Annotated in this window: 36 protein-coding genes and 1 pseudogene; 18 read left to right on the top strand and 19 right to left on the bottom strand. The window is 44.2% G+C overall.

Translation table 11 applies throughout. The features are described from left to right. Positions 1 to 113: 113 nt before the first annotated feature. Both IKG78_RS01950 and IKG78_RS01945 read left to right on the top strand, forming a co-directional pair. Positions 114 to 479 carry an FISUMP domain-containing protein gene (locus tag IKG78_RS01950; protein ID WP_290938596.1) on the top strand — a complete coding sequence of 122 codons (366 nt, stop codon included), beginning with the start codon at positions 114 to 116 and terminating at the stop codon, positions 477 to 479. 263 nt (positions 480 to 742) lie between these two features. Further along, positions 743 to 1,453: a hypothetical protein gene (locus tag IKG78_RS01945; protein ID WP_290938593.1), complete on the top strand. Its 711-nt coding sequence runs from the start codon at positions 743 to 745 to the stop codon at positions 1,451 to 1,453. A gap of 144 nt (positions 1,454 to 1,597) precedes the next feature. Here IKG78_RS01945 and IKG78_RS01940 read toward each other — a convergent pair whose 3' ends face one another. Further along, positions 1,598 to 2,413, bottom strand: a complete 816-nt coding sequence (locus IKG78_RS01940) for an Rpn family recombination-promoting nuclease/putative transposase (RefSeq protein WP_290938591.1) — start codon at positions 2,411 to 2,413, stop codon at positions 1,598 to 1,600. A 403-nt stretch (positions 2,414 to 2,816) separates the two neighbouring features. Here IKG78_RS01940 and IKG78_RS01935 point away from each other — a divergent pair, with 403 nt between their 5' ends. Continuing rightward, complete coding sequence (locus tag IKG78_RS01935; RefSeq protein ID WP_290938590.1) at positions 2,817 to 4,337, top strand: SpoIIE family protein phosphatase; 1,521 nt, start codon at positions 2,817 to 2,819, stop codon at positions 4,335 to 4,337. A gap of 11 nt (positions 4,338 to 4,348) precedes the next feature. Here the strand turns inward: IKG78_RS01935 and IKG78_RS01930 are convergent, their stop codons facing one another. The 5 genes from IKG78_RS01930 to IKG78_RS01910 form a co-directional block, all read right to left on the bottom strand. After that, positions 4,349 to 5,047, bottom strand: a complete 699-nt coding sequence (locus tag IKG78_RS01930) for a WG repeat-containing protein (RefSeq protein WP_290938588.1) — start codon at positions 5,045 to 5,047, stop codon at positions 4,349 to 4,351. A gap of 10 nt (positions 5,048 to 5,057) precedes the next feature. After that, positions 5,058 to 5,654 (bottom strand): histidine phosphatase family protein, encoded by a 597-nt coding sequence (locus IKG78_RS01925; protein WP_290938586.1) that lies wholly within the window; start codon positions 5,652 to 5,654, stop codon positions 5,058 to 5,060. Beyond that, positions 5,654 to 7,873 (bottom strand): glycosyltransferase, encoded by a 2,220-nt coding sequence (locus IKG78_RS01920; RefSeq protein ID WP_290938584.1) that lies wholly within the window; start codon positions 7,871 to 7,873, stop codon positions 5,654 to 5,656. The genes IKG78_RS01925 and IKG78_RS01920 overlap by 1 nt, the downstream gene beginning before the upstream one ends. An 84-nt stretch (positions 7,874 to 7,957) precedes the next feature. Next, positions 7,958 to 8,221, bottom strand: a complete 264-nt coding sequence (locus IKG78_RS01915) for a hypothetical protein (RefSeq protein ID WP_290938582.1) — start codon at positions 8,219 to 8,221, stop codon at positions 7,958 to 7,960. Between the two features lie 216 nt (positions 8,222 to 8,437). Then, complete coding sequence (locus IKG78_RS01910) at positions 8,438 to 8,962, bottom strand: hypothetical protein (protein ID WP_290938581.1); 525 nt, start codon at positions 8,960 to 8,962, stop codon at positions 8,438 to 8,440. Positions 8,963 to 9,573: 611 nt separating this feature from the next. On the opposite strand from IKG78_RS01910, the gene IKG78_RS01905 reads away from it, so the two are divergent. Further along, positions 9,574 to 10,254, top strand: a complete 681-nt coding sequence (locus IKG78_RS01905; RefSeq protein WP_290938579.1) for a hypothetical protein — start codon at positions 9,574 to 9,576, stop codon at positions 10,252 to 10,254. Between the two features lie 70 nt (positions 10,255 to 10,324). On the opposite strand, the gene IKG78_RS01900 is transcribed toward IKG78_RS01905, so the two are convergent. The 4 genes from IKG78_RS01900 to IKG78_RS01885 are packed head-to-tail and all read right to left on the bottom strand — an operon-like array spanning position 10,325 to position 14,017. Then, a complete protein-coding gene (locus IKG78_RS01900; protein WP_290938576.1) occupies positions 10,325 to 10,474 on the bottom strand; it encodes a hypothetical protein in 150 nt (49 codons plus the stop codon). A gap of 29 nt (positions 10,475 to 10,503) precedes the next feature. Beyond that, on the bottom strand, positions 10,504 to 11,175 hold the full coding sequence (locus IKG78_RS01895; protein WP_290938574.1) for a hypothetical protein: 672 nt from the start codon (positions 11,173 to 11,175) through the stop codon (positions 10,504 to 10,506). Between the two features lie 19 nt (positions 11,176 to 11,194). Beyond that, on the bottom strand, positions 11,195 to 13,756 hold the full coding sequence (locus IKG78_RS01890) for a DEAD/DEAH box helicase (protein WP_290938572.1): 2,562 nt from the start codon (positions 13,754 to 13,756) through the stop codon (positions 11,195 to 11,197). Positions 13,757 to 13,774: 18 nt separating this feature from the next. Then, positions 13,775 to 14,017: a hypothetical protein gene (locus tag IKG78_RS01885; RefSeq protein ID WP_290938570.1), complete on the bottom strand. Its 243-nt coding sequence runs from the start codon at positions 14,015 to 14,017 to the stop codon at positions 13,775 to 13,777. A gap of 266 nt (positions 14,018 to 14,283) precedes the next feature. Between IKG78_RS01885 and IKG78_RS01880 the strand changes: the two genes are divergently transcribed. From IKG78_RS01880 to IKG78_RS01855, 6 genes are read left to right on the top strand one after another with little or no spacing between them, the layout of a single operon-like run. After that, complete coding sequence (locus IKG78_RS01880; protein WP_290938568.1) at positions 14,284 to 14,925, top strand: hypothetical protein; 642 nt, start codon at positions 14,284 to 14,286, stop codon at positions 14,923 to 14,925. 10 nt (positions 14,926 to 14,935) lie between these two features. After that, positions 14,936 to 15,436: a hypothetical protein gene (locus tag IKG78_RS01875; protein WP_290938566.1), complete on the top strand. Its 501-nt coding sequence runs from the start codon at positions 14,936 to 14,938 to the stop codon at positions 15,434 to 15,436. Between the two features lie 3 nt (positions 15,437 to 15,439). After that, positions 15,440 to 16,138 carry a hypothetical protein gene (locus IKG78_RS01870; protein ID WP_290938565.1) on the top strand — a complete coding sequence of 233 codons (699 nt, stop codon included), beginning with the start codon at positions 15,440 to 15,442 and terminating at the stop codon, positions 16,136 to 16,138. Positions 16,139 to 16,186: 48 nt separating this feature from the next. After that, complete coding sequence (locus IKG78_RS01865) at positions 16,187 to 17,218, top strand: glycoside hydrolase family 11 protein (protein WP_290938563.1); 1,032 nt, start codon at positions 16,187 to 16,189, stop codon at positions 17,216 to 17,218. Next, positions 17,176 to 18,927 (top strand): AAA family ATPase, encoded by a 1,752-nt coding sequence (locus IKG78_RS01860; RefSeq protein ID WP_290938561.1) that lies wholly within the window; start codon positions 17,176 to 17,178, stop codon positions 18,925 to 18,927. The genes IKG78_RS01865 and IKG78_RS01860 overlap by 43 nt, the downstream gene beginning before the upstream one ends. 9 nt (positions 18,928 to 18,936) lie before the next feature. After that, a complete protein-coding gene (locus tag IKG78_RS01855) occupies positions 18,937 to 20,769 on the top strand; it encodes a DnaJ domain-containing protein (protein WP_290938559.1) in 1,833 nt (610 codons plus the stop codon). Here IKG78_RS01855 and IKG78_RS01850 read toward each other — a convergent pair. From IKG78_RS01850 to IKG78_RS01815, 8 genes are all read right to left on the bottom strand, one after another. Further along, positions 20,746 to 21,372, bottom strand: a complete 627-nt coding sequence (locus tag IKG78_RS01850; protein ID WP_290938557.1) for an HAD family phosphatase — start codon at positions 21,370 to 21,372, stop codon at positions 20,746 to 20,748. The two genes, IKG78_RS01855 and IKG78_RS01850, sit on opposite strands and share 24 nt — an antisense overlap. 36 nt (positions 21,373 to 21,408) lie before the next feature. Further along, positions 21,409 to 23,091 (bottom strand): hypothetical protein, encoded by a 1,683-nt coding sequence (locus IKG78_RS01845; RefSeq protein WP_290938555.1) that lies wholly within the window; start codon positions 23,089 to 23,091, stop codon positions 21,409 to 21,411. A 292-nt stretch (positions 23,092 to 23,383) separates the two neighbouring features. After that, complete coding sequence (locus tag IKG78_RS01840; RefSeq protein WP_290938553.1) at positions 23,384 to 24,136, bottom strand: EI24 domain-containing protein; 753 nt, start codon at positions 24,134 to 24,136, stop codon at positions 23,384 to 23,386. Between the two features lie 16 nt (positions 24,137 to 24,152). Next, positions 24,153 to 24,929, bottom strand: a complete 777-nt coding sequence (locus tag IKG78_RS01835) for a hypothetical protein (RefSeq protein ID WP_290938551.1) — start codon at positions 24,927 to 24,929, stop codon at positions 24,153 to 24,155. Between the two features lie 10 nt (positions 24,930 to 24,939). Then, a complete protein-coding gene (locus IKG78_RS01830; protein WP_290938549.1) occupies positions 24,940 to 26,466 on the bottom strand; it encodes an autotransporter outer membrane beta-barrel domain-containing protein in 1,527 nt (508 codons plus the stop codon). A 72-nt stretch (positions 26,467 to 26,538) separates the two neighbouring features. Continuing rightward, positions 26,539 to 26,778, bottom strand: coding sequence for a hypothetical protein (locus IKG78_RS01825; protein ID WP_290938547.1), 240 nt, complete (start codon positions 26,776 to 26,778; stop codon positions 26,539 to 26,541). Between the two features lie 100 nt (positions 26,779 to 26,878). Beyond that, positions 26,879 to 28,402, bottom strand: coding sequence for a hypothetical protein (locus IKG78_RS01820; protein WP_290938544.1), 1,524 nt, complete (start codon positions 28,400 to 28,402; stop codon positions 26,879 to 26,881). Positions 28,403 to 28,774: 372 nt separating this feature from the next. After that, positions 28,775 to 31,897, bottom strand: coding sequence for a type ISP restriction/modification enzyme (locus IKG78_RS01815; protein WP_290938542.1), 3,123 nt, complete (start codon positions 31,895 to 31,897; stop codon positions 28,775 to 28,777). A gap of 744 nt (positions 31,898 to 32,641) precedes the next feature. Here IKG78_RS01815 and IKG78_RS01810 point away from each other — a divergent pair. The 7 genes and pseudogenes from IKG78_RS01810 to IKG78_RS01780 form a co-directional block, all read left to right on the top strand. Further along, positions 32,642 to 33,112: pseudogene (locus IKG78_RS01810) on the top strand (1-deoxy-D-xylulose-5-phosphate synthase N-terminal domain-containing protein); the annotation flags it as partial. Positions 33,113 to 33,254: 142 nt separating this feature from the next. Next, positions 33,255 to 33,686, top strand: a complete 432-nt coding sequence (locus IKG78_RS01805) for a transposase (protein WP_290938540.1) — start codon at positions 33,255 to 33,257, stop codon at positions 33,684 to 33,686. Next, positions 33,668 to 34,645, top strand: a complete 978-nt coding sequence (locus IKG78_RS01800) for an IS3 family transposase (RefSeq protein WP_366074566.1) — start codon at positions 33,668 to 33,670, stop codon at positions 34,643 to 34,645. Before IKG78_RS01805 ends, IKG78_RS01800 begins: the two co-directional genes overlap by 19 nt. Positions 34,646 to 34,931: 286 nt before the next feature. Then, complete coding sequence (locus IKG78_RS01795; protein ID WP_290938538.1) at positions 34,932 to 36,356, top strand: ATP-binding protein; 1,425 nt, start codon at positions 34,932 to 34,934, stop codon at positions 36,354 to 36,356. Between the two features lie 38 nt (positions 36,357 to 36,394). Further along, positions 36,395 to 37,750, top strand: a complete 1,356-nt coding sequence (locus tag IKG78_RS01790; RefSeq protein ID WP_290938536.1) for an FISUMP domain-containing protein — start codon at positions 36,395 to 36,397, stop codon at positions 37,748 to 37,750. A gap of 4 nt (positions 37,751 to 37,754) precedes the next feature. Then, positions 37,755 to 40,331 (top strand): FISUMP domain-containing protein, encoded by a 2,577-nt coding sequence (locus tag IKG78_RS01785; RefSeq protein WP_290938534.1) that lies wholly within the window; start codon positions 37,755 to 37,757, stop codon positions 40,329 to 40,331. Positions 40,332 to 40,349: 18 nt separating this feature from the next. Continuing rightward, the gene (locus IKG78_RS01780) at positions 40,350 to 40,523 is read left to right on the top strand and encodes a DUF2442 domain-containing protein (RefSeq protein ID WP_290938532.1); all 174 of its coding nucleotides are present in this window, start codon (positions 40,350 to 40,352) and stop codon (positions 40,521 to 40,523) included. A gap of 23 nt (positions 40,524 to 40,546) precedes the next feature. Here IKG78_RS01780 and IKG78_RS01775 read toward each other — a convergent pair whose 3' ends face one another. Further along, positions 40,547 to 41,185 carry a GNAT family N-acetyltransferase gene (locus IKG78_RS01775; protein WP_290938530.1) on the bottom strand — a complete coding sequence of 213 codons (639 nt, stop codon included), beginning with the start codon at positions 41,183 to 41,185 and terminating at the stop codon, positions 40,547 to 40,549. A 445-nt stretch (positions 41,186 to 41,630) separates the two neighbouring features. On the opposite strand from IKG78_RS01775, the gene IKG78_RS01770 reads away from it, so the two are divergent. Continuing rightward, a partial coding sequence (locus tag IKG78_RS01770) for a Tex family protein (protein ID WP_290938528.1) occupies positions 41,631 to 43,558 on the top strand: 1,928 nt, incomplete at its 3' end.

Genomic DNA, 43,558 nt, shown 5'->3' with positions numbered 1-43,558 from the left:
TGGCGAAATTTACGAAAAAACGGCAAAATCAAAAAACACACATTTATCGGGTAAAATGAGACAAGCAAACCCAATATAATCAAGGCTTCCGGCTTGATTTCCTCTTTTTAATCTTGTCTCATTTCTTCCGCTTTAGCATATCCAGCAGCAGTGCTAAAAAGATTGCATCATCATCTTGGACTCCTCGCAATGACAATCAAGTCGAGTGTCGCGAGCAGTCGTCAACGGAAGCTCATGACCGAGACGCAGAGTCATGTGCCATGCACAATGACAAGGATTCTTCCTCTTCTTCAATCAAGAATCAATCCAGCTCGTCACGTAGTTCGAGTTCTAAAAGCGATTGGATCTGGGACGTTTCGGTTGAATCGCTTTTGAATCCGAAGATAAAGTACGGCTCCATGACTGACTCGCGAGACGGTCAAACGTACAAGACCGTCAAAATCGGTAATCAGGTGTGGATGGCTCAAAACCTCAATTGATTATTCACTTGGGATGATTATTTTACCGTAAGATGGTACGAGGACGAATATAATGATGTTTCCGATGGTATCAAGGGTTTACGCTCTGGTACTTTTGGTGGTAATAACCGAAGTGGTTTTTCCCTGAAGAAAATGAAAAACGTGATGATGGAATGTTTGCTTATCAAGGTTATATTTCGTCTTCTATAGAAACAGCTCCCAGACGGGAAGATTATGCTTCAAAAACACTTGGAATGTCCGTTCGCTGTGTGAAATTGGAATAGGTGTCTCAAAAAAATCTTTCTATCGTTACAAGCATGACATGGACACCGCATGAAAATAAACCTTTATTAGTCCGCTTTTCGGAATGGCTGGTAGAACCCGATGAATGGCCCGCTTGGGTGCAGTTCTTCTTGTTGCCTAAACCGCTCGGACGCGAAAACTTCTTTTTTGTGCGAGTGGTGCTGCTGTTCGCAATGGCGTTCTTTTCTGTGCAGGCGTTTTTCGGCGGCTATCAGTCGTGGATTGCCCAGTTTTTGCACAACTTGAACCTGCCCGTTCATGAGACGGGTCACATCGTTTTTGGATTCTTTGGAAGCCGCCTCATTACATCGCTAGGCGGTTCGCTGTTCCAGACCATCATGCCGCTCGTGTTCTGCTTTGCGCTGTGGATCAAGCCGCGGGACTTGTTCGGAGCGTCGGTTGCGCTTTGGTGGGCGTTCGAAAACTTGATTGACGTTGCTCCGTACATCGAAGACGCTCTCCCCATGAAGCTGACGCTCATTAGCGGCGGTACCGGTGCTGAAGCCCCATACGGATTCCACGACTGGAATTTTATCTTGTCCGAGACAGGCTATCTTTTGAAGTGCGATACGATTGCTTCGGTTGTTTATGCCATCGGCTATATCGGAATGGCGCTTTGCGTTTTGTGGGGGACTTGGAGCCTGCTGTATTATTTCATTTATCAAAAGAAAGACGACGGGCTGTTAGATTAGAATTTGAAGGCGTTTTTCTTCGGTGGTCATTTTTAGCAAATGCAAAAAATTTGACCGCTAATTTGCGCGGTTACGTACATCTTAGGCGGAATGAGCCTACTATATGTGCCTGTTTTTTATGCAAAAAAAATTTGAATGGTATAATTACAGAAGTCCATGCTCCTTAAGAATCTTTTCGTACCTTTCAGCACGAGATTCTGCTTTGTCAGCGCGAGACTCCGCTTCGTCAGCACGGGATTTTTCTTCGTCAGCACGGCGTTCTGCCGCTTTGGTGCGTTCGCGCTCTTCATATACTGCATCATCTATTTCCTGTTGCCAAGTCATATAGCGCTTCCTTGTTTCGTTGTCCGACAGATACCATTGCCGCTGGCGTTCGACATCTTGAGTTCCCTTGGATGTGGCCTTGCTAGTTGCGAAGTATTCGAGGTACTCCTTGACCGACTTCTCGGCGACATCCCTATACTTAGTGAATATATAAAAATTTTTCCAGCATTGATCCCCTAGTTCAATTTTAGCATTGCCTATTTCCAGATTTTTGAATCGGTAAACGGCTTGGCCCTGCTTAAAAATGTCATCGGGGCAGATAAAGATGATATATTGTTCCTTGAGATTGCGGTAGGATTCGCCTTTGTTCAAGGCTTCTGAGTCGCACAAAGCTTGGTAATAGCGAGTGCGTTTGGGCAACTCATGAGTATCCTCAATCTGCATCTCAATGTCAAACGTGCGGAGAATTTCCCCCTTGGGGCTTTGTTCTTTTACAAATACATCGTAGCGGACACCTTTGTTGAAGGGGCTGTTTTCGGTTGTTTTCTCCGGCTCGGGTTCTTGCAAGTCGAAAATCTTGATTCCAAGAAGTGCTTCCAGAAAAGGTTTCGCAATGTGTTTGTGGCTGAACACTAAAGCGAACATGAAACGGTTCGTGATGGGCAGCTGTTCAAACGGGATGTGGTTTGCTTGCATTTTACTCCTTTACACAGATTGCTCTGTGTAGGTTAAATTCAAAAAAAAGAGCCGTTCCTATGTCGATAAATAAATAACGATATAGAAAACGGCTCTTAAATGAGCAGACCAGCAATCCGCCGGCCTTGTTACAATATAATAAATAGAATTAGGGAAAGTAAAATATCAAGAAAAATTTTTCATTTTGCAAACAACCGTTAGCACGAGAGTCGCAGCGGCAAGCTTGCTTGCCGATATGACCGAGTCATAGGTTGTTCTATAAACAACCGTTAGCACGAGTGTCGCGAAAACAAGTTGACTTGTTTTGAATTAGATTTTAGTGTAAGTCCCCTCTTGACGAGGATAGAAAAAAAGTATATTGATGAGTATCTATCAGGGGCGAAATTTTGTCAAGGTATTCATTATGAACACATCTAAACTTGCAAAAGTTAGGAGCGTTGCGGTTCTCGTATTGGCGGCGTTGCTGCTTGAGGCGACTACCGCTTTTCAGTATATATCCACGCGACGTGCGATTACGGCTCAAATCAAGGAAATGGCTCAGCAGGATTTGACTTCTGCCAACCGTACATTCGAAATCAAGGAAATTACGGAAGCTGTCATTGCGGGGGCGTTGCCGGAGGTTGAGCGCCTGGTGGCTCTCGGTCAGGATGATTCCTTGCATAAAGTTTTGCAGCATTTGATAGCCATCACGCCAGAAATTGTCGGGATAGATTTTGCTTATCGCGTAGGCGAAGATGGCGTTCGCAACGGATACTTTACTTTCAGGGATGATGAAACAAATAAAATTAAAGATACGGTCATAGGCTTTGATTATACAGAGCGTACTTGGTATCGCGAAGGGTTGCAGGGGAATGGCTTTTGGAGCGAACCCTACATGAGCCGTTATTATGTGGCTCTTATGTCCACCTATTCGCGTCCGGTGCGTGATAGCCATGGCCGGACCGTTGCCGTTATTGGTGCGGATCTCCCGATGCGGGAACTCTCTGCGATGGCGGTGCAGCTGTACGACAACCAGCAGCGTTCTCTAATGATGGTTATCGTTTTGCAGGTGCTTGGGCTTTTGGTTCTCGGTTTTATCATATACCGTAGTATCGTCAGCGCTCGTAAATTGAACAAAGTTAGCGCCGAAAAGGAGCTCATGAATCGGGAGCTAGGCATTGCGAATAGAATCCAGACGGCGATGCTGCCGCCTCCGATGCCTGCAAATGAGTTTGTCGATGTTGTAGGGAGTCAAGTTCCGGCAAAGCAGGTGGGTGGTGATTTTTATGATTATTTTATAAGAGACGGAAAGCTGTTCTTCAATATTGGCGATGTTTGTGGCAAAGGAATCCCAGCGGCGCTTGTGATGTCGATGACTCAGGCTGTGTTCCGCACGGTTGCTTCGAAGGAAAATGACCCGGCCCTCATTGTTCGTGACATGAATGCGATTGCGAGCCGCGGAAACACGACGGGAATGTTTGCGACGCTTTTTGTGGGCGTGATGGATTTGGCTACCGGCGTTTTGAGTTATAGTAATGCAGGGCATGAAAAACCGATTATCGTTACTGGTCGAAAAATGCGTTATTTGGATGCTGTTGCGAATATTCCCATAGGAATTGATGAAGACAAAGAATATAAAGATCAAGAAACGACCATTGCTCCGGGCGATATGATTTTGCTCTATACCGATGGCCTTACTGAAGCGATGAACGTGGGCGAGGAATTGTTCGGATTAACGCGTGTTGAAGCCGCCATTTGTGGAAATGTGGAAGAATGCACCGATGGAGAAAATGTCGAAGGCAAAAATGCCGAAAAATGCGAACTTTGTGCATTCGAGGGGGCGCAACAGCTGCTAGATACGATGTCGCATGCCGTGTCTGAGTTCGTGAATGGCGCGGAGCAAAGCGACGACCTGACCATGCTTGTGATAAAGTATAAAGGGTAGGGTTTGGATTTTTAAATGTGTAAAACGGAGCTTCCATTCTCGTCAATTATTTTTTTTGTCCAGTCAAAATTCGTCACGAGTGCAAAGCCGTTATAGAACGGTTCTATATTCAGATAACGTTCAGGATAAAGCTCATTCCCGTTAATATCGGAATGAAACCAGCCTTTTTCATCGCGGGCGGGGGCGATGTTCTTATGAAAAACTCCCAAATCCAGGAATCCTTTGCCATTTAGGAAATGCCCATCGGCCTTGATATGACGCCACAAGCCGTCGGTGCATTTTACGCAGGCAATACCGTCTCTAAAATCACCTGCATAGAGGAATGCTTGCGAGTATAGGCGACTTCCTTTTGAATCGATATGGAAATAAGATCCCTCCTTGTCGCGAACAGGGCTGATATTTTCCTGAAAATTTCCGCACCAGGCATAGCGCTCGCTGTAAAGGGGCTTGCCTGCAGTATCGATATGAAAACACCCCTCTTTTGATGTTACTGCCGCAAGGCCGTAATAGAATCCAAAGGTTCGTTCATAGCGGTTCGAATAAAGTTCAGAACCGTCAACGGTAATATGGTACCACCCCGACTCGTCTTCTACGGGAGCGAGCCCCGGCTCATGGAATTTCAAAATCGATTTGAATTTTTTGAACACAGGGGATCCGTGAAAATAGAATTGGCTTTCTTCTTGGTTATCTTTGATTTCTTTCCAGTTCATTTTGATACCCTTAAAATACGATGATGATTCCATCCAAAAATTGAATCCAATTCTCTTTGGTGTAAGTATGAATTTTGTTGGCATATGCAAAGTGGGCGATAAGTGCGTCGTGAGTCACGAAAAGGGTAATTCCGTTTTGTGAAGTTTTATCTTTAATCCATTGCATTGCGTCTGTTTTAAGCGATTCGACTGAAGCTATTCCGGGGATCTTCTCACCTTGAGAAAAGTGCTCGAAGACACCACTACATCCGTAGTCGAGATATGCTTTTCCTGCAATATCGGCATTGGCGATGTGAAAACCTGGTGTACCGAGTTGAGTTTCTTGAGTAATTTGAATGTTTTGCTGTTTTCCCGTAAGCCCTTCTTTTATGAATTGGGCCGTCTGTACACAGCGATCTATTGGGCTGCAGAAAATATGGGTAATTTTGAGATCGGCAATCTTTTCGCCGAACGAAATTGCTTCCTTAATGCCGTTTTCTGACAACATAACTTCTGTTCCAAAAGAACCTGCAGGAATTTCTCCACGTTCGCTGTGTCTTAATAATACGGCTATTCTTTTAAAGTCAATATTACCGATGGTGTGCAGTTTTTCAATGAGACTAGTCATTAAATACCTCCTGTACGCTTGCAACGCATGTTGCATTTTTTACAGTTATCGCTATTGCCCCAGTTGTTGATGAAATTGCAGTACTGCATTCCGTTCCACATTGCCAACGGCGAGAAATCCTTGACATTCCCGAAATCGCCGAATTCCTTGCGGACATCCGAGGGGCAGCAACAGATTTGGTAGGATCCGTCGTATTCAATCCAAAGTTCTTTACCAAGAAATTGGCAGTATGTATCGTCGCTATCCAAGGCGGGCTTGTTCAAATCAATAGGGTCGAAATTCACGAGCTTGATTTTGTCGCCCGCAAGTTTGTGGCACTCTTCGCAGGCTTTATTCCAGAGGGCAGCATTTTCTAGTGTTCTGAGCATTTCGCAATCTAGCGCATCCGATGTTTTCCAGAGATGGTGCCCTTTAACGCGGTTGACTCCATGCTCGATGGCCCATGCAATAATATTCTTGAGCTCATCTAAATTAGACTTCATGAAGGTACATTGCAATGTAACGGTTGCCTTAGAACCTGCTTCGTTTCGCATCTGGATGAATCGTTCAATGTTATGGAGCTGCTTTGGCGTGACAGCTCCGCACATGATACTTTCGTTGATTTCGGGGTTTATCCCGTTCAAGCTGAATTTGACATCCGAAATGATATTGACCAGTTTTGGGCCCCAATATTCAATGTCTTTCACCGGGAATGTTCCGTTAGTTGTCAGGTTCATCTTGACATTGAGGTCTTTGCACAGGCCTACGAGCTCTTCGAAATGGGGGTACAGCAACGGTTCTCCCATGGTGGAGGGGATGATTTCTTTTAGACCGTGGTGGACAAGTCTTTCGATTGTATCCTTGACGACTTCAAAGCTCAAATCCGGACGATGAGACTCTTTTAGCCTGTGTCTATTCGCTTCTGAGAATGTGTCGCACATTTTGCAGTGCAGATTGCACTTGTCAGGATTCGTAATGAACGTCATTCGCTGCGGGCAAGGGCGATGCGGATAAACAACGTTCTGTTTCGCTATTTCGTTGTACTTTTGCAAGCATAGAGCTGCATCATCTTCTATCGAGACGACCTTTTCAATCGGCTTGATAAGATTCAATATTTCTTCAGGATGATTGACAAGATTCTGCATCTTGTTGCGAAGATCTTCGGCATCACCGAGTTTGAACGTGAATCCGTCTATACCATCATGGACAAGTTCAGCCATTCCTCCCTTGTCGCTTACCAATACGGGAAGTTCAACGCTTTGGGCTTCCTGTATAACAAGTGGGGCGTTTTCAAGCCAAATGGATGGGCATACAAGAACATCCAAAGAATCTAGGACACTTTGCAATTCATTGTTGTGATATGGACCTTTGAACTGGATTCGATCACTAGAATATTGTTCCTTTAGTTTTTTCCCGTAATCACTTTCGTAATCGCCGTAAATAAGCAACTTTGCGTTTCCTTCAACCTTGTCAAAAGCTTCGCAAAGAAGATGGACTCCCTTGGTGTGGATAATCCGGCCAGTAAAACCAAACGTAATTTCGGAGTGGAGCTTTTTAGGATGCTTGGCTAGCTTTGAAACATTAAACCCATATTTTGCATAAACGATTTTATGCGGATCAACACCCATGTCTCTAAAGAAATTCTCTAGCGTATGTGACGGTGCGAAAAATACGTTAATGCAGTCTAGAGTTTGACGGATATGCTCGTCGCGTTCATTGATGAGTCTTGAATCAAAGTCATCTTTTTGGTAATGGAATGCGGCACACCTTGTACATTGGGCTGCATTAGGCAGGGGACATATCTCCCAGTTCTGTGGGTTGATGAGTTGCCCGCGATGGCAGAACATCCAGAAATCATGAATAGTGAATAGAACCGGCAATCCGAATTCTCTTTTAGCGATGATGGGAATTTGCGTGGAGAGATGCGATAGGTGGCCGATGTGAACGACATCGGGATTGACTCTTTTTACATATTCACGGAATGCTTCGTCGATTTCTGGATTCAGATATTTGTCATAGAAGGTGGCTGGGGTCGGTTCGTAATTGTTGATTTTACGAATATGTACGCCCTCTTCAATGGTGTCAAAGAACTGGTGCAAGGGGATGCTTTTATCTTCAATGCGGTGGAATACGAAAACGTCGTTCGTTTTCGCCAATTCTCGTGCGAGATTGTATGTATAAACCTCGGAACCAGCCATGTAGTGTGGAGGGTAGCCGTGGATAACAAGTAGAATTCTCATATTAGATCCTTTTGGTCAAATTCATTGACGTTTATAGATATAGAAATTTCAAAGGAAATTGTGGGTGGCTATATTTTTTGTGGTTTATTGAATTTCCTTTATGTGTTCAACGATGATTACGCCGGTTTGAATGAGAAATTCACGGATGTAGTGGTTGTATTCTCGCTGAAACATTTCGAATGCGTAGTTGTTGCTAGGAGTACTTGAAAATACAAGCGTTTTGAAACCGCCTTTGACATTGTGCCTGAGTGAAGGGTGATTTTTTCCTTGTACACGTACCCAACGTTTTGTGTTTATGAGTTTGTTGCAGAAATCGTTGATGCGCTTGTCTTTGGAAATGCGTTCCATAATAACCTCTTTTTTGATATCGCGATTGCGATGGTTTAACTTAGCCAAGCGGGAGTTTCCCGCTGTCATTTACAGATGTAGAAACCCCAAAAGGGACAAAAGGGGACAAAAGCGGATTGTCCGTTTTTGGGGAAAAACGGAATTCATGGATTCGCTAGAGTTGACGAGGCGAATTGTGTTATTTGTATAACGCGGTCAATTCAATTGCGATTTTTATCAAATACACCGCCATTTCATACTTGTATGCATTCCAAAAATCGGTGGAGTATTCTGCATGGCATTCTTCTGCAATTTTGCCTTTTTAAACCATTCTGCACGAAGTTTTATGCGATCTTCTTCAGTCTGTGCTTTCTTGGTTGATTTTTCAAGTTCTCGCCAAGGTACTTGAGCGTATTGCCAATAAACCCAGTTTTCATTGAATGGAATGCCGCTTTTTTTCAAAAGTATAAAGAGATTGCATAGCTTTGCCTTGAGCCAGTTTCTTTCTTCTGACAAGTCGTTTGATTGAAGTTCTGTATATATGTGGCACAGGAAGAAATAGGCTGAATAATCCCAGAATAAGTTTACTACATCGCCGATGGTTTTCAACTCGGTTTTCGTATTTATTAAGATTTGAACAGTTTCCTTCACGTATTCATCGAGCTTTTCGATGTCATCGTAAGGTCCCGAAATAACCATGTTAGCCATTGCTGTCGAAGATGGATATGTCATTTTCCAAATGATTTCGGAAATGTCGTACATAATCAAATTTTTCCCTTATAGTTGTCGTTGTTAACCATAGATCTACACTTGTAAATCTACTCTTGTGTTTCTTGTCGCGATTGCGGAAATAAAAAAACTATATCAACTTTTGATATAGCCGTTTTGATTGAACTAGATGTTAACCATTTGGAACTCCTTGTTTAAGTGTGTGCTCTTTACATCAAGACTAAACACCCTCTAGTTTGAGGGATCCAGTGTTTAGGCTCTTCATCGAAAAAAAAAGCACACATCGACTCAGAGTTGTAAAGAATGTACCACGAATATATAAACAAAAAATTAATCTGTCAAGTATTCTTTAAAAAAAGTTTTTCCTATCACCTAATCAAAAACACAGCATAAAGCGGAACGGACTTGATTCCGTTCTCGATGCCGAAATTCTTTGTGGAAATTCGGATGCTGTATGGTGATTTGTATTTTGAAACGAAACTTTTGAAATCGCACTAAAAATGTGTTTTTTGATCTGAAATTTACGCTTTTAGTGTGATTCTTTGTTTTTGGCGGAATTTGAACTTTTTTGCTGAAAACCGCCAAAAATGAGGTTTGTTGTTTTTTTTATATTGCTCCATTATCGAAAAAACAGAAGATGGTTTATGAAAAAAGTACTTTTCGCTATGGTGGTGTTTTGCTTTTTATGTGTAGAAGCATTCGCTGATGTATATAGACTTATTGATGCTCCAGACAGATGTGTAGTGGATTACAATGATGAAAATCATATTTTAGATTTTTCTCAATGTGATCCTGCTAAAGACCATTATGTTGGTGATAGGTCGTTCCATGCTAGTGTGTATTGCTCAGTTAGAAATGTGGATCTACTATGGTTTTCTTTTATATTAAATGTGGAATCAATAGGTGATGAAAATATCTCAAATTACTATGAGTTGACTGAACGAACGAATTATTCTTGTGAGGTGAAGTCTGTTACTCTTATGGATTCTACAATTTCAATAGAAAAGTTTGATTCTGCTCTTCGTTATGACCAAATGAGGCGTTGTTATCTTGTATTAGAAGGAAAATCTAGTGTAAGACGAATATCATCGTATGAATATTCTCAAAAGAATGTAGAGACGAAATCTCATTGCGCAACTTATAGCATTGAAGAGGAGTTTTACTTAATGCAGGCTTGCGTAAATTCATGTCTTTCTCAGAATGGCTCTAATATTGTTGAGGTTTGCGCTAAACGATTGAAAGACTTTGAGTGCAAGTATAGGTTGGATTATAGAGATGCTAAGTACAAAGGTTCCTCTTGTCCAGTAAATAATCTTCCTTTATAGTTTTAGCTTGCTTGTATTGTTTGCAAAAAATCCCCCCGAGCGCCACGCCCGGGGAGAGTTGTTCTGTAAGTTATTTACCTCTCTTGTAGAGTTTGCTGTTGGGGTTCATCTGAACGGAACGGTTCGTTTGAACGGCCTTGTACTGTTTGTTAAACCCGCTTGTACCACGGTTTGAGTTAAGTTGGTTCGCGTGGTTATCAAGCGAAGTGTACTTTTTCATCTTGGTCTCCTATGGTTTAAGGTTGATGATTAAAAGTCTTCTTGGTTGTCGTCGATCAGGGCCGATTTGACAACTTCGTTGACTTTGAATTTGACTTCGAACGGCTTCAATCCTTTTACTGTAGATTTTGCAGAAATTGAAACTTCACCGTTAGATTTTATGCTCGCCTTGTATTCCGTGTTGGCGAATGTTGGGCGATAGCGTTCTCCGATGACGTCCAGCTTTACTTTGTTTGATGCTAGCTGGACGTTCTCGATGTTCTTTCCGTAGTTTTCAGGGAATTCTTCTAGGTCGTTTCTTCCGTTGTCGTACCATTGATCGGGTACAGGCTGGATGTCGAGAACGTAGGGGTGGTTTTCTACAGGTACCCATAATGTTAATTGGAAGGCTCCCTTTAACCCTTGCCAGATTTCGCTGGAGTCCAAAGCTTTTACGCCTTCGTTTGTTAAGTTGTTGCCAAAGCTTGGTGTGCTTTCGATGAGACCTTCCTGCTCGAAAAAGAAGATGATGTTTTTGACTGCGTTTGCTCGTGCGTTTCCGTTGTCGCAGAAAAGATCGCGGCTGATTTCCTTTTCTTTAGCGTTCGGGTGTTCCATGATGTATCTGAGGAACGGGCGGATCCACGGGTTTTTGCGGAGTGTTCGGATTTCGCCTTTTACGAGGCGGTAGCTGATGTGGTTTTCGATATTGTTGATATTCATATTTTTTTCCTTTTTTTATTTAAATATTGTGTGTGATATTTTTGAGCTTTTGGACAATGCGTCCTAAGGCTCCTTCGCCTTTGCTCATGGCTTGCCAGTTGCCAACGTGGACCATCATGTAGCGGGCGCGCGTGATGGCGACGTTTAGGCGGTTGGGGGCTCCGATGAAGCAAGTGGGCACTTGGTTGCTGTAGCTGAGGAAGACGGTGTCTGCTTCGTGACCTTGGAAGGAATCGACGGATCCTGCGCTATAGCTGACGTATTTTTCGAATCCCTTGAAAATGCGTTGGCAGCTTTTCTTCAGTTCGTCGGCTTGCTCCTTGTAGAACGAGAGAACGGCGACGGACCATTTTTGTTCCTTGTTTGGTTTTGCCTTTGCAAATTCGCGGAACTTGACAAGTTCGCTTTCAATCCATTTCTGTTCGGCCTTGTTGCGGTTCTTGCTGTCGCAACGACCTTTGATGTTTTCCCAGTGGTTGTGTTTTTTGCCGAAGCGGCGGTAGTCCCATTCGCGTTTACCGACCATGTGCTCGGAGCGCATAGCTTTTCCTTCGTAAAATTCGTCGGAAGCGATTTTTGCTATGTCTGGGTGGCTGCGGTGTTGGTTGGTGAGTTTGATGCAACGGCTTTCGAGCATGTTTTGGGGAATGCCGCGGAAAAGCGCAAGGTCCTTGTATTCTCCGTAGCCTCGCAAGAGAAGTTCCATACAGGATGGCAGATAAATTTGTTCAAAGATGTGGATGCTTTTTTTGCAGTTTTCCTTGTCTCCCGTTGGAATCAGGTCTTCGACTTGCTTGCCCAAGCGTTCCAAGGTGCTGTGGCCTTCGTTCACGTTGTTGTCGCGCTGTTCGAACATACGGACGAGACGCCATGCGATTTCGTCGTGCCATTCCTTGGGCTTGTTCTCGTCGAAACGCTTGAAGATCTTTTCGCGGTTGAATCGTGCGAGGTTAATCCATTCTTGCATTTCTTCTTCGTGGAGAATGACCCCTGTCGCTTTGTCGCATGCGGGGCGGACCGTTGTAATGCGAGGGGAGATAATGGCGCGATTCTTTTCGAAGCTTTTGAGGGACCCTACGATGATTGTTGCGTAGGGAAGGTCTTTTTCATCACTTTTCTTGTCGGCATCGGCAAAGAGTACTTCGTTTTTTTTTGCATATGCCTTGTACAGGAACGCGTCCATTTCAGATTCTTTTTCGATGAGGAATACTGTTTGTCGGCTGTTGTTTCCCATCGCAGCGAGTAACGAGTCCGAAGCTGCTGTGTAATCGCGTTTTTTGTCTTCGTCGTCAGGATAGCAAATTTGGAGATTTTCAGAAAAGTCTTCGTCGCAGACGTATGGGGGCAACTGTTGAATATCGCCTACGATAATCCAGTGTTTGCAGAGAACTGCCGGAACGAGGAATTCTTGAATGGTCGTTTTGGATGCTTCGTCAAGAATCAGGTAGTCGAATGGCGGCTCTGTGCTGTCTCTAGCGGCCAACTTTGCCATTTCGGGGAGTGCCGCGCCAAAGGTTGTTCCTGCGACAATGGGGGTGTTCTCTTCGAGAATTTCGTAGAGCATTTCATTGTCTTTGACATCGCAGTTTTCAAGAAGTTCCTTTTGTACTGCCTTGCAATTTTTTTCGGAAATAGATGCTAAGCGCTCTTGCAATGCTTTTGCTTCGGTCTTTCTGAATGCGGGACCTTCGATGAACTTTTTGGCGTCGATGCTTATTTTGTCGTTGTCGTCATTTCCGTAGCGCTTGACGCAAGCGAGGTCGAGGTGGTCTTTCAGTTTTTCAAGGATGTTATCTATGGCGACATTTGTCGAGGCGACTAGCAAAATTCGCTTGCCGCGCTTGACGAACTGGAAAATCAGTTCGACAACGGAGGTCGTTTTTCCTGAGCCTGGCGGGCCAATTTTAATGGTGAAGTCGGGGGTTGAAAGTGCACTTTCTACGAATGCGCGTTGTTCGCTGTTTCCTGGGCGATTGTTGTCCTTGAGAATGATGAATTCGCTTTCGGGCAATTTTTTGATGTTGAATTTAGGAAGTTGCAATTCTTCAGTTTGGAACAAACTTGTTAGCGCTGCCGGAATGTTTTCTGGAATGCAGAAGCGATTGTTGAAGTTGTCGATGGATTGTTGCGTTTGGATGCCGAATTCTCCGTGAGTCCCGCTGACGTGTTCCATTGCTGAAATTTCAGCGACAATTTGTATTGTCGAGGGGGCTGTGCAGAGAAGGTGACCTTCTTTGAGCGGGGCGTTAAGCCAGATGAAAACGTTCTTTTTGTTGGATTCCTTGTCGTTTTGGATGACAAAGCGCTTGATGATAAGAAAGTTTTCTGGCTTTAATTTTGCTTTTGGTACTTCGTTTTCTGGAATTTGGTAGCAACCGAAACCTTTTTTAAAGCAACTGTTGAAGCTGATCAAGATGTCTTCGAATTTTGCTTTGGTGCGGTTAGATTCATAGAGTTTGTACTTGTAACCGTCGTCGTCTTTGCCGTAGTAATCGGCTTCAACAAAGGATGTCTGGTATCCGTTGAAACGGAGGTTGCATTCTTTATCGAGTGCGTGTAGGTGATTCTTTGCGACACACATTTGTGTATCCTCCTTGGGTTAAGCGCTAATGATGTTGTTGTCAATGAGGTATTGACGGATGAGTCTGCGGTACTTGTTTCTGAATCTCAGAGCGGCATCGGGGTCGCTTGGGGTTGTGGGCACCGTCAGGTTGAGGGTTGTTTCTTTGATGGTTCTTTTGATGGAAATGTACTTGCCTCTGCGAGAGTATTCCCAAAGGTGGGAATTTACGAGTTCGTTGCAGAAGTCATTTATTTCTCTGTTTTTTGAAAAGTAAAACATAGTGTATCCTTTTTTAAGGGTTAATGGTGATATCGCGATTGCGATTTTTTGTAAGATTTCGATGGAATGACGTTTTGCCGTTTTGTCAATCTGCAATTCAAACTCGAGGGCTTGATCTGTTGAAGGGGCTTATCGCCGCCTTCGATTACAGATGTAGAAACCCGAAAAGGGACAAAAGGGGACAAAAAGAAATGGAAAAAATGGCGCTTTTACATTAAATTTGGCTGTTATGGGCAAATTTCGCCATTTGCTTTGAATTTTTTGGTGTGAAAAAATTTATTTTTATCCCTCAAGGAAATTTTATGAGCGAAAAAAATCCTTTTATAGATCAAATCAAGGAAAAAGTCCAAAAGGCGCGAACGGTCATCAAGGATACCGTTCAAGAAGTTGTTGATGATAGCGGGCTTTCTACAAAAGAAGGCCGTGAAGAAATTTTAAAAAGGGCGAAGGACGTTGCAGATAAAGCGAAAGAGTCCGTAATTTATACGGCCCAACGAGGAACGTCTGCAACTAAAAAGGCGGCGAATCAAACGATTAGAATAGCACACGCCAAAAGTGAAAAAATAAAGACGACAATTAAGGATAAAGTTGATAATTTGAAAGCGAATAAAATAACTGAAAAAAAGAGTGTTAAGGGTGCCGCTATTGTAGCTGCTGGGCTTGCTGTTGGTGGAATTGGTGTTGGCGCAGGTATTGCTGTCGATGATGCTGATACTCATTGTGCCTATTATTCCCTTGTAGATGAATATTATTTGATGCAGGCATGTGTTAACACTTGTGGCTCCTATCATATTGAAGCATGTGCTGAAAAAATTAAAGAGTTTGAGTGTAGAGAAAAGAAAGATTATTCTGAGTCAAGGAATAAATTTTATTATTCTTGCCCGATAGGAAATTCTTATAGGTATTGATTTTGTTGAAATGATTGTTGCTGATAAAATTCATCAATGGCGGAATCTGCGAAACGAGCTGGACGATATGCTAAAGGCTCGTGAAATGAAGTACGCTGAAGCGGTCAAGGAATACTATAGAAAAAATCCTAAAGACGCTAGTGAAAAGAAGTCCTCTAGCAAAAAGTTCAGCATTAAAAAAGCCGATGATGAATTTTCTTATGACAATAGTGTCGAGAAAAAATATTGGAAGAAGCGACCGAAAAGTGATAAGCCTTCGGAAAGCGAATTGTTGGCGGACCGACCGGATCCTCATAGACTTGAACCTGCAATCGCCTTCTTTGAAAAATTAAAACTTTTTTTAGCAGAAAAAGATTGCACCAAACCAGAACAATGGCTTGCTGAAAAATTTGGTCAAGATTTTTTGAATCTTTTCAGAAAAGAAGTTATTGAACCCATCAAACAAGAAAAGGAGAATCAGCTCTTTTCCAGCAAAAAGGACAAAGATGGAAAAGATGAATTTGATTTTTAGACTATGAAAAAATTATTGTTGATTTACTTTGTTTTAATTGCAGGAATGTTGATGTCTTGCGACTATCAAAAAAGAGAATGCGTTGTTAAGGCGACAAAGTGCTTGACCGATGAGGCGTATCGCGATTCCCTTTACAAGGGATTAAAAACGCCGATTAACAAGGATTCCCTAGTGGATTCCGTCTTTGCTTTGCTGCGCGAACAGCGCCAGATTTTGTTAGATATGAGTGCCGAAAAGAAAACTGTTGCGCCCCCGAGCGTGGAGGACAAGCCGAAAGTTGTAATTCAGCCTGCTTTTGAAAAGCCGAATGTAGCTCCTGTCGTTGAAAATATAAAAGAACCTGTGATTGGGGAAAATGCCAATGAGGTTGCAAATGTGCCGGGAGAATCTGTCGCTAATGAGTCGGTTGAAAATTCCGAAAATCAGCCAAAGGAACGTAAATGGGGTAAGCTTTTAACGGGCGCTGGCGCAGCCGTTGCTGGGGCTGCCTTGGGGGCTGCTGTTATGGACAAGTTGCACTGCAATGAACGCTTGGATATCACGGTTGAGTATAAATTGATGGTTGCTTGTCTTAATAGCTGTGGCTATGATGAAGAAACGATTGAAAAATGCGGCGCAGGAATTTTGTATTGGCTTTGCAAGGAAAAAGAAAAAGCAGAAACTATTATGAATCGTGTACGGAATTCTTGCTCGGTTAGATAAGATTTTGTATAAGAGAACTTTTGTTCCAAAAATCTTGAGGGGAAATATATGAAGAATAAGTTAATCGCCTTTGCCGCTACACTTACGATAGGCATTGCCATGCCGGCTTATGCTGTTGATGCTTGCAACGACGAAATGGGGCATCAAGGGGATAAGCGGACGATTCAAGACAGCGGAATCGAGACCGTAAAAAGTGACAATGACGGTTCCGCTTTGGATTACGAAGTTTGGCTTCAGGACGGCAAAGGTTCCATGACGTATTGGAACAATGGAACATTCTCTGCCGAATGGAGTGGATCGAACGATTTTATCGTGCGTGTCGGGCGCAAGTACAGCGATGCCATGACTTACGACAAATATGAGGATTTTTCTGCGGATTTCAAGTTCGAAAAATCGGGGAGTGCAGGCTATTCTTATATCGGAGTCTATGGGCGGACAGAAAATCCGGCGGTGGAGTATTATATCGTGGAGGATTGGTTTGTTAAGCCTTCCGAGGAATATTTGGGAACGAAGATTGGCGAATATGAACTCGATGGCGATACGTATGAGTTGTGGCAGGAACGTCGTAATACAAAGCCTACGATTCAGGGTGATATGTCTTTCTTGCAGGTTATCAGCGTGCGTCGCAACGCTCGACAGTGTGGTCGAATCAATATCACAGCTCATTTCAAAAAGTGGGATACTTTGGGCGTGAGATTGGGGAAACTTGACGAGATGAAAATGCTTGTGGAAGCCGGCGGCGAATCTACAGGTAAAATTGATTTCACCTATTTCAATATAAACGATTCATCTCCTCGCAGTATCGGAGGGACAAATGCGTTACGTGTTCCGCCGAAGCGTTTGTTCGAATCGGGCTCTTTTCTGGTGTTCGATATGCAAGGCCGTTATTTGGGAACGGTGGAGTTGATGCATGGTTCGTCGCTCAAGGATGCTGTCGCAACCCAATTCCAGCAGTCTGGAAAGTTTTTGGTTAAACGGGGCGGTTCCGTTAAAATTGTGACGATTGAAAATTATATGAGTGTTCAAAAGGAGGTATTATGGCTCAAGACAAATCCAAGAAAGAACAGATTTCCCAACTGATTCAAGAAATCTCCGTAGGTCTTCACGAACGTGACGAAATAGTGGCTCTAGCCTTGCTTGCAATATTGTCCGGTCAGTCTGTTTTTTTATATGTTCCTCCGGGAACGGCCAAGAGCTTGATTGCCCGACGCTTGAGCTTGGCATTTAAGGAACCCAAATATTTTGAATATTTGATGAATCGTTTTAGCACTCCTGAAGAGGTCTTTGGGCCTGTAAGCATCAAGGAACTTAAAGAAGATCGTTATATTCGTAAGACCAAAGGGTATTTGCCCGAGGCTGACATTGCTTTCTTGGATGAAATTTGGAAAAGCAGTCCTGCAATTCTAAATACTTTATTGACAATCATCAACGAACGTAAGTTCCGCAATGGTGACACGGTGATCGATGTTCCGCTAAAGGGTATTGTTGCCGCCAGTAACGAAATCCCTGCAGAGAATCAAGGGTTAGAAGCATTGTACGATCGATTCATTATGCGATTGGTTGTCAACCCCATGACGGAACGCAGTAATTTTGACGCGTTGTTGAATGATATTCCTACCGAACCGATTGTTCCCGTCAATGAATCTCTGACTTTTGATGCGCAAAAGTGGAACGACGCTTTGGCAAGCCTCAATGATGTTGTGGTATCCAAGGAGACCCTGAACGTGATTCATGCGATTCGCGTAAAGATTGATGAGTACAACAAAAAAGATGCAAACAAGTCTAATCCTATTTATATCTCTGACCGACGCTGGCAGAAAATGGCTCGTGTTTTAAAGATGGCCGCGTACCTTTGCGACAGGAATGAAGTCAAGCCGGTTGATGCCCTAATCCTTAAAGATTGCTTATGGACAAAAGAGGATAATAAGGAAGCCCTTTCAAAGATGGTGCGTGACTCTGTGCGAGAATTCTGTATTTTCAGTTCCGATAAATTTGAAAAATGGAATGAAGAATACATGGAACTCAAACAAGAAATTGATGATACGTTCTTTTGTGATAGCGGTGCTTTTGAAGATGTGGAAGAAATTGATGGGAAAAAATACTTTAGGGTTAAATTGAATATCCCATGTTTGGAAAAAAATAAAAACAATCGTAATTCTAATAGTTTTGATCCTTATTCTATTGGTCGTTCTATTGGTCTTGGCGCTTGGTCTTTTAGTGGTCGTTCTTTGGATGACACTTTTGATAATTACTCCATCGTTCATCAGAAAGTGTCGGTTTATTTACCTTATGATTGTTTTAAAACAGTAACTTCATTTGTTCCTTTGGATAAATCGCATGAACCCCTTTCTGAGTACAGAAATCCTGTAACTCATTTTAATTACGCAAAAACAACGATTCAGTGCAATTTCAATGGATCGATCTCATGCACTGTCAAATATTCTTATACAGAAAGAGATGATAGGCTTTACAAAAATCCCAAAGAAGAAACAGAAACAATTGTTATAAAACCATCGTATAAAGTTGGAAACTGCAAAAAGGTTCCTCTCGAAGTCAAAAAAATGTATCAGCAAAATATGGAGGAACTGTTAAGCAAGTTTGACCTTATCAAAAAAGATATAGACGATTTTTATTACAATTTTACACTAGAAAACATTACTCCTTTTGTTTCTAAAAGAGATCAGACAATTGTAACTGCCGTTGTTGCGGATTTCAAGAAACAGATGAATGTTGGACGATTGAATGCGGAACAACTTATGAAAAAACTGAAACAGCATATAAATCCGTAACAATACTTTATGTCGAAATTTTCTGGATCCCCCTATTCGTTATATGCGATTATTCAGGTTTCTGAAAAGGCTTCCATGGATGAAATCAAAAAGTCCTATCATGCCTTGGCAAGACAATTCCATCCCGATAAAAATGGGGGCGATGACACCCGTTTCAAGGAAATCCAAGAAGCGTATGATATCCTTTCGAAAAAGGAACAAAAACAACTTTATGACGATTATTGCGAAAGGGAAATAAGCAGGCTTGCCGAGGAGGAAATTCTTCGGCAAAAAAAGGAAAAGCGGTCTGCTGTTTATAAAACAAAAAATTCGGCCAACATTAGGGAAAAGCTTTCAGAATGGTTTCGCAAGAATTTGATCGAAAAATTTTTGGATGTGTGGTCCAAGTCTTTGGACGATTCTCTTTCGAAGGATTTGAATGATGCGGTTATAGAACTTGGTGAAAAATTTGCAAATTCTCCGTTTGACAAAATTCGTCAAAAACTTACGAAAATGCAGAGACTTTCTTCAGTCGAATCTGTAAGCAAAAATAGTATAAAAGAACTCCTCAAGGAATTTGTTAAAGCTGTTCCCGGTGTCGATACGTCGTTTTGGAAAAATAAACTAGACGCATTATCTTCAACAAAGGAAATGCTGGCAAAGAAATCTACCGAAAGTGAATCTGGCTCGAAAGATGTGGCGGAGCGTGATTTTTCTGGTGCGAGCGAGATGCAAGCCGAATTAGATGCCATATACCAGCATATATTAGAATCGTGGAATGAAGCCTACGAAAAAATGGTTATGCAGTGGATGATTTCTGAAATGGAATCGGCCAAGCAGGCTATGTACGCCAAGTATCAAGAAATGCTGAACAATCTACGCCAAATCAAGAGGACGCTCGGTACTATCCCTGATTTGGGGTGGGGTCTTAGCTTGGGAAATCTCTCGGCTCAGGATTTCCAAGTTGTATTGGAATGGAGTAAGTTTTTTCAGGAAAATTCTAAGATTCAGGAATTGTGTGAAGTTCTTGGGCACTTGAACAAAGAAGCTTCCAGGGTTGAACGCGAAACCATACAAGCGACTCGCAGTTATGAAACTGTTTCTGTGGATTGTAATTCTAATGAAGAAATTATTGGGATTACTTTTGGCAAAAGTATAGAAGATGCACTCCCTCAAGAACTAGCCTTGCTTGGCGATGAGGACACTTCGTTGCTTTTTGATATGAAGTTTATTGAAAATAGGCTTATGTGTTTTGAAAAACAGGGCTATATTTCGCAGCGGAAAGAGGAAACTTACGAAGAAGAACGAGAGGTTGAAATAAGAGACAAGAAGGGTCCGATTATAGTTTGTGTCGATACGAGCGGATCGATGGAGGGGTTGCCTGAGAATATAGCCAAGGCGATCACGCTTCACATGGCATCTATCGCCCATAAGCAAGATAGAGATTGTTACCTGATAAATTTTAGTACGTCAATTACGACCTTCGATTTTAAGCCCCCTAAAGGTTTAAGTGACTTGATTCGGTTTTTAAAAAGCAGCTTTCATGGGGGTACAGACGTGATGCCCGCTTTAAACGAAGGAATTAGAATGATGCAAGAAGGCGGTTACGACAAGTCGGATTTGCTTGTAATATCGGATTTTATTTTCCCAACGAGTGATTTTGGAATGTTGGAAAAAATCAAACAACAACGCGAAAAGGACAACTATTTCTACGCCTTGTCAATTACGAATTTTGACTATGGCTTTGGATACTATCAAAATTCCAAACAGGAAATGTTTGATGAGGCTTGGGTCTATTCCCCCGATGGCAAGAATCTTAGAATGTTGTATTCACGTCTTTCAAAAATTGGGGAATCTCGATAGTTCTTCCACCCAATCCACATCTGCTGTAACGGTGAGCGTTTTGAGTCCGCAGGCGGCAGCGGCGGCTGTGTTGACGGGGCTATCGTCGATGAATATGGTTTCGGCGGGGGTGGCTCCGAGTTCGCGGATTGCTGCCTTGAAAATTTCTGGGTCGGGCTTTTGCAAGTGCAAGTCTTGGCTCAAGAAGATTTTGTCGAAGAAATCTTCGAGCTTGTTGCCGTTTGCGTTGAACCAGTTTTTGCAACTGCATTCCCAGTGCAATGCGTTGGTGTTGCTCAATAACGAAACGGTTACGACACCCTCCTTTTTGCGTAAGCGACGGAGTGCTTGCAGCTTGCGTTCTGCAACGCCGATGCAAATGGAATTCCACGCTTGTTCAATGTCTTGCGGTGTTGCTGGCTTGGTGCATTTATCCGCAATTTGCTTGCAAAAATTTTCGGTTGTGACATAGCCGAGCTGGTATTCTTCAAGCAGTTTATATACGCATGAGCCTTGGGCCAGTTCAGCGGAAGGGAGTCCTAGTGCGGTAAAGCGTTCGTAGGCATTTTGAAGGCGGATGTCCAAAAGAACTCCGCCCAAATCAAAGATATAGTTCTTGAGCATGGCTCAAAGATAGAAAAATACGGGTCCTTGTAAAAGCTACCACAATAACGCTTTTGTCACGTCGCTGGCTTCGTTCTTGGCGCCGTGAAGGCTGTCGCTGCCGGAGGATGCCTCTGTGCCGATGAATCGTTCTTTCGAATCGGCGATAAAGCGGATTTTGCCGTGGTTGTTGCCTTTGGTGATGATTTCCATGTTGAAGGGTTTCATTACTTTGGAACCGTTGCGCCCTTGCAAACCTTCTTGCTTGGCGACTTGTTCCAGTTCGCATTTTTTGCTTTCGTAATCCTTGAAAATCTTGACGGCATCCGCATTTGCGGCAAGGATGTCTTCGATGAATGACTTTGTGCGTGTTTTAGGCGATTTGTCGGTCACGGGGACGTTTGGCAAGGCGAGATTCAAGGCGCGTACGAGCTGGCATACGTATTCGTTCGGGTACATTTCTTTTTCGGCGGGTTGCAGAAGCGGCAAGTAACGGATTCCCTTGTTCGTTTTGGAATCCAGATTCTGCCTGAGTGCGTTTGATGTAGCAGAGACTTCGTGCAGTTGCTCTTTGATTTCGCTGAGGTTCTTTTCGGCTTTTTCGCGTTTGTCATCTGCTTCGAGGGCGAGATTTTCCCACGTTTTGCGTTCTTCTTCGCAGTTGATGTATTTTCGGTGGAGCGAATCGTATTTGGCGTGCTCGTCTTTATACTGGTCGCGTTCTTTAGTGACTTTGTCCAAATCCTTCATCAGCTTTTCGACAAGGTACGACAAGTCTCTGCTTTCTTGTCTTGCGTCTTGCCATTCCTTTTGCATCTCCTTCAGCGTGTTTATCTTTTGGATGCGCTCTCTTTCGATGAGTTCTTTTTCGTATTCTTCTCGGGCCGCGAGAAACGCATCCCATGTGAAGTTGAATTTCAGCGAAAGATTTGTCTTTAGGATTTTGAGGAAAATATCCTGCACTAAAGTTTCGGGCTTTTCAACCCAATCGACGACATCGTGGCGGTTGAATACGGTAATGGGCGCGTTCGCGTAGCAGATTCCGATTTCGCCCCCTTGCGGTATTTTTTTGCCTTTGAGCTCTTGGGCGAGGCGTTCTCGTAGTGATGAATCCTTTTCGGCGAAGACGTGGGCGATACCGAAAATGTTGTCTGCGACGATGCTCGGCTTTAGCGAATGCGTGCGTTCGGAACAACTTAAATATACGATGGGGAGGACGTTTCGGAGTTGGCCGGTCAATGCGTTTTTTGCTTTGTCGATTTCGCCAGGCTCAAGAATATGTGCTTGCTTTTTGATTTCTATGGAACCGTCGCCGTCTTGGTATTCCGTAAGGAGATCGATGATGTAAGGGCGTTCGATTTTAGGTAAAGTCTTGTCCCTCCCCAAGTCGCAGTCTTGCGAGACAAAGCATAGAACATGCTTATCGGTTCGCTTCAACGCAATTTGCGTTTTCCACATGCGGCTTGTGATGGTGTTCCTTGCGACAAAAGTAAACCCGATGTAGTCGCAATGGTCCCAAGTGAAGGAATAGTATTCTAGCTTGTCTCCTGCAAATTCGAATTGGCCGCAGGGTTCTGCTAAAAAATTGATGTCTCTAGGGAATCTGCGTAAAAGCTGGTCGTAAAGTCTCTTACCGCGTCTGTCCTTGTAACTTGAAATCCAAGTGTAGATGCAATCGCGATAAACGATGTTCCACGGCAAATCACTACGTAGATTGAACGAAGTTCTGATTAACTGCATTGATTTCTCCCCTTTTTTTGCTAAAAATAATTGCAGAAGGGGAAAATGTCAATAAGGGGCTGTGAGGGGCGTGTAAGGTTATAACTACCAATCACTAGCATTTAATCGTGAGTTGACTGGATCCTTCGCGTTGCTCAGGATGACGCTTCTGAGTGCAGCACCAATTGCTGATTCTGTCATCCCGGACTCCGCGATGCACTGAGCTATGCCGAAGTGTTCCGGGATCAGCTTACACGACATTTATCGCAGATGCGGAACCTCTCGCATCCTCCTAATCCCTAAAACCTAACTCCTAACCCCTTTTTTGCTCCAACTGCGAAATGGTGGCGGCGACGGTAGAAATGCCTCCGATGAACGCGGCGATAAACGTTCCGCAGAACAGGTAAAGCGGCAGCGAATAGACAGCCCCGTTCGCAAATGTAATGTATTTTATTTTGTGAGTTTCTTTGCGGCTTTCTTTAGGCGATAAACGCCAACGCTCGTAAGTGTAGTCCATGAAGGCGCACCCGAAATAGTAAGCGTTGATGATGAAAATCAAGACAATCGAAATAACGCTCCCGATAACGGGAATGAGATTTAGCGGCAAACAAAGTATAATTAGCGAAAGTTGCTTTATGGTGTTCCTCGCGGCAATGCGGATGGCTCTCCAGATGTCCTTTAACGTTTGTTTAAAATCAAAGGGAAATTCTTTTCCGGTGAGGATTGTTTCCGTCTTTTCTGAAAGGAGCGTGTAAATGGGCGACATCAAAATGTTGACAATCGTTCCACCGATGAAAATGAAGAGCGCAAAGAAGACGATGGGGAGGACGACTTTGATGGCGACCATTGCGGCTTGAATCCAGCCGTTCATGTTATCGACGCTGCGTTCAATGATGCCGTTAATCCAATCGCCAACGCCAATGCCAGAGTAAACTAATGCCGCGACGACGATGATGTTTAAAATTACGGGAATCAGCAAGTATTTGACGAGACTGTTCGCCCTAATGAGGCGAATGGCTTTGGGGTATGCTGCGAAACCTGTTTTAAGTTGTTGTAATATAATCATTTTTCGGTAGAATAGATTAGTACAGGTACCATTCCCATTCAAGAATGCATTTTTTGTTTTGTTCGTCTGTTTGGTATTGCACGTCGTTATTTTTGATGTAGCCTACATCGTAAGTAATGTACCAATAATTAGAAGAATAATCATCGGAGGCTAAAACGTCGGCATCAGTGATTTTGGGGTATATGCGGATGGTTTCGGTGTTTACGGGTACTGTAGTGGTGTAATCGACCCGTCCGCTCCATAATCCTGTGTCTTGTTTCTTTAACATTACGTCTGTTTTTTTAGTGGTTTTGGTGCCGTATGTATCTATAAATTCAATGTCGAAGCTGATGTTTGGATCGGCATCTGCGTAGTTCCCTAAACCTAGAACGTTGTCCCAATCTGGCGTGACTTGCTTAAAGTAGGTCAATGTAAGCTTCATGTTTTTACTTGTGGTCAAGTAATAGACTGCTGAGGAACTAGAGTAGTTGCTTCGGAAACTGGAAGATGATAGTTTCTTTGTGGAACTTGAATAATAGTATGTATAGCTAGAAGAAGATCTTTTTACAGAAGATGAACTTTTGGCGGCGTTGCACTGGTAGCCGAAATTGGAACAGCACCAGGAATTGGAAAAAGTGCTTGATCCATAACGACAAGCTTCTTCTTGCCATTGTTTTTCTTCTTCATCCAGCTGATCTTGTCTGTGTTGTTGTCTTTCGCTATAGTCTTCTCTCATAGACGACATGGGATTTTCGTCGGAACATGCGAAGAAAAATAAAGATGCAAAAATGAGTGAAATGATTTTTCTAAACATGTAAATTCCTTTAGAATGCGACTTCGAGTTTTATGCGCCAACTTTTACTGTTTATGTAACCTTGTTCCGCTCCGGCGTCTTCGTTGCAGTTGTAGGTGCGGAAGTTGCCCGAATAGGATTGGAGTTCCAGTGAAAAATAACGGCTAATTTCGAGACCGATGCCTAAAAAGTGAATAAATTCCCAATCTGAAGCTGTGGTGAAATCATTATAGACATGGGAGTGCTTGTCGCTCTCGCTATAAATCCATTGATAAATAGGTTTACGGATATGGAAATTGGTACTGATGAATGGTGAAATGGGTAAGGAACCCAAAGGAATGCCGAATCTGAAACCGAAAGGGATTTCTGCCATTATTGTACTTGGTTTCAAGTCCTCCCAAGAATCATAATCAATATACAAATAAGCATGATCGTTATAAAGGTGGTCGTATTCATAATATATGTCGTAATCGCCATAATGGAATACTGCGTTTAATCCGATGTTGAACGAAATGAAACGGTTAAAGTACTTTCTAAAAAAGAAACCTAAATTTATACCGAATGCATCATGGAACTCGTCAAGATTCAATCCGTAATAATCTTCACTTCTAGGGCGTTCGAACGCCAGAACCAATCCAAAGTAAGTACTTCTGCTTTCGCTTGATTTTGCATTCTTGCTTGAACTGAGCGGATCGACTTCGTGGAAAACTCTTTTGTCTTGATCTTGCTCGCTGATTGCTGTTTCCGAGGCTAGTTTGTCGTTGCTTTCTTGCAAATTAGGAACTTGTGTGGAATCCGCCGGTTTTTCTTCGACGGTTGCTACAGGTTCCTGCTCTTTTTCCTTGATTGCAATTTCTGCTTTTTGAATGTCCAAGGCGACCATTTCTTTATTGGCGAATACGATGGTGAACGCTTGTGCCGAATCCTCGGTTGCTTGGTCCTGTATTTGCTTTGCCAACAATTTTGCATTTTCGATACGCTGGGCTTTGCTTTCCAATTCGGCAATGCTGTCGGCCTTGGCTTGTTCGTCAAGTTGCTTCGCGTTGATGGCGTATTCGATGCATTTGCAAGATTCTTCGATTTTTTTGCAGAACTTGTCCTTGAATTTGGGCTTCTTCGCTTTTAGCATCTTGTCCGTGACGGGGCAACCTTCGCAAAATGCGGTGCATTCTTCATTTAGCGGCGGCAATGGCTCAATGCGCGTCATCGAAGATTGGCTTTGCAATACTTTTGCATCGTAAAGCGCTTGGGCCTCTTCGTCGGTGAAGGGCTGGCCTTCGTTTTGGATTTCCTTGAAAAGTCCATTTTCGAAAATGACTTTGCGGGTGCAAATTTTATTTTCGCATGCTAGCTGCAACTCGAAAGAAAGCTTGTCTATGCTAGCTGTAACTTCGGCTTCTCTTGCGGACTTGGCTGTGCTTACACTATCGAGGAGTGCGGCGCATTGGCAGCGTTCCTCGATTTTTTTGCAAGTCTGGTCTTTCTTTTTGCCTGCACATGGAGTGCATAATTCAATGCACACGTTTTGGGCGAAGGGAGCGATGGCCAATATAAACATTAAAAGTAAGGCCGCTCTAAAGGTCTTTTTCATCAGGAAATTCTTTGGAAAAATATTACAAGGATTTTTGATTTATTCGTAGTATCCGTAACGGAATCCCTGGCGAATCATGCAGTTTTTGACAGTTTTTTCTTTTTCTGCCGGAGTTTCAAGCTTTTGCATGGAAACGTCGTATTCGCATTGGGCAAGGGCGTTTTCTGTATCGTATTTTGAAACATCGGGCTTTACCCAACCGGCTTGAGGCTTTGTCGTGGAGCAACCTGTGAAATAGATTGCTGATGCAGCGATTGCTAAAAGAAACGCTTTTCTCATTGAAACTCCTTGGTTGTGGGCCTTTTCCGCTGAATACAAAAATTCGGTCGCAAGTTGCCCTGCTATGTACCGTAAATATAAGAATAATTCACTAGATCCTTTAGAACTGTACATCGAACTTTAGACGCCAGCTACTTCCATATTCGTATGAATCATCGATGTCTCCATCATGAAAACAGAAACTTCCTACATACCATTGGAATTCAAATGAGAAATGACGGCTTATTTCCAGACCGGCACCCAACAGAGGAACGAATTCCCATTTGTCGATATCGACAAAGCCATCATCTTTTTCTTTGGCGTCGTAATAGCCGTAATGATAGTGAGCATCATCGTATTCAATGTAAACCCAATGATAAATAGGTTTACGAATGTGGAAACTTGTGCTGATAAAAGGTGAAACAGGTAAGGAACCTAAAGGAATGCCGAAGCGGAAGCCCAAGGGAATTTCTGCCATGATTGTGCTGAAATCTATATAGAGAAGATTGCCGTCATATTCTGCTAGGCGGAAAAATGCGTTTATGCCGATATTGAATGAAACAACTTCATTGAAATAGTTTCTAAAAAGGAATCCTAGATTTATTCCGAAATCATAGTCTGGTGCTCCACCGCCCCAAGAATAATCATAGTAATTTCTGCTTTCTGGGAATTCAAAAGCGAGTGATAATCCAATGTAAGTGCTTTTGCCTTTGCTTGCTTTTTCACTCTTGCTTGAACTGAAAGGATCGACTTCGTGGAAAACTCTTTTGTCTTGATCTTGTTCGCTGATTGCTGTTTCTGAAGCTAGTTTGTCGCTACTTCCTTGTAAATCAGATGCTTGTGCGGCGTCCGTCGTTTTTTCTTCGACTGAGGCTACAGATTCTTGCTGTTTTTCTTTGGTTGCAATTTCTGCTTTTTGAATGTCCAAGGCGACCATTTCTTTGTTGGCGAATATGACGGTGAACGCTTGTGCTGAATTCTCGGTTGCTTGGTCCTGTATTTGCTTTGCCAACAATTTTGCATTTTCGATACGCTGGACTTTACTTTCGAAGTCGGCGATGCTGTCTGCCTTGGCTTGCTCGTCAAGTTGTTTGGCGTTGATGGCGTACTCAATGCATTTGCAAGATTCTTCAATTTTCTTGCAGAACTTGTCCTTGAATTTGGGTTTCTTCGCTTTTAGCATCTTGTCCGTGACGGGGCAATCTCCGCAAAATGCTGCGCATTCTCCATTCAGCGGCGGCAGTGGTTCAATGCGTGTCATCGAAGATTGGTTTTGTGCTACTTTTGCATCGTAAAGCGCTTGGGCGTCTTCATCGGGGATGGGCTGGTTCTCGTTCTGGATTTTCTTGAAAAGTCCATTTTCGAAAACGACTTTGCGTGTGCAAATTTTATTTTCGCATGTTTGCTGCAACTCGAAAGAAAGCTTGTCTATGCTAGCTGCAGCTTCGGATTCTCTTGCGGACTTGGCGGCACTGATGCTGTCGAGAAGTGCTGCGCATTGGCAGTGTTCCTCGACTTTTTTGCAAGTCTGGTCTTTCTTTTTGCCTATGCATGGAGTGCATAATTCGATGCAGACGTTTTGGGCGAAGGGAGTGACTGTCAATAAAGAAATTAAAACCAAGGCCGCTTTAATGGTCTTTTTCATCGGGAAATCCTTTGGAAAAGTGTTGCCATTTTACAAATATAAGAATATGGTTGTATTTGTTCAAGATGGACTTTTCGCGTTGCTGCTTGTATTGATGCGTTTTTTTTAACATAATCCGCTAAAATATGAGCTTTTAGCGGATTTGGATGGAAATAAAAATTAGTCGTCACTGAAGTCTGTAAAACATTCGAAATCGCCGTAATCGTCTTCGACTAAGTGGAAAAATCTTTCCATCTCGTTTACCGCGTTTTGCGTTAGCCATGTTCCGTAGCGGATCTTTATCGATAAATATATATCCTAACAACTGTCAAATTTTGTCTTTTTTAGAAAAAATGACACTGCTAGATTTGGATGCTAGTAAGGAAGGCAAAATTACGTTTTTTTATCAAGTTCTTGCATCAAGTTCTGGGTTTCGATAAGGATGGCGATGATCTTGCGATAATGTGAGATGTCATCGTATGTGAGGGTTCGATTTTTGCGATCCTTAAGCCACTTCTGGGCGGGTTGGTAACCGCCGATGTAGAAGTTCCAGGCTAGTTCAGGAACATTACCGAAATACTGATTCTTATTGATGAAAACCTTGCCGTAATTGTCATTCCCGGCTTGACCGGGAATCTCCTTTTCAAAACGAGTTTCGTTTACAACATTGTCGCCTTCGATGTTGAAGGAGGTCGCCTGCGGCGGGATTTCTTCCATCAGGTGCAACTTGCGGAGTTTGTTGCCAATGGAAACAATGCGTTCGAATTCTTCTTTGTTTTCGGGATAAGGAATACGCGGAAAATCGATTTTCAGGAATTCCTTGTTTTTTTCACGATAGGATGGCGTATGGAGAACTCCGTAGATGTAATCAAAAATCTGTTCAGGAGTTGTAATATGCGAATTGTCATTCTGAGCGTAGTTCCCTGAGCTTGCCGAAGGGAACGGAGTCGAAGAATCTAGGCATGCGTCGATCTTACGCCAAATTTTTTCGTCTAGATTGGGCTTGCGTGTTTCACCGATTTTTTCTTCACCTTCGGTAGGATAAAGGTAGAGCGGGAAAACGTTTCCACCACCTAATTTCCCTGCACTAGCAATAAGATTAATGTCAGATATCCGATTTGTGCAGAAAACATATTTCCAATCATCAATACATTGTCGAGAAACGCTTAAAGACAAATTATCCTTAATAAGATTTCGCATTAAGGCAAATCGATGTCTTTCAACCCTTTTTAAATCATAATCAAGGAAGCGATTATCAAGTACTCTATATGAATAGATTTGATTACATGACGAACTAATTGTATCAAATGACACTAATTCCGCATCATGATGCGTTTTGATACCGGCTGCATTCACTTTCATCAAGTCATCTATTTTGAAACCTTTCTCATATTCAATCTGAACAGAAAAATCTTTAGGTACAAAGAAAAATTGCGGTGTGTGTGGAGAAAGTTCTTTCCAAGGAATATCGCTGAACGAAGTTTTTGCAAGAAACGCGTATTTTTCAAAACGTTTACCGAAAAGTTCGTAATGATAAACTTTGGCTAGAGATCCTTCGACTTCGCCCTTACGGGCTTCGCTCAGGATGACACTCTGCTTTCTCTTAACGAAAATATTAATGCTTACGCCTTGCATGATGTCAAAGACGTTTTCATCTTTACTGCCGTCAGACGCCGTTTCTTGCTTTCGATAGTTCCCATGCAAATCAAGGATATAGATTTCGTCAAAAGTTTCCATCAATGCTTTCCGCATTTGCCGATGGATGATTCCATCTATAAAACTATTGTTCGAAATATAGGCCAGAATTCCTTCGCCATTCTTTTCTACATAATAATGGCCTAATCGAATGAATTTAATGTAATCATCCGAAAGGGGCTGAATATTCCTCTCGTTTAAATTCTTCTTGTAGGTTTCCGACAATTCTTGAATCCAAACGCTCTTATTGCTACTACTCACGCTATACGGTGGATTTCCAATCATCACCATCACGGGTGTATCACGCTTGACAAGGTTTGCCTCGTTCGCTTCTTGCGCAAGCCATTGTGCAAACAATGTTCCTGTGTCGTGGTCACATTCTTCGAGAGAATTTGTCAAGAAAATGCGGAGTCGCTTGTCCTGTTTCGCCTTGTAACCCGTCTGCGCCAGCACCATATCCAATTTCAAGTGGGCAACGGCGTATGGAGCCATCATAAATTCAAAACCGTTCAGACGAGGGAGCAAGTGTTCTTCGACATAATTTTGCCAAGCGCCCTTCTGATTCTCCATGCTAGAATAAATTTTATGCACAACCTCAGCAAGGAATGTTCCCGTACCCGTTGCCGGGTCGAGAATCTGCACTTTGTGGTATTCGCGGTTTTCGTACCTTTTGTGGTCCTTAGTGCGGTTGTCCGTATAGAGGTTCGAAGTTTGGCGAATTGTCACCTTACTTGTATCGGCAAGACCTTCACTCAAATGAAAACGAGACTTCAAAATTTCATCGACGGCATTGACGATAAAATGCACAACGGGTTCAGGCGTGTAATAAACGCCGCAGGCTTTTTTCTGCTTGGGGTCGTAATAGCGCAGAAAATCTTCGTAGAAATGAATCATCGGATCGGCTTGGCCCGTCGCCTTTCCAAAATTTTTCATGACCTTCGGCATGTCCGTCACACGGAATGTTTCTGCAAGGTCATCTACAATCCACGCGATGCTTGTATCTACATCAAATGCGGCAACATTCTGGAAAACTTTGCGCAAAAATGGATTCGTCTTGGGAATAAGGGTCGCGGCCTCTTCACGACTGAAAGTGTCGGGAGTATCATCGTGCAATCTTGCGGCAAACATTCCATAGCAAATCGTCTGTGCATAAATGTCTGCAAATTGGCGTTCTGTCAAATCGTGAATCAAGACTCTCTGAAAAGATTTCCATTGCCCCGCCAGCTCTCCCGTTTTTTCGCTATCGCTTTCGAGAGTCTTTTCAATCACTTCGGCAAGGAGTCGCGCCTTGGCGGCCATCATCTGCGCTAATTTTGTAGAACTCGTTATCTTCTGTGGATGGGCTTCAGCAAAGGCTGCAACCATACCTAAGAACATCGGAACATTCGCTTCTAATAGCTCAATTTTATTTCCCCTAATTTCTGCAATACGAACGCTACTAACAAACGTGCCATTTTCGTATCGATGAAAATCAAGATAGTCCGTGAAAAGGATATGGTCTAGGGAGTTCTTGTAACGGTTGAACTGTTCCTTGTGCTGGCGGTTTCCATCCAAGTCGCTATCGCCAACATCTTTCGCCTCTATGAACGCAACCGGAATCGATGTTGCTCCGCTCCCTTTCGCGATAATGTAGTCCGGCGCCCCGCACTGGATGCGGCTCGGCTCGTTAGTGATGGTGAATTTGGGGAGCAAGTCGCCAAGCAGTTTCGCAAGTGCTGGGCGATAGCTGTGTTCGGTCGCCTTGCCCGTAGAAAACTGCTTGGAAACCTCGTCGATGTATTGTGCGACGGCTTGAATTTTGCTCTTGTCCAAATCGGTCATGGCGGCTCCAGCGTTGCGAGAGCCGTTCCTTAATACACCGCGATTTCCACACAAAAAAAGGCGTGGAGTCGTAGGCTTATATGCTGGACGGGTCACCACAACCCTGCAATACATAAACACAAACGACCCACGCCCAATGCGGGCGTGAGCGTTCGTCCTATTCTGTATTGCTTTTAGAAGTGGTGATTTTCCAGCATTGAATAAGAGACGAATCTCAAAAATTCCGGTCGCCCCGAACCATTCGGTACGGAGCTATGTCTGTGGGAAATTTAGCATAAGGAGAGTGTCGCGACAACCATGCTTGCATGAGTTGGCATGACCGAACCGTGCTAAATGCCCTCGAAGAGGGCCAATGTAGTATAAAAGGAAAACGATGACCCCGTCCCCATACGCGGATCATGACCACATAAGCACTAAAGTGCTAAGTGGTCAAAGAGAACAGGTCCGGGGTGACATGAAAACGGTGATTCCGGCTCGGAGGCCGGAATGACGTGTGATGCGTGTGCTGGATTCCGGGGCAAGGCCGGAATGACGAAAAAAAACGGTGACCCCGGCACAGTGGCCGGGGTGACAAATGGAGCGGGCGTGACAAAAGAAGGGGCGTGACAAATGAGATATGTGTTATAGAGTTGACTCGATTATCTCCGCCATTTTGGTAATGTCCGCTTCGTGCATCAGGTGGTAATTGGAAAGAATGCGCTCAAGCGGGTAGTGCGAGAGAATTTCTGAAAAGGACTTGCAACCGCCCGCGATATCAAGGGCGAAAAGGGCAACGTGATCGCTGTCATCGGTGACGGTTCCCTGAGCGGCGGCGAAGCATTCGAAGGCCTCGACAACGCCGGCGAATACGCCACCAACTTTATCGTGGTCGTGAACGATAACGAAATGTCCATCGCCGAAGAAGCCGCGGCAGAACTCGCCAAGCAGGGAATCGACGCCACCATCATCAACCCGCGATTTGCAACCGGCATCGACTGCGAAGTGTTGGAAGGCCAGCGCGCCGACCACCAGGTTGTCGTGACGTTCGAAAACGGCGTGGTCGATGGCGGCTTCGGCGAAAAGGTTGCCCGCTTCTACGGCAACAGCGACATGCACGTACTCGTAAAAGGCCTCAAGAAGGAATTCTACGACAAGGTCCCCTACGGCGAGCTCATGGAAAGGAACCGCCTCACGCCCAAGCAGATTGTGGAGGATGTGAAGGCGGTACTGGGGTAGTTGATTTTTAAAAGACATAAAATTACGGTGAAGTGGAGCGCCGCTTCATATCTCCTTAAAAATTGGCGAAATTGCGCAAATTTCAGCATTCTGTCTTATACTGAAAAAAGTTGACACTATACAAAAGGCAGGTATAGTGCAAATGGAGACAAAACAGGTCGTAAAATCGATCCTTTCCCATGATGAAAATGGGCATCCCTTCTGGGAAGAAATCGTCACCGAGAAATACGTCTTTTCCGACGAGGACAAGATCGGAATCGTAGCGGAATACAACGCGGGGAAAATGACCGCGACACAGATCGTGGAAAAGTACCACCTGAGCGGCAAGCAGGTGCTGTTCAGCTGGATGGACCGCTACCTGCGTGAAGAATCGCTATCTTTGGGGGCAAGCGAGGCTGATGACATGGCCAAGAACCCCGATGAAAGGATACGCGAACTTGAACTCGAGAACCGTCGCCTGCAAAAGGCGTTGGAGGCCGAGGCCCTACGCGCGAAAGCCTTCGACACAATGATAGAGCTAGCCGAGAGCAAGTTCAACATACCCATCAGAAAAAAATCTGGCACCAAACGGTAGCCCTGCTACGCAGGAGACTTCCGGGCGCATCCCTGGAGGCCCTCTGCGGGCTGTTTGGTTATAGCAGGCAGGCGTTCTACAAGCGAGGCGACAACGACTTCGGGGCGGACGCCATCGAAACCATCGTCATTGATGCGGCACGCGAGCTGCGCAAGGACAATCCCGGAATCGGCTGCACGAAGCTGCACCGCATGATATCGGCAAGCATGGGCGGCTGCGGTGACATGCCGGGACGTGACACGTTCATCGAGATACTGCGCCAGAACGACCTCATGGTACGCATGCGGCGGCGACGTCACTACAGGACAACCAACTCGGAGCACAACTACAGAAAGTACCCGAACCTCGTAAAGGGGGTTGTCCCGAACCGTCCGAACCAGATATGGGTGGCGGACATCACCTACGTGGAGACGGACGAGGGCGTATGCTACCTGTCGCTCCTGACCGACTCCTACTCGCACAAGATCGTGGGCTGGGCGCTTGGCCCGACGCTGGAGACCCGATACCCGCTGGAAGCGCTCCGCATGGCTATCGCCACCGTGCCTCCCGGGCAAACTCACGCCCTGATACACCATAGCGACAGGGGCAGCCAATACTGCAGCTACGAATACGTGGACGATCTCAAGAAACACTACATCGGGATCAGCATGACGCAGAGTGGCGACCCGCTTGAGAATGCGGTTGCAGAACGCGCAAACGGAATCCTGAAAACGGAATGGCTATACAAGATGACGTTCCCAACGCGCAAGAAATGCCGCGAGGAACTGGAACGGATAATCAGCTTCTACAACGAAAAGCGGCCTCACATGAGCATAGGGATGCAGACTCCAGACGAAGCCCACGGGCAGGAAGGACCTCAAAAACGGTGCTGGAAAAATCCTTGGGAACGAAGGCAGGAAAAGAAAAAGATATCTTTGGAAGAAGGAAGTCCGGTCGGCGGTGACAACCCAGTCAGTTGAACAGTCAACCAGGTCAGTCATACCGGGAAAAAGTTGTAAACCAAAACAGTAAAAGTGTCAACCCGGTCCGTAAAATCACCCAAAAAGTGTCAACCTTTTTCAGGGATGGTCATGCTTTAAACATAATCAGCCAAAATTTGAGTTTTTAGTAGATTTTGGCTGAAAATATTGTTTTAAAAATGGCGAAATTTTGCTAAAAAAGGCGATTTTTGCTATAATCAGCCAAAACTCTAAAATTTGTTGCGTTTTGGCTTAAAATAAATGTATATTGTAGAAGAGGTAGAGTATGCGTGAAAAAATCATCGGAAGAACGGTTGAGCAAAAGATTCTAAGCAAGTTGTATTTGTCCGACAAATCGGAGTTTGTCGCTGTTTATGGCCGTCGTCGCGTTGGCAAGACTTTTATGATTAAGGAGTTCTTCGAAAACGAACTTCTGTTTTCTGTATCTGGACTTGCCAATGAAAAGACTGCAAAACAACTCGAAAATTTTTATTTGACGCTTCTGCATTATGATGAATCTCTAACGAACGAACCGAAAGATTGGCTGCAAGCGTTTGACTTGCTGATGCGTTTAGTGGAAAAATCGAACGCCAAACGCAAGGTTATTTTGCTTGATGAATTGCCGTGGATGGATACGCCCAAGTCGGGATTTATTTCTGCTTTGGAACATTTTTGGAACGACTTTGCATCGTCGCGTCATGATATTCTGCTTGTTGTTTGCGGATCGGCAACATCGTGGATGATGAACAAACTGATAAATAATCACGGTGGGCTTCACAATAGGCTCACTAGCCATATTCGCCTCAAGCCTTTTACGCTAAGAGAAACAGAAGAAATGCTTGAAAGTCGCGGATTCAATCTTTCCCGATACGAAATAGCTATTTGCTACATGATTCTGGGTGGAATCCCGTTTTATTTGGATATGCTTGATAGCGAATACAGCTTGACGCAAAATATCGATAGACTTTTGTTTACGGATGATGGCGGACTTTCTAATGAAATAGATAATTTGTATGCATCTTTGTTTAAAAACTCTACAGATTATATTAAAGTCGTAAAGGTTCTGAGTGAACGAAAAAGCGGCTTAAACCGTACAGAAATTCAGAAAGGAACAGGCATGAGTACTGGAGGCTCGTTCTCGACCATCCTTGAAAATCTCTGTTTCTGCGGTTTTGTAAAAAAGCACGATGCATACAACGATGGCAAAAAAGAGCAGTTGTATCAGTTAGTGGATTTTTACACGTTGTTCTATTTTTATTTTGCAGATGCAATTAAAGCGCACAAAAAAAATTTTTGGGAAAAATTTCAAACAAAGTCTGCTTTTTACACATGGGCGGGATTGACCTTTGAAATGCTTGCGTTTGAACACGTTGAGCTTATCAAAAAAACACTTGGCATTTCGGGGATTCTTTCGACGGAATATCCTTGCCGGATTGTTGGAGCGGATTCAAAAAACACGCAGATTGATATGGTCATTGACCGTGAAGACCGGACGGTCAACATCTGCGAAATGAAATTCAGTGAAAGCGAATATGCTATTGATTCCGATGAAGAAATTACGCTGCGTAATCGGCTCGCAGCTTATCGCAAAACGATGAAACGCAAACGGTTGTCTCTGCAACTTACTTATGTGACGACATTTGGTGTGGCAAAAAATAAGCATTCGGGTATTGTCAACAATCAAGTGAAATTGGATGATTTGTTTGGGTGAGATGATTTTTGATAAATATTTTTCTACTTTGTATGTCCATGAAATACTATTATAAAAAGAAATTCTTTTTTGCCGCTGTTTCGGTAATGGCGTTGTGGGCCTGCGAGTCTTCGAGCGCAAGTAAACCTGAAGCTGAAGAAGTCGATGTTGAGATTAATCGTTTTGATGCCTCTGAAGTGCAAACCGATTCGTTTGTTGATTACCGTGATGATCACAAGTATTATACTGTTACGATTGGTGAGCAAACCTGGATGGCCGAAAATTTAAACTATAAATTCAGCGATTCTACAGCGAGCAGTTATTGTTACAATGACAATGATGCCGCCTGTCGTAAATATGGTAGGCTGTATTCATGGTCCAGTTCTATGGTGCGCGGTGTTTGCCCTTCGGGGTGGCGCTTCCCAGATAACGAAGACTGGAAGACTTTGATAAAGGCTGTTGGCGATGTTGATTTCGCTGGCCGTTTTCTAAAATCAAAAACGGATTGGGACAATGAAGGCGTTGGCATTGACGATTACGGATTTGCTGTCTTGCCGGCGGGTTATCGTAATATAAAGGAACTCTATACGGGTGAAGCTTCTGTTGCGGCGTTCTGGTCGGCAACGGCTTACGATTCGACAAATGTTCTTTACTGGTCTTTTAATGAAAGCCATGAACATGCGGTTCGCAATTATGACGGTAAGAAAATGGCGGCTTCTGTTCGATGCATAAAGGGCTTAAAGATTACGTCGGACAACTCTTCTAGCAGTTCAAATGCTAAAAGTAGTTCAAGCGCCCAAAGCAGTAGTAGTTTTATGCCCGAAGATGTCAGTAAGTCGCTTTTAAAATACGATCCTGCCTTGGTTGAATATGATTCCGTTAAAGACCCTCGTGATGGTCGAGTTTATAAGACGGTTACCATTGACGGTGAAACCTGGTTGGCTGAAAATTTGAAGTATAAAACCTCTCTGATTAGTGAATCCACTTGCTATCCAAATGCAGATACCTGTGAATATTTTGGTCGTTATTACAGCTGGTCTGCGGCTAAGAATGCGTGCCCGGAAGGTTGGTTTTTACCCTCGGCTCAAGATTGGAGAGGACTATTAGATAAGCTCTCTGCGACGTCTCCGTGGGGAATTCTCGAAACGGTGTGCAGTACTGATACGATGTTTGTTGGGGCTAATCACGGAAAGAATGTGTATGGTCTTAATATTGGTTTTTCTCCTTTTTATGAGTCTTCTAATGCATCTTCTACAAATGGCTTCAATCTTGGAAAGAAAAAAGCTAGATATTGGGTTGGTGGAGGTGTAGTTGGGTATGGCACGGCTGAATTTGATTTTGTTGCAGATAAGTTAATCGTTTGGTCTTCGAACAGTAACTCTGGTTTTTATCCCGTTCGTTGCATAAAGAGGTAGGAACATGAAAAAGTTTTTATTGACACTTTCAATCGGAGCTACATTTGGCTTTATCGCTTGTTCTGAATCCTCGTCTGCGGCACCCTCTACTGAAGAGGAACTGAGCTCGTTTGTCGATTCCCGTGATGGCCATAGCTATAAAAAGGTGACTATCGGTGACCAGACTTGGATGGCCGAAAATCTCGAGTACAAAAAGGACTTTTATACGTGGAAAGAGGCTAATGATGCGTGTCCGGAAGGCTGGCATTTGCCCAATGATGAAGACTGGAAAAAGTTGTTTGACGAAGTTGGTGGTGCTGATTCTGCCGGAGCTAAATTGAAGGCTAATTCCGGCTGGGGTGTAAATCGAAATGGAACGAATCTTTACGGTTTTGCCGTGTCCGCCGATGGCTACTATAATGATGCGGATAAAATCGAGAAAAAGGGAATCACGGCTTTGTTCTGGTCTTCTACGGAACTCGACCGCGATAACGCTTACAACTGGAGATTTGACGGCGTTAGCGATTTTGTCTTCCATGAAGACAATGCAAAAAATTTCAAGCTTTCGGTTCGCTGTATCGAAGGTTCGTTGCCGTCAAGTTCGGATACTTTATCTACAGCAAAATCGTCGTCTAGTTCATCGCGGATAAGGCTCAGCAGTTCTAGCGTTGTTTATAAAGCGTCGGTCTATGATGATGCAAAGCATACGCTGACCGATGGCCGTGATGGTCATGTTTACAAGACCGTTACTATCAATAACCGTGTATGGATGGCCGAAAATTTGAATTTCAAATATTACTACAAATCGGCGCAAAGTTTTTGCTATCTAAACGATGAGGCCAATTGTTCAAAATATGGCCGTTATTATAACGCGGGCGCTGCGCTAGATTCCGCGAAGGCATTTTCGGATTATAGCTGGGAATGTGCCATGAATAAAAAATGCGATGGTTCCTTTGTGCGAGGGGCTTGCCCTGATGGCTGGCATATTCCCTCCATGTACGATTGGAATGAACTGCTTTATACGGTGGATGCCACCAAGGCGGGGAAAAAGTTAAAGTCGAAGCAAGGGTGGAAAGGAAATGAAGCAACGGATGATTATGGTTTTTCTGTTCTCCCGGCTGGTGTGAAGCTTGATGAAGGTGGCTTCATTAACGAAGGAACGGATGCTTATTATTGGACTCCTGCTAAATCGGAATCGGTGGCGTTCGATACAACGGACAAATATATTTTTTCCACTTACTCTGGTTTCCGTTCGATTAGATGTATCAAGGATTATACGGATAAGAATGAAATCCCCAAGCCGGATCATGAATTTGTTTATGGTACTCTTAAAGATTCTAGAGATGGTCGTACTTACAAGACTATTGAAATCGGAAATCAAGTATGGATGGCCGAAAACCTTAAAATCCCGTATCTTGAGGATACCACATTGAGTTCTTGCTATGACGGTAAAGCGGAAAACTGCGAAACCTACGGACGTTTGTATTTGTGGAGTGCCGCTATAGATTCTGCCATGGTATATTCAGAAGATGGGGCCGGATGCGGATATCGGTCGGATTGTCTGTTGCCCCACATTGTGAAGGGAGTGTGTCCTGATGGTTGGCGTTTGCCGGGTGAGTCCGATTGGATTGTTTTGAGGCAGTATGCAGGAGGTAAATCTGTTGCCGGTCAGAAATTAAAGGCTACACAAGGTTGGAGAAATAATGGAAATGGGTATGACTTATACGGCTTTAATGCCTTGCCTTTTGCTCCTGATTCTGCTCGCGTATTTTATTGGGGGCATGGTTATGTAAGTAATTCTCCCATAACAGAGTCTGCTGCTGTTATGAATTCGAATACATTGCAACTTTATGTAAGCACGGAGTTGAAATCGGAGCAAGGATATGTCCGCTGCATAAAATCAACAAGTGCCGATTCCAATTATACCGGTATGTATATAAAGGACGAAAGTACGTATGATTCGGTTGCAAATACGTTGACCGATTTCCGTGATAATAAGGTTTATAAAACTGTGAAAATTGGAGAGCAGGTATGGATGGCCGAAAATTTGAATTTTAATTATGAATGGGGTCGAGCTCATAGCTCCTGTAAATCTTATACAACAGAAGATAATAAAGAATGCAAACGTTATGGCCGCTTGTATGGTTTTCTTGCTGCCGTGGATTCTGTTGGAATATTCTCCGAAGACGCGAAGGGTTGCGGATTCAGTGAATGCCAAATGAAAGAAAAGGCTAGAGGCGTTTGCCCTCGTGGTTGGCATTTACCAAGCAACGATGAATGGGATGTCTTGATTCAGGCTGCGGGTGGAAAGTTTGTTGGTGGATTGAATTTGAAATCGACGGAAACTTGGCCTGAATCGAAGCCCGGTAAAGACTTGTTAGGCTTTGGTGCTTTGCGGTCTGGCTGTGCGGGAGTATATTCTAACACGACTTGTAACATGAGCTCTTCGACATATTTCTTTGGATCTACGGTGACCGATGGTTCCGTTGGATGTATTCGCCTGAGTGTTTCCGACGATAAGGTCGATCTCTTTGATGATAAAATATCTGTTCTATTAAGCGGTTATCAGTATGCGGTTCGTTGCATAAAAGATGACGAATAGTTTGGTTTAGATGCGATTGTGGGGGAAGTTGAAAAACATCCCCCTAAGCGCAGTGTCAAGAATGATCACCGACCGATTGTTCAGCAACTTTCGAACTTGGACTTGTTCAAAGATTTCAAAGTTCAGGCTCATACAATCGTGTGGAGCAACGGTGTCGATTTCGCCCCGGAGTTTATCAAGAGCTTGATTTAGATTTCGTATCTTTTGAGGCTCTTTTACTTCAACATTTTTTTCATGCTCCAGCTGCCGATTTTCTGGCCGTTATGCTCAATTTCGCATTCGTGAAAAACTTCGTAGCCGCGCTTGCTGTAAAAAGCGAGATTTTCCCGTGAATTCGTAAACAAGGCCAACTGCTTGCCGCCTCGCTCTCGCACGTATTCTTCTATATAAGTTAAAAACTGCGAACCGACGCCCTGCCCCTGTGCAGACGGATCTACTTCGAGCATGCTGAGATACCAGATGTCCGGTCCTAATTTCTGAAAATCGTGGCAGGGCTTGCTGGCATTTTCGTCCATGGCTATGAATCCGTTAATTTCACTCCATTTCGTATTAAGATAAACTCGCCAGAAACCATGAATGATGTACTGGAACGCGGAAGGTTTTTTGAACTCGGGAGCCTCCAGTGTTGCACGGGCAACTAGTTTGCCGTCCCGATGCACCGCCAACAAATCAGCCTTTCCATAGTTCGCCTTTAGAACGCAGCGCATAAAAATCAGTAGTCCCTTTCGGCTTTTCTCCATATCAGGGAAATAGAGCGTGACATAGTCGTAATTTTCGTACGCCCTGGCCATAATTAAGCCCGCTTCGTCGAGTTCCTCGCGAGCCTGTAATCCGAATACAAGTTCACTAGCCATATAGAGATACCCTTACCCCTCGAGCTTTTTGTTTTGGTTTTCAACATTTCTGGGCACTTCGACATTTAAGTAATGCTTCGCCTTAAAAATAAAAAAGAAAACCCATTTTTTATTGAAACGTCTTCCGATAGACTTTGATTCCAACAGCGTCCGCGGCTACGCTTAGTTGTGAAATTGTGTGACGACTGTTTCAATTGTATTTCCGTACGCTAGTCTTTCTTCTCGTTCCGCCCCCTCCAGACATCTTTTTTGCGTGTCGCCCCCAACTGTCAAAAATTTGACACTTTCTTTTGCTATATTGAATGAACCCCCGAACGGGGTGCCTGGCTGTGATTGCCGCTAGGCTTGTGTCACTGAGGGCCGTGCGGGCTGTGCTATCCAAACGTGGGTGTACGGTTCGGTGGACCCCAAATCCGGAAACGGAATCTACAAGTAGGAATCTCAAATGGATTTTTCTGCGATTATTGCTGAAGAGCTGAATCTTGAAGTGTGGCGCGTATCTAAGGCGCTCGAACTTATGGACCAGGGGGGCACGATCCCCTTTATCGCCCGTTACCGTAAGGACCAGACGGGTACTTTGAACGAAATTGAACTCCGCGACATCAGCCACCGTCGCGACTACCTCCAGGAACTTGTCGATCGCAAGGAAACGATCCTCAAGAGCATCGAGGAACAGGGCAAGCTCACGCCGGAACTGAAGGCTCAGATCGAAGCTTGCAAGGACAAGACTCTTCTCGAAGATATTTACGCTCCGTTCAAGCCGAAGAAGCGTACTCGCGCAACGATTGCAAAGGAACTGGGTCTGGAACCGCTCGCCCGCCTGATGTGGGCCCAGGAAAATACCGGAAACACGGCCGAAGAAATTGCACGCATTTATTTGTCCGAAGAAAAGGGACTCGCCGATCCGCGTGCAGCTCTCAAGGGAGCAGCCGACATCCTCGCCGAAGAAGTTGCAGACAACGCAGAATTCCGCCAGTACCTCCGCAACAAGGTCGAAAAGACTGGCGTCATGGTTTCCAAGGTCAAGAAGGATTTTGAAAAGCAAGAAACGAAGTTCAAGGACTACTACGACTTTAGCGAACCGGTCGGCAAGATTCCGAGCCACCGCATGCTCGCTCTCCGCCGTGGCGAAAAGGAAAAGGTGCTCCGCCTCTCCATCGAAGTCCCGAACGAAGAAATGATCGGTTATTTGCAGAACCAGGTCATCAAGGGTGACTCTGTCTGGAAGCCGTATCTCGAAGATATGTGCAAGGACGCTTGGGAACGTTTGCTCCAGCCGAGCATGGACAGTGAAGTGCGCCTCCTCCTCAAGGATGCCGCTGAAGAAGAAGCTTTCAAGGTATTCAGCAAGAACCTCCAGGACGTTTTGCTCGCCGCTCCGGCAGGCCACAAGGCTGTGCTCGCCCTCGACCCGGGTTTCCGCACGGGCTGCAAGGTCGCTGTGCTCGACAAGAACGGCAAGTTCATGGATCACGGCATCATCAAGCCGCATGAACCGTGGAACGACAAGGCCGGTGCAGCAGTTTATCTGATGAGCCTCATCGACAAGTATCAGATTGACCTCATCGCTATCGGTAACGGTACGGCAAGCCGCGAAACGGACGCTTTCTGTGGCGAAATGGCTCTCAAGTTCAAGGGCAAGGTTCCGCCGCGCGTTATCGTCTCCGAAGCCGGTGCATCTGTCTATAGCGCAAGCATGATCGCTATCGCCGAATTCCCGAAGGAAGACGTGACGACCCGTGGCGCTATTTCTATTGGCCGCCGCTTGCAGGACCCGCTTGCCGAACTTGTGAAAGTCGATCCGCAGTCCATTGGCGTGGGCCAGTACCAACACGACGTGAACCAGCGCGAGCTCAAGAAGCGTTTGGACGAAGTGGTGGAAAGCTGCGTGAACATGGTCGGTGTCGACGTGAACAGCGCTTCTGCTCCGCTCCTCTCTCACGTGGCAGGCCTCAGCAACACGCTCTCTGAAGCTATTGTGAAGTACCGTGAAGAAAATGGCGCTTATGCAAGCCGTGAAGATTTGAAGAAGGTCAAGGGCTTTGGCCCGAAGGCTTTCGAACAGGCCGCAGGCTTTATGCGTATCCCGGGTGCTGAAAATCCGCTCGACGATTCCGCTGTGCATCCTGAAAACTACGCCCTCGTCGAAAAGATGGCTGAAAAGGTCGGCGTTCCGGTCAAGGAAATGGTCGGCAATGCAGACGCTGTGAAGGGCATTAAGCTCGACGAATTCCTCTCCGATGAAGTCGGTCGTGCTACTTTGGAAGATATCCTCAAGGAACTCCAGAAGCCGAGCCGCGACCCGCGTAAGGAATTCCGTTATGCTAAGTTCGATGACCGCATCAAGACCATCAACGACCTCGTGACGGGTAG

Origin of the sequence: Fibrobacter sp., assembly GCF_017545445.1 — a bacterium.
In the GTDB taxonomy this organism is placed as follows: domain Bacteria; phylum Fibrobacterota; class Fibrobacteria; order Fibrobacterales; family Fibrobacteraceae; genus Fibrobacter.
Note: the sequence above shows the minus strand (reverse complement) of the source record. Positions and strands in the feature narration are given on the sequence as shown.

Excerpts from the sequence above, each read along its gene's own strand:
- IKG78_RS01845 (WP_290938555.1), bottom strand. The coding sequence starts at position 23,091 with ATGCAGTTAATCAGAACTTCGTTCAATCTACGTAGTGATTTGCCGTGG.
- IKG78_RS01900 (WP_290938576.1), bottom strand. The coding sequence starts at position 10,474 with ATGAAAAAGTACACTTCGCTTGATAACCACGCGAACCAACTTAACTCA.
- IKG78_RS01940 (WP_290938591.1), bottom strand. The coding sequence starts at position 2,413 with ATGCAAGCAAACCACATCCCGTTTGAACAGCTGCCCATCACGAACCGT.
- IKG78_RS01830 (WP_290938549.1), bottom strand. The coding sequence starts at position 26,466 with ATGTTTATATTGGCCATCGCTCCCTTCGCCCAAAACGTGTGCATTGAA.
- IKG78_RS01805 (WP_290938540.1), top strand. The coding sequence starts at position 33,255 with ATGGAGACAAAACAGGTCGTAAAATCGATCCTTTCCCATGATGAAAAT.
- IKG78_RS01930 (WP_290938588.1), bottom strand. The coding sequence starts at position 5,047 with ATGAACTGGAAAGAAATCAAAGATAACCAAGAAGAAAGCCAATTCTAT.
- IKG78_RS01920 (WP_290938584.1), bottom strand. The coding sequence starts at position 7,873 with ATGAGAATTCTACTTGTTATCCACGGCTACCCTCCACACTACATGGCT.
- IKG78_RS01815 (WP_290938542.1), bottom strand. The coding sequence starts at position 31,897 with ATGACCGATTTGGACAAGAGCAAAATTCAAGCCGTCGCACAATACATC.
- IKG78_RS01895 (WP_290938574.1), bottom strand. The coding sequence starts at position 11,175 with ATGAATATCAACAATATCGAAAACCACATCAGCTACCGCCTCGTAAAA.
- IKG78_RS01860 (WP_290938561.1), top strand. The coding sequence starts at position 17,176 with ATGGCTCAAGACAAATCCAAGAAAGAACAGATTTCCCAACTGATTCAA.
- IKG78_RS01820 (WP_290938544.1), bottom strand. The coding sequence starts at position 28,402 with ATGAAAAAGACCATTAAAGCGGCCTTGGTTTTAATTTCTTTATTGACA.
- IKG78_RS01775 (WP_290938530.1), bottom strand. The coding sequence starts at position 41,185 with ATGGCTAGTGAACTTGTATTCGGATTACAGGCTCGCGAGGAACTCGAC.
- IKG78_RS01835 (WP_290938551.1), bottom strand. The coding sequence starts at position 24,929 with ATGTTTAGAAAAATCATTTCACTCATTTTTGCATCTTTATTTTTCTTC.
- IKG78_RS01925 (WP_290938586.1), bottom strand. The coding sequence starts at position 5,654 with ATGACTAGTCTCATTGAAAAACTGCACACCATCGGTAATATTGACTTT.
- IKG78_RS01935 (WP_290938590.1), top strand. The coding sequence starts at position 2,817 with ATGAACACATCTAAACTTGCAAAAGTTAGGAGCGTTGCGGTTCTCGTA.
- IKG78_RS01850 (WP_290938557.1), bottom strand. The coding sequence starts at position 21,372 with ATGCTCAAGAACTATATCTTTGATTTGGGCGGAGTTCTTTTGGACATC.
- IKG78_RS01785 (WP_290938534.1), top strand. The coding sequence starts at position 37,755 with ATGAAAAAGTTTTTATTGACACTTTCAATCGGAGCTACATTTGGCTTT.
- IKG78_RS01825 (WP_290938547.1), bottom strand. The coding sequence starts at position 26,778 with ATGAGAAAAGCGTTTCTTTTAGCAATCGCTGCATCAGCAATCTATTTC.
- IKG78_RS01870 (WP_290938565.1), top strand. The coding sequence starts at position 15,440 with ATGAAAAAATTATTGTTGATTTACTTTGTTTTAATTGCAGGAATGTTG.
- IKG78_RS01855 (WP_290938559.1), top strand. The coding sequence starts at position 18,937 with ATGTCGAAATTTTCTGGATCCCCCTATTCGTTATATGCGATTATTCAG.
- IKG78_RS01790 (WP_290938536.1), top strand. The coding sequence starts at position 36,395 with ATGAAATACTATTATAAAAAGAAATTCTTTTTTGCCGCTGTTTCGGTA.
- IKG78_RS01840 (WP_290938553.1), bottom strand. The coding sequence starts at position 24,136 with ATGATTATATTACAACAACTTAAAACAGGTTTCGCAGCATACCCCAAA.
- IKG78_RS01910 (WP_290938581.1), bottom strand. The coding sequence starts at position 8,962 with ATGTACGACATTTCCGAAATCATTTGGAAAATGACATATCCATCTTCG.
- IKG78_RS01865 (WP_290938563.1), top strand. The coding sequence starts at position 16,187 with ATGAAGAATAAGTTAATCGCCTTTGCCGCTACACTTACGATAGGCATT.
- IKG78_RS01905 (WP_290938579.1), top strand. The coding sequence starts at position 9,574 with ATGAAAAAAGTACTTTTCGCTATGGTGGTGTTTTGCTTTTTATGTGTA.
- IKG78_RS01795 (WP_290938538.1), top strand. The coding sequence starts at position 34,932 with ATGCGTGAAAAAATCATCGGAAGAACGGTTGAGCAAAAGATTCTAAGC.
- IKG78_RS01885 (WP_290938570.1), bottom strand. The coding sequence starts at position 14,017 with ATGTTTTACTTTTCAAAAAACAGAGAAATAAATGACTTCTGCAACGAA.
- IKG78_RS01915 (WP_290938582.1), bottom strand. The coding sequence starts at position 8,221 with ATGGAACGCATTTCCAAAGACAAGCGCATCAACGATTTCTGCAACAAA.
- IKG78_RS01875 (WP_290938566.1), top strand. The coding sequence starts at position 14,936 with ATGATTGTTGCTGATAAAATTCATCAATGGCGGAATCTGCGAAACGAG.
- IKG78_RS01890 (WP_290938572.1), bottom strand. The coding sequence starts at position 13,756 with ATGTGTGTCGCAAAGAATCACCTACACGCACTCGATAAAGAATGCAAC.